Here is a 57671-nt window from a genome sequence, read left to right as displayed (position 1 = left end):
ATATGAAAGATTTATCGAATGAAGAAAAACCAGCCTATGGTCAACAAGTGAATGAAGTGAGACAAGCCATTGAAGGTGAAATTGAATCACGTCATGAACTTTTAGCGCATGAACAATTAGAACAACAATTAAAAGAAGAACAAATTGATGTTACATTACCTGGCCGTAAAATTTCGATAGGCTCTAAACACCCTTTAACAAGAACGATTGAAGAGATTGAAGATTTATTCTTAGGTTTAGGTTACGAAATTGTTGATGGTTTTGAAGTAGAGAAAGATTACTATAACTTTGAAGCGCTAAACTTACCTAAATCACATCCTGCAAGAGACATGCAAGATAGCTTTTATATTACAGATGAAATATTAATGCGTACACACACGTCTCCTGTTCAAGCAAGAACGATGGAGGAACGCAATGGCCAAGGTCCTGTGAAAATTTTATGCCCTGGTAAAGTTTATCGACGCGATTCTGATGATGCAACGCACAGTCATCAATTTACTCAAATTGAAGGTTTAGTTGTAGATGAAAATATTAAAATGAGCGATTTGAAAGGTACATTAGAATTATTAGCTAAACAATTATTTGGTGAAGAGAGAGAAATTAGACTACGTCCAAGTTACTTCCCATTCACTGAACCTTCTGTAGAAGTAGATGTTTCATGTTTCAAATGTAAAGGTGAAGGCTGTAATGTTTGTAAGGAAACTGGTTGGATAGAAATTCTAGGAGCTGGTATGGTGCATCCTAATGTGTTAGAGATGGCAGGTTTTGATTCAAATAAATATACTGGCTTTGCATTTGGTATGGGTCCTGATCGAATTGCAATGTTGAAATATGGTATTGAGGATATACGTCATTTCTATACAAATGATGTACGTTTCTTAGATCAATTTAAAGCTGTAGAAGATAGAGGTGAAAAGTAATGTTTATTTCAAAAGAATGGTTAGAAAGTTATATAGATATTAATGAACCAGTTAATGTACTTGCAGAAAGAATTACACGTACTGGTATTGAAGTAGATGATATTGTAGATTATACAAAAGAAATCAAGAACTTAGTTGTCGGATACGTACAATCTAAAGCGCCTCATCCAGATGCTGACAAGCTAAATATATGTTTAGTAGACATTGGTGAAGCAGAACCGGTTCAAATCGTGTGTGGTGCTCCTAATGTTGATGCTGGTCAGACTGTCATTGTAGCAACAGTAGGTGGCAGATTACCTGGTGGCATAAAAATTAAACGTGCTAAATTACGTGGAGAACGTTCAGAGGGTATGATTTGTTCCCTTCAAGAAATTGGTGTGCCAAGCAATCTTGTCCCTAAAAACTTTGAAGATGGTATTTATGTCTTTTCGTCTGAAGTGACTCCAGGTACAGACGCTATGACTGCGCTATATTTAAATGACCAAGTGATGGAATTTGATTTAACACCAAATAGAGCTGACGCATTAAGTATGATTGGTACAGCTTATGAAACTGCAGCGTTATACAATGTGTCAATGAAGAAACCAGAAACAAATAGTAATGAGATTTCTGAACAAACGTCAGATGAAATCAGCGTGAACATTCAAAATAAAGATAAAGTAGCATATTACAGTGCAAGAGTAGTAAATGGTCTAACAATCGAGCCTTCTCCAGAGTGGATGCAAATGCGTTTAATCAAAGCAGGCATTCGCCCAATCAATAACGTCGTAGATATATCAAACTATGTACTTTTAGAATACGGACAACCACTACACATGTTTGATAAAGATCAAATAGGTTCAAGTCAAATAGAAGTACGTCAAGCTCATACTGATGAAAAAATGACTACTTTAGATGATCAAGAAAGAATATTGAAAGACAGTGATATTGTTATTACAAACGGCACAAATCCAATAGCAATAGCTGGTGTAATGGGCGGCGATTTCTCAGAAGTGACTGAATCAACAACGAATGTTGTGATTGAAGGTGCGATTTTTGACCCTGTTTCTATTAGACATACGTCAAGAAGATTAAACTTAAGAAGTGAAGCCTCTAGTCGTTTTGAAAAAGGTATTGCGACAGAATTTGTAGATGAAGCGGTAGATAGAGCGTGTTATTTACTACAAACTTATGCAGGCGGTTCAGTAACACAAGGTCGTGTGGCAGAAGGCGATTTAGGTCAATTTGTTACTCCAATTGAAATTTCTATTGATAAAGTAAATACTACAGTAGGTTTTGAACTATCAGCGGAAGAAATTGAAGCGATTTTTGTACAATTAGGATTTGAAACAACTAGAAATGAAGATATCTTAACTGTTATGGTGCCGTCTCGTCGTAAAGACATTACAATAAAAGAAGACTTAATTGAAGAAATTGCACGTATGTATGGTTATGATGAAATCCCATCAACATTACCTGTGTTTGAGGAAGTAACACATGGTGCTTTAACGGATAGACAAGGTAAGTCTCGTGTCGTGAAAGCAACACTAGAAGGTGCTGGTTTAAGTCAAGCAATAAATTATTCATTGGTAGACAAACAAAGAGCAAAAGATTTCGCACTACAAGAACGCGCTACAATTGATTTATTAATGCCGATGAGTGAGGCGCATGCTACTTTGCGACAAAGTTTGATACCTCATTTAATCGATGCAGTTTCTTATAACGTCGCACGTAAAAATAATAATGTGCGCTTGTATGAACTAGGGCGTGTATTCTTTGGTAATGGCGAAAGTGAATTACCAGATGAAGTTGAATATCTAAGTGGCATCTTAACAGGTGATTACACAGTTAATGCTTGGCAAGGTAAGAAAGAAGAAGTTGATTTCTTTGTTGCCAAAGGTATCGTAGATCGCATTGCCGAAAAACTGGATATCCAATTTGACTATGAATCTGGAGAAATTGATGGCTTACATCCTGGTAGAACAGCTATGGTTAAATTAAACGATGAAATCATTGGTTTTGTTGGTGAATTACATCCTCAAGTTGAAAAAGAAAATGACTTAAAACGCACATACGTTTTTGAATTAAATTATGAGAAATTGATGGCTGTCTCAGTTGGATATATTAATTATCAACCAATCCCTAGATTCCCAGGTGTATCAAGAGATATTGCTTTAGTTATCAACCGTACAATACCTTCAGCAAAATTAGTGAAAGTCATTGAAAATCATGGTGGAGAAATTTTACAAAAAGCCGAAGTATTTGATGTTTATGAAGGCGAACACATTGCTGAAGATGAGAAATCAATTGCAATTCGTTTAGCTTATTTAGATACACAACAAACACTTACAGATGACAAAGTAAATGCAGTACATGAAGACATCTTAGCTGCTTTACAAGCAGAAGGTGCAACAATTAGATAAAATAGTGTAATTTAAAAACCTTGGTAGACCATTATTATGGGATGCCAAGGTTTTTATGCTAAAGTTATAATATTAATAGTGAATTTAGTTGCTAACGATGTTTATTTTGTACTAATTTTTCTGCTTTTGAACGGTTAGCAAAATGCTTTTTAGTAATAGAGTCTAGATAGTCAATGCCTTTACGATCAATGATTTTAGCTGCTGCAAGGTCGACTTTATTGCTAGCTCCTTTCGGAATCTCTGTTTTAGCAGAACGCGAGAGACTATCCATATTTTTAACAAAGGCATAACGTGAAATAATACTGGCTGCCGCAATTGCTATAGATTTAGATTCACCTTTTGTTTCGAATTTTGTTTTAGTACTGAAGGGTAAATCGGTTAGAGCATAGCGTTTATATACACCAGCCTCAGCAAATTGATCAATGACAATATAGTCTAATGCATCAGTATCTATCTTTTGTGTTACATTTTTGATTGCTTCGTTATGTAATACTGCTTTCATTTTAACTTGTGACCAGCCAGATTTTTGTTTTTCGTTATATTTTTCATTGTGCATAGTTAACAAAGAATGAGGGATAAAAGTTACAAGTTGTTCAGCTAATTCAACGATTTTTGCATCAGTCAATTTCTTAGAATCATCAACGCCAAGCGTTTTTAATACTTGTACATTCTTTTTGGAAACATAAGCAGCACATACAGTAAGTGGACCGAAATAATCGCCACTGCCTGCTTCATCACTACCAATACATTGATAATTGTTATATCGAATAGTTTTATTAGTGCTAGAAGTTTTTTTAACTGAATTCGTTTTAGATTGTGCAGGTTTAGCTGTATTAGGTAAGAGTTGAGATGCTATATTATCTGCATCTTTACCTTGAAACATGACTTTATTTGAATTGTAAATTGAAATTGAAGTGCTTTTATATTTGGTTTTGCCTTTCATTCCTTGAGAAACATTCGATGTATCAAATTGAATTTTAGACATTAATTGCTGGATTTCTTGATTTGTTAATTTAAGTACAACATTTGTCATGTTTTTTGGCCTCACTTTATATGGATTACTAATATTTATATTTCAACAATGAATATCATATCACAAGTATAAATAACCGAGCTACTAGTGAAAGCACCATCTATTAAAAGTTTATGTAGAGGCGTTTTCATTTACATTGTCAAAAATGTTATAAATAACAAATATTTCAAATATTACAAATCACACCTCTTACAAAATAATATTTTGTCGTGTATAATGGTTCGTAATAAATAGTATAAATTACTAAATTAAACACTTAAAAGAATCAATTAGAGAATGAATTCGGAAATATAAACAAAAGTCAGGAGTTATTATATGGGAGAGTTTAAAAATCGGATTAACGTCACTATAAATGATCAGCGTTATACAATTGTCGGAGAGGACAACCCTGAACATATCCGTTATGTAGCACATCTCGTCGATGAAAGGATTAAAGAACTAGGTAGTAAGAGTGCAGGCTTAGACACGACAAGAAAAGCAATATTAACAGCAGTAAATATTATGCATGAAAAAGTACAATTAGAAGAGGAAAATCATCGTCTGCAACAAGAAATAAAACAACTGAAAAACAGTGATGAATAATGATTTTTGATATATTAATTGTAATTGTTTTTATTTACATAGGAATGATTGGATTTAGAAGAGGTGTATGGTTTAGTGCATTACATCTAGGTGCTACGTTGTTTTCATTATGGGTAGCGCAACGATTTTATTTGCAAATATCTCAACGATTGGAATTATTTATACCTTTTCCTAAAACACAAGCTTACGATTTGAATTATGCTTTTCAATTTGATAACCTACAACAGCGATTCGACCACATTATTGCATTTTTAATCGTAGCGACAATTACCAAGATAATTTGTTATGGGGTTATTGTTGTCTTTGATAAGGTTATTCAATACCGAGGGCTCAATTTAATAAGTCGATTTATTGGTATGTTAATGGGAATAATATCTTCAATTATTATCTGCACAACATTATTGTATAGTGCAGCACTTTATCCATTAGAATTCATACAACAGCAACTTTCAAGCTCGATTATTGCAGAATATATGTTATTACATACACCTTATGTATCGACGTTTGTATTAAACATATAGCTAGCATAATTTTCGTAAAATATATAGATTTTTAAAATACAGGAGGTCAGGGCATAACCAATTTACTGATGAACGCATAACAGTAATCTGTCTTGACCTTTTTTTATGGAGTGAAAGTAATGACAAAAAAAGATATTATTCAATTATTAGAAAAAATAGCTACTTATATGGAATTAAAAGGTGAAAACACATTTAAAGTTTCAGCTTATAGAAAAGCAGCTCAAAGTCTTGAAATAGATGAACGTCCACTTGATCAAATAGAGGATGTCACAGAGTTAAAAGGTATTGGTAAAGGTGTAGGAGACGTAATTAAAGAATATCAACAAGAAGGAATTTCTTCGACATTAGAGTCACTACAAGAAGAAGTACCAGAAGGGCTAATCCCTTTACTGAAAATACAGGGATTAGGTAGCAAGAAAATAGCGAAACTTTATAAAGAATTAAATATAGATGGTAAAGAAGCATTACAAAAAGCCTGTGAAGCTGGTGAAGTGAGTGAATTAAGCGGCTTTGCTAAAAAAACGGAACAAAATATCTTAGAGGCAGTTAAAGCGCTTGGTGCGAAAAAAGATAAATACCCTATTGATCAAATGCGAGGCTTAAACATTGAAATTAATGAACATTTATCCTCAATTGAAGGTATCGAACAATACGAAGTTGCTGGTAGTTATAGAAGATTTAAAGAAATGAGTAAAGATTTAGACTATATTATAAGTACAAATGAACCAACTAAAGTACAACAGGCATTACTTGATATACCTAATAAAGTTAAAGAAGTAGCTGTTGGACAAACAAAAGTATCATTAGAAGTAACTTATGATGATGAAACAATAGGTGTAGATTTCAGGTTAATCGAACCTTCAGCTTTCTATCACACACTACAGCATTTCACTGGTTCTAAAGATCATAATATTCGTATTCGTCAGTTAGCTAAAGAAAAAGATGAAAAAGTGAGTGAATATGGCATTGAACAAGCAAATGGCGAATTGCTGCAATATCAAAGTGAAAAAGAAATTTATGATCATTTCGGTGTGAAATGGATTGACCCAGCAATGCGGGAAGATGGAAGCGAGTTTGATAAAGACCTGTCAGAAATTATAAAATTAGATGACATTAATGGTGATATTCATATGCATACGACGTATAGTGATGGTGCATTCAGTATTGAAGAGATGATAGAAGCTAACATTGCTAAAGGCCATCAATTCATGGTGATTACAGATCACTCTCAAAGCTTAAAAGTTGCCAATGGTTTGTCAGTTGAGCGCCTATTACGCCAAAATGAAGAGATCAAAGCCTTGAATAATAAATATGAAGAAATTGATATTTACTCAGGTATTGAAATGGACATACTTCCTGATGGCCGTTTAGACTATGACGATGAAGTATTGGCGCAATTAGATTATGTTATTGCAGCAATACATCAAAGTTTTAACCAATCGCAGGAAGACATTATGAAACGCTTAGAAAACGCATGTCGCAATCCATATGTTAGACATATTGCACATCCAACTGGTCGTATTATTGGTAAACGCCCAGGTTATGAACCAGATATTGATAGATTATGTGAGATTGCCGAAGAGACAAACACGATTTTAGAAATTAATGCAAACCCTAAACGGTTAGATCTAAATGCCGAAACAGTTAAAAAACATCCGAATGTTAAATTAACTATTAATACGGATGCCCATCACGTAGATCATCTTGAATTCATGAAGTACGGTGTGGCGACTGCACAAAAAGGGTTTGTTAAAAAAGACAGAGTAATCAATACGATGTCACGAGAGGCGTTTAAATCGCTTATAGAAAATAACATTAAATTGAAGAAATAGAGGGATTATATGAGACAGAAATCATTAAATGTCCTGGAATTCGACAAAATAAAAGCACTTGTAGAGAATGAAACAATAAGTGATTTAGGTAAAGAAAAAGTTGTAGCGATGACTCCAGCAACTGATTTCAATACTGTCGAATTTCAAATGAATGAAACAGATGAAATAGCTCAAATCTATAATAAGCATCGCATGCCAAGTTTAAGTGGTTTAGCAAAAATATCTTCATTTATTCATAGAGCGACAATTGGTGGCGTACTCAATGTTAGCGAATTAAATGTAATTAAACGCTTAATACAAATACAAAATCAATATAAAACATTTTATAATAGTTTGTTGAACGAAGAAGAAGAAATTAATTACCCAATTCTAAACGATAGAATGGAACAACTCCCTGTTTTATCAGACTTGTATCAAAATATACATCAAAAATGTGATGCTTATGATTTATTTGATGATGCTAGTTACGAATTACAAGGTATTAGAAGTAAGATTTCTAAAACAACGCAACGCATAAAACAAAATTTAGATAAAATTGTAAAGCATCAAGGCAACCAGAAAAAACTTTCTGATGCAATTGTGACAGTACGTAACGATCGTAATGTTATACCAGTAAAAGCTGAGTATCGTCAAGATTTTAACGGGATTGTGCATGATCAATCAGCTTCTGGTCAAACATTGTATATAGAACCTTCCTCAATTGTAGAAATGAGTAATCAAATTAGTAGTTTCCGTAACGATGAAGCGGTAGAGCGTGAACGTATATTGACTGAACTAACTGTACAGGTTGCTGAAGAAGCAGACGCTTGTTTGATTTCAGAATCTATTATGGGTCAAATTGATTTTTTAACAGCTAAAGCACGTTATGCAAGATCAATTAAAGGTACGAAACCAGAATTTACTACGGATAGAACTGTTTATCTACCAAAAGCATTTCATCCTTTGCTAGATAGAACCTCTGTTGTGGCGAATACGATTGAATTTGCTCAAAATATAGAAACTGTGATTATAACGGGACCAAATACGGGTGGTAAAACGGTAACGCTCAAGACACTGGGATTAATTATTGCTATGGCTCAATCAGGCATGCTAATTCCTACACTTGATGGCAGTAAATTAAGTATTTTTGAAAATGTGTATTGTGACATTGGTGACGAACAATCTATTGAGCAGTCTTTATCAACGTTTTCTTCTCATATGAAAAATATTGTTGAAATACTTCAAGACGCGACAAAAAATAGTTTGATTTTATTTGATGAATTAGGTGCAGGGACAGACCCAAGTGAAGGGGCTGCATTAGCAATGAGTATATTAGATCATGTACATGAAATTGGTTCACTTGTAATGGCTACGACACACTATCCTGAATTAAAAGCATATAGCTATAATAGGGAAGGCGTAATGAATGCCAGTGTAGAATTTGATGTTAATACATTAAGTCCGACTTATAAATTATTAATGGGTGTTCCTGGACGATCAAACGCGTTTGATATTTCTAAAAAATTAGGACTTAATATGCAAGTGATTCAAAAAGCCAAATCAATGATTGGGCAAGATGAACAAGAAATTAATGAAATGATTGCCTCATTAGAACATAATTCTAAACGTGTTGACGAACAACGTATTGAATTAGATCAGCTAGTAAGAGAAGCACAAGAAGCGCGTGATGCACTTGCTAAACAGTATGCGCAATATCAAAATTATGAAAAACAACTTTTAAGTGAAGCGAAAGAAAAAGCGAATCAACGTGTGAAATCGGCTACGAAAGAAGCAGATGACATTCTTAAAGAGTTACGTGATCTTAGAGATAAAAAAGGTGCTGATGTTAAAGAGCATGAGTTAATTGATAAGAAGAAACAGCTTGAAGACCAGTACGAAGCTAAATCACTGAAACAAAATGTTCAAAAGCAAAAATGGGACGAGATTAAAGCTGGAGATGAAGTAAAAGTACTGACGTATGGTCAAAAAGGTGAAGTGTTAGAGTTAATAGGTGATAAAGAAGCGGTAGTACAGATGGGTATCATAAAAATGAAATTACCATTAGAAGATTTAGAGAAAACGAAGAAAACCCAAGAAACACCTACCAAGATGATTAAACGAGAAAACCGACAAAGTATTAAAATGGAACTTGATTTACGTGGTTATCGATATGATGAAGCAATGGTAGCTGTTGATCAATATTTAGACCAAGCAGTGTTGAGTAATTATGAACAAGTCTATATTATTCATGGTAAAGGTACAGGTGCTTTACAAAAAGGTGTGCAAAAACATTTAAAACGACATAAAAGTGTGTCATCATATAGAAACGGAATGCCAAGCGAAGGTGGATTTGGCGTTACCGTGGCAGAATTAAAATAAGCGTGAGCAAGAAATATGCAGAATGATATAAAGTCTGTTATAATTTCTTCATCATTTGAAATTTAAGGAGGATTGGCAGTTATGGCAATCGTAAAAGCAACAGATTCAAACTTTGATGAAAATATCAAATCAGGTGTAAATTTAGTAGATTTTTGGGCAACATGGTGTGGCCCTTGTAAGATGATTGCTCCAGTATTAGAAGAATTAGCTGGTGACTATGATGGCAAAGCTAATATTTTAAAACTTGATGTAGATGAAAATCCATCAACAGCTGCTAAATTTGAAGTTATGAGTATCCCAACTTTAATCGTATTTAAAGATGGCGAACCAGTAGATAAAGTAGTAGGTTTCCAACCTAAAGAAAACTTAGCAGAAGTAATCGAGAAACATTTATAGTAAATCACTAGCAAAGCTGGGACATTAATTTATTTAATGTCCCAGTTTTCAATTTATTAGCGTTTCAATAGATTGTTTAATGCGTCGGTACTATTTATAATAGATTGTAGGTAATATTTAACAACTCAAATAATGAGATGTATATATGATTAAAAATTATTAACTAAAACATGATGTATATTTACTTTCATGTCGTTGTATTATATAGATTTAAAGGAAATATGAAGTGAAAGGAGGAGACATTAACGTGGAGACGTATCAAGAACAAATCAAACAGAAACTCACAGTTGTACCAACTGAACCAGGTTGTTATTTGATGAAAGATCGTAATGACCAAATTATTTATGTCGGTAAGGCGAAGAAATTAAGAAACAGATTAAGGTCTTATTTTACTGGAGCTCACGATGCAAAGACAACACGTTTAGTTGGAGAGATTCGAAATTTTGAGTTTATTGTCACGTCTAGTGAGACTGAATCACTGTTATTGGAGCTTAACCTTATCAAACAATATCAACCAAGATATAATATTTTATTAAAAGACGATAAAAGTTATCCTTTTATTAAAATTACTAAAGAAAAATATCCGCGGTTAATTGTTACAAGAACAGTTAAAAAGGGTACCGGCAAGTATTTTGGCCCTTATCCTAATGCTTATTCTGCGCAAGAGACAAAAAAATTACTTGATCGTATTTATCCATTTAGAAAATGTGATAAAATGCCTGACAAATTGTGTTTATACTATCACATTGGTCAATGCCTCGGCCCATGTGTCTATCCAGTTGAATTAGAAAAATATGCAGAAATGACCAAAGAGGTTTCAGATTTCTTAAATGGTGAAGATAAAACGATTTTGCATAATTTAGAACAAAATATGAAAGATGCGAGTGAAACGTTAGATTTTGAAAGAGCAAAAGAGTATAGAGATTTAATTCAGCATATTCATAATTTAACTAAAAAACAAAAAATCACAACATCAGACTATACAATAAGAGATGTTTTTGGTTATAGCGTATCTAAAGGTTGGATGTGTATTCAAGTGTTTTTCGTTCGCCAAGGTAATATGATTAAACGTGATGCAACGATGATACCGATACAACAAACAGAAGAAGAAGAATTCTATACTTTTATCGGTCAATTTTATGATTTGAATCAACACTTGTTACCTAAAGAAGTGCACATTCCGCAACATTTAGATAAAGCAATGGTTGGTTCAGTCGTAGATACAAAAATTGTCCAACCTATGAAAGGAAAAAAGAAAGAATTGGTAGATTTAGCGAATCATAATGCTGAAGTAACGCTTGAAAATAAATTCGAGTTAATCGCAAAAGACGAGTCCCGAACAGTTAAAGCAATTGAAGAGCTTGGTGACCGTATGGGCATTCAAACACCAATTAGAATTGAAGCGTTTGATAATTCTAATATACAAGGTGTCAATCCAGTTTCCGCTATGGTCTCGTTTATTGATGGTAAACCAAATAAAAAAGGATATCGAAAATATAAAATTAAAACAGTAGATGGGCCAGATGATTATAAATCAATGCGTGAAGTGGTACGTAGGCGCTATACGCGCGTCCTAAATGAAGGCGCACCATTGCCAGATTTAATTATTGTAGATGGTGGTAAAGGGCATATGAGTGGTGTAATAGATGTGCTTGAGAATGAATTAGGATTAGATATCCCTGTTTCTGGCCTTCGTAAAAATGATAAGCATCAAACGTCAGAGATATTATATGGAGAAAGTGCTGAAATCGTTCCGCTCAAAAAAAACAGTCAAGCATTTTATCTGTTACAAAGGATACAAGATGAAGTGCATAGATTTGCTATTACTTTTCATAGACAAACACGCCAAAAAACAGGTTTGCAATCAGTATTAGATACAGTAGATGGTATTGGTGCCAAGCGTAAAACGAAATTGTTGCGAACGTTTGGTTCAATTAAAAAAATGAAAGAAGCAAGTATTGATGATTTGAAAGCATCAGGCTTACCACAAAATGTAGCCCAAAATTTACATCAAGCCTTATACAATAAAAAATAAAATGTTTATGGCATGAGAATCATTCTCATGCCCAAATTGTTTTTAATTAGTGTTACAATAGCAAATAAGAGGAATTCTTTTTTTAAAAGTATGTGGAAGCGTTTTCTAATTGAGAAAAATTATCATTTGAAATCAAACCTTTTAAACATTGAGTAATATTCAATTAAGGATTCGCTTAAATGTTTAGAATCATACGGCATAATATTATATTGCAACAAACATATAATATTATAATTTAGTGTTGTACGTTTGTTTTCGAAAGAAATTATGTAATCGCTTTATATATTTCTAAGAAAGAATTTCAAAAAAATCAACTGTTTCACAGGGGGGAACTTCCTTTTGGCATACTCGAAAAATCAATTCTATTTAAGACGTTTACATTCTTTACTTGGTGTCATACCTATAGGTGGATTTTTAATTTTCCATTTACTCGTAAACCACCAAGCAACGAAAGGTGCAGAAGCATTTAACCAAGCGGCTGGATTCATTGAATCTTTACCTTTCTTAATTGTATTGGAATTTGTATTGATTTACATTCCGATTCTGTATCACGCAGTTTATGGTGTACATATTGCCTTTACGGCAAAAGAGAACGTAGGGCATTACTCAGCTTTTAGAAACTGGATGTTCCTACTACAACGTATAACAGGTGTTATCACTTTTGTGTTTGTTGCTATTCATGTATGGCAAACACGTATTCAACGTGCGTTAGGTCATGAAGTAAATTTCGACATGGTACATGACATTGTAACTAACCCATTTTGGTTGGTTTTCTATATTGTCTGTTTATTAGCTGTTACATTCCACTTTGCGAATGGTTTATGGTCATTCTTAGTAACATGGGGTGTATTACAATCACAAAAATCACAACAAATTTTCACATGGGTTTCATTAGTGGTATTTATCGTAGTTTCATACATTGGTATAAGTGCTATTCTTGCGTTTTTATAAGATAAAAAATAAGTTTCAGATTTATATTTAGGGGAGTGACAATTTATGGCAGAGAAGAAAGTTATTGTTGTCGGTGGAGGACTTGCCGGTCTAATGTCAACAATTAAAGCAGCAGAACAAGGAGCGCATGTCGACTTGTTCTCACTTGTTCCTGTTAAACGTTCACACTCTGTGTGCGCACAAGGTGGAATCAACGGAGCAGTAAATACAAAAGGTGAAGGCGACTCGCCCGCAGTTCACTTAGACGATACAATATATGGTGGAGATTTCTTAGCAAACCAACCACCAGTTCAAGCAATGACAGATGCAGCACCTAAGATCATTCATTTACTAGACCGTATGGGTGTAATGTTCAATAGAACAAATGAAGGTTTATTAGACTTTAGACGTTTTGGTGGAACAATGCATCACAGAACAGCATACGCTGGTGCAACAACTGGTCAACAGCTACTATACGCTTTAGATGAACAAGTTCGTAGTTTTGAAGTAGATGGTTTAGTTACTAAATACGAAGGCTGGGAATTCTTAGGTATAGTTAAAGATGATGACAACATGGCAAGAGGTATCGTTGCTCAAAACGTGACGACATCTGGTATTGAATCATTTGGTTCTGATGCAGTTATCATGGCTACAGGCGGTCCAGGTATTATCTTTGGTAAGACAACGAACTCAATGATTAACACAGGTTCAGCAGCATCAATTGTTTATCAACAAGGTGCAATGTATGCAAATGGTGAATTTATTCAAATCCATCCAACAGCAATTCCTGGTGATGATAAACTTAGATTAATGAGTGAATCTGCGCGTGGTGAAGGTGGACGTATTTGGACTTATAAAGATGGTAAACCTTGGTACTTCTTAGAAGAGAAATACCCAGACTACGGTAACCTTGTACCACGTGACGTTGCTACCCGTGAAATCTTTGACGTCTGCGTAAACCAAAAATTAGGTATCAACGGTGAAAACATGGTTTACCTTGATTTATCACATAAAGATCCACATGAATTAGATGTAAAATTAGGTGGTATCATTGAGATTTATGAGAAATTCACAGGTGATGATCCTCGTAAAGTACCAATGAAAATCTTCCCTGCAGTGCATTACTCAATGGGCGGGCTATATGTAGATTACGATCAAATGACAAATATCAAAGGCTTGTTCGCAGCTGGAGAATGTGATTATTCACAACATGGTGGTAACCGTTTAGGTGCCAACTCACTATTGTCAGCAATTTATGGTGGTACAGTTGCAGGTCCAAATGCTATTGAATATATTTCTAACATTGAAACTTCTTACGCTGACTTAGATGATAGTATCTTTGAAAAACGTGTAAAAGAAGAACAAGAGAAATTTGATAAATTACTCAATATGCAAGGTTCAGAAAATGCGTACAAATTGCATAGAGAGCTCGGAGAAGTTATGACAGCTAACGTAACCGTTGTTCGTGAAAATAAAACTTTATTAGAAACTGATAAAAAGATTTTAGAATTAATGGAGCGTTATAACAATATTGATATTGAAGATACTCAAACTTGGAGTAACCAAGCAGTATTCTTCACTCGTCAATTATGGAACATGCTTGTACTTGCCCGTGTAATTACAATCGGTGCATACAACCGAAATGAATCTCGTGGTGCACATTACAAACCAGAATTCCCTGATAGAAATGATGAAGAATGGTTAAAAACTACTTTAGCAACATATCAAGGAAAAACAGAAGCGCCTAAATTCACTTACGAAGATGTTGATATAAGCTTAATTCCACCTCGTAAACGAGACTACTCTACGACGTCTAAAGGAGGTAAATAATTATGGCAGATACAAAAGATGTAAATGAAACGGCAGCGCAAGAAGAACAAAACCAACAACCAAGCCAAAAATCAATCAAATTAATTATTAAACGTCAAGATACAGAAGAATCAAAACCTTATGAGGAAGAGTTTGAAATTCCTTATAGAGAAAACTTAAACGTTATAGCATGTTTAATGGAAATCAGACGTAACCCAATTAACAGTAAAGGTGAAAAAACAACACCTGTAATCTGGGATATGAACTGTTTAGAAGAAGTATGTGGTGCTTGTTCAATGGTGATTAACGGACAAGCAAGACAATCATGTTCTGCAATTGTTGATCAATTAGAACAACCAATTAAATTAGAACCAATGAGTACTTTCCCAGTTATTCGTGACTTACAAGTTGACCGTACTAGAATGTTCGATAACTTGAAACGTATGAAAGCTTGGGTTCCAATTGATGGTACTTACGATTTAGGTCCTGGACCTCGTATGCCTGAGAAAAAACGTCAAACAGCTTATGAATTATCAAAATGTATGACATGTGGTGTGTGTTTAGAAGTTTGTCCTAACGTTACAAGTAGTAATGATTTCGTTGGTGCACAAGCAATCTCACAAGTTAGATTATTTAATTTACACCCAACAGGCTCAATGACAAAAGATGAGCGTCTTGAAGCCTTAATGGGTGGCGGTGGACTACAAGCATGTGGTAACTCTCAAAACTGTGTCAATGCATGTCCTAAAGGTATTCCTTTAACAACATCGATTGCAGCATTAAATAGAGAAACATCATTCCATATGTTTAAATCATTCTTTGGTTCAGATCACCAAGTCAATTAATAGCGTATAATATAAACAAAAGACTTAACATCTGTTTTAAATAGATGTTAAGTCTTTTTATTTTGAAAATCTTCAGATTTTAAAGAAACATGAGATATGGGTAGAGTCTTTTATCGCTCATTTATATTGTTTTACTAGGTATCATAATTTGCTAATTGGTATAATTATATATGTATAGCAAAAAATAATATTGTATTTCAGTCTTGATAAATGATTTTGAAAACAAGGCTGTGCTACAATAAAGGACAAGCAAATGAATAAGGATGTAATTGAATATGGAGAAACCAATTGGTGTAATAGACTCGGGTGTCGGTGGGTTAACAGTAGCAAAAGAAATCATGCGCCAACTACCTCACGAAACAATTTATTATTTGGGTGATATTAAACGTTGCCCTTATGGCCCGAGAGAAGGCGCAGAAGTTAGGAAATTCACAACAGAATTAGCTGAAAAGCTGATGGAATTTGATATAAAAATGCTTGTTATTGCTTGTAATACTGCGACGGCAGTTGCTTTAAAATATTTACAAAAATTATTAGCTATACCAGTCATTGGTGTCATTGAGCCTGGTGCGAGAACAGCAATAATGACAACGAAAAATAATGATGTTTTAATCTTAGGTACAGAAGGTACAATTAAATCTGAGGCTTATAGATATCACATTAAAAACATTAATCCTAATGTAGAAGTTTCTGGTATCGCATGTCCTGGCTTTGTTCCTTTAGTTGAAGAAATGCGTTATAAAGATCCTACAATAACTAGTATTATCGTGCATCAAACATTGAAACATTGGAGAAATAGTAATGCAGATACTGTTATATTAGGTTGTACGCATTATCCTTTACTTTATCAGCCAATAAACGATTATTTTGGTGGCGAAAAAGTGGTGATTTCTTCTGGTTTAGAGACAGCACGTGAAGTAAGCGCATTATTAACATTTAGTAATGAACATGCTGCTTATACAGCTCACCCAGAACATAGGTTTTTTGCTACGGGTGAAACAGAGCATATCGAACGTATAATAGAAGAATGGTTAAATATGGAAACAAAAGTAGAAAAAATAGAAGTATAGAAAGAGGGAACATAATAGTGGAGGATATTGTAATTGCATCAAATAATAAAGGTAAGATAAATGATTTTAAAGTTATTTTTCCAGATTTCAATGTCATTAGCATTTCTGAAATTATTGAAGATTTTGATGTGGAAGAAACTGGTGATACTTTTGAAGCCAATGCAAAATTAAAATCAGAAGCAGCGGCAAAAGCATTAAACAAACGTGTGATTGCAGACGATAGTGGACTCGAAGTATTTGCTTTAAATGGAGAGCCGGGTGTTTATTCAGCTCGATATGCTGGCACGGCTAAAGATGATGATGCTAATATTGAAAAAGTCCTTTCCAAATTAGGTGGGTCAACAAATCGTAGTGCGCAGTTCGTATGTGTAATTAGCATGAGTGCGCCTAATGAAGAAACAGTTCAATTTAAAGGCACAGTCCAAGGAGAAATTACATTAAATAAAATCGGTGAAAATGGGTTTGGTTACGATCCGATATTTTATATAGATGACAAAAATATAACAATGGCTCAACTCACTGTTGAAGAAAAAAGCGAAATAAGTCATAGGGGTAGAGCAATAGAGAAGTTACAACATTATTTAGAAGGTGATGCTTAATGACAAAATGGATTATAGTCAGTGATAATCACACTGAACAGGGCGTGCTTTTTGATGTTATCAATCATCATGAAGATGCAGATGTTGCATTGCATTTAGGTGATTCTGAATTTGCTTATGATGATAGTGAACTCAGTCATTTTCATAGAGTAAAAGGAAATACAGATTTTTCTCCAGAATTTCCAAACGAAGAAAAAATAGAAAAAAATGGCATTCATGCTTTCTCCACGCATGGTCATTTATATAGCGTTAATCGTACAAGAATGAAATTAGCTGAAAAAGCTACAGCGTTAGGTTGTGAATTTGCTTTTTATGGCCATACACACGTGGCAAAATATGAAAATATTGGTGGCGTTCATGTTATTAATCCTGGTAGTATTTCACAATCACGAAGCCGAGTTGAAGAAACTTATGCAGAATTATTGATCAATGAAGAAGACCAAAGCGCAAAATTAAATTTTCGTAATCGAAATCACGATATAATTGATAGTGAAACATTTAGTATATAATATGATTAGTGCATATTCGAGTCATTATGGGTATGCGCTTCTATATATTATTAAAATGGATAAATAATTAATATGGCAGTTTCAGCGGTTGTTTTAAATTAAATTTCAAAAATAGTATGAAAATAAGATAAAAGGTTTATTATAGTGAAAAATCATATTTATTTTTAATGCTCGGAGTATTGCTTTATTAGGCTAAGTTAGATATAATTATTCTTGTATTCAAAAAGATTATGTCCTGGTAGCTCAGTTGGATAGAGCAATGGCCTTCTAAGCCATCGGTCGGGGGTTCGAATCCCTCCCAGGACACTAAAGCAGTAAAACTACATACCTTTTAAAACTAAGAACCCCGTTGCGACGGGGTTCTTTTTATTTTGTCTACTATACGATACAATAGAAAACAATTTTTTATGGCACCGGCATGGCACCGAAAATACATTTTACATTGCTGATAAAATTTCAATCGCTTTTTTATTTTCTTCAAGATATTTTTCTTCTAATAAATGGGAATATATTTCAGTAGTAACAGTGATATTTTTATGACCAAGTCTTTTGGAAATATAATAAATAGAAACATCGTTTGCGAGGAGATAAGAGCAATGCGTATGTCTTAATGCATGTGATGTTATCTGTTTAATACCATGTAAGTTACAGGCCTGTTTTAATTGCTTGTTAACAGCGTTAATAGTAAGTGTAGTCCCAAAAGGACACTAAGAGAATAAATTACATAAGATTCAAAAAAGAACCCCGTTGCGACGGGGTTCTTTTTTGAATCTTATACTTATCAGCTTGAAATATTTTGATTATAACGTAGTGAAAAAAGATCATTAAAAGTAATGGTCAGGAGATTAAAAATTATAGTAAAATAAGAGCGAGCAAGTTGGATAGATGGTGGCTAATCTCATTATAAATGGGGGGATGCCTATGAAATATGGTTTGACTCCTAGAAAGGAGTAACATTGACTGATTATGAAATGTTAATGATTGTCATGACAATCATTGGCCTAGTATTAGTTAGTAAAAATGACCATAAAAAATAACCATCTCTAGCTTTGGCGAGTTGTAGATGGTTACTAAATAACTATCAAAGCCACCGTCTTTTTAACGGGCTCATTGGGGCGATACACTTATGGTGTGTTGCCCTTTTTCTATATATAAATTAACACAACATATAAATATTATCAAATGTTTAAGTCGGCATATTGTGTCGGCTTTTTATTATGAGGAGGAAAAGAATATGGATGTAAAAGTAACAGTAATCGTAAGAGTATTAAGTTTAATTTTGGTGTTAGTGAACCAGTGGTTGTCAAATAAAGGAGTGAGTCCTATTCCAGTGGATGAGTCAACACTAATGACTATCGCAGTCGCATTAATCACGATGTTGAAAGATAACCCATTTACAGATGCAGCTAAGGGTTCTTTTTTTTAAATCTTATACTTATCAGCTTGAAATATTTTGATTATAACGTAGTGAAAAAAGGTCATTAAAAGTAATGGTCATGAGATTAAAAATTATAGTAAAATAAGAGCGAGCAAGTTGGATAGATGGTGGCTAATCTCAGTATAAAGTGAGGTGGTGCTTATGAAAGTGCCGTTAAAATCTTTAGAAAGGAGATGCCTTGTGTGGTTTCAATTGTAGAAGTGCTTCACTTAATGTTAGGTTTCGGTACGTTCATCGTTACCTTGTTAGGTTTAGTTATTACAATTGTCAAATTAAACCATAAAAAATAACCTTCTATTCGCTTTGGCTGGCAGTAGAAGGTTATACTATAACTAGATACAGAGGCCACCGTCTTTTTAAGGGGCTCAGTTGGTCGATACACGTATGGTGTGTTGCCCTTTTTCTATCTATAAATTACCACAATATAAAAATATTATCAAATTCTATAGGTCGACAAAAGTAATAGTATGTAGAAAAATATAGTGAAATAAGAGCGAGTAAGTTGGATAGATGGTGGCTAACCTCAGTATAAAGTAAAGTGATGCTTATGAAAGTACCGTTAAGAACTTTAGAAAGGAGACGCCTTTTGTGGTTTCAATTGTAGAAGCGCTACACTCAATGTTAGGTTTCGGTACGTTCATCGTTACCTTGTTAGGTTTAGTTATTACAATTGTTAAATTAAACCATAAAAAATAACCATCTCTAACTTTGACCGAGTTTGATGGTTATTTAATCATTTATTAAACGAGGCCACCTTCTTTTTAAGGGGCTCAGTTGGGCGATACACGTATGGTGTGTTGCCCTTTTTCTATCTATAAATAACCACAATATAAATATATTATCTAATTTTTATAAGTCGTCTCATTGTATTGGCTATTTATTATATATAACTAAATAAATCTAAAACATTTGTGTATATGGTATATTAAATATACGGATGATACAATATAATTAAAAAAGTTAAGAAAAAAACATTTTTCATAGTTTTTAAAATAAAATGGGGCGATGTAAATAAAGAGAGAATCATTTTACACATATGTTTTACCTGGAATTATTCTGATTATTATAGTGTCTATAATAATATTCATACCAAAAGTTAAATGGTATGAAGGAACTGAAAAAAAACCGTTAATAATTGCCCATAGAGGTGCTAGTGGTTATGAACCTGAACATAGTTTCCCAGCGTATGATAAAGCAATTCATGAAATGAATATTGACTATTTGGAATTGGACTTACAAATAACTAAGGACGATAATTTAGTGGTTATGCATGATGAATCAATAGATAGGACTACAAATGGAAAAGGTAAGGTGGAAGACTATACAATTGAAGAACTAAAAAAAATGAAGTTAAAAGATAAGAAAGAGCGAAGTTTGGAGATTCCAACTTTTGATGAGGTTTTAGATCAATATGATAACAATGTTAAATACTATATTGAGTTAAAAAACGCTAAAGATAATCCTAATATGGCACATATTACGGTAGAAAAATTAAAGAATAAAGGCTTATTTAATTCTAAATACATAGTTATACAATCCTTCGATGATAGAGCTTTAAAAACAATTAAAAATGAGGATGAAAACATACCATTGGTTAAATTAATTTATGATAATGAATTAAACAAATTAGACGATAATATGTTATAAAGTATAAGCAGTTATAGTTATGCAGTTGGAATTTCGCATAAAAAAATAGATCGTGAACTTATAGGAAGTATTGAAAATAATGCTATGCAAGTACACGCATTTACTGTGAACAATGAGAATGACTATAGATTTTTGAAACAAATAGGAGTGAAAGGATTTTTTACAAATTATGGAGATGATATTGTAAAGTAATAAATAATAATAGACGCTTTAATATGAGAGAAAGATATATTCCAATTATAATTTTCACTAAATTTAATACTTGAATGATTAGTATTTTAAAATAATTCCATTTAAAGTGTTGTGTATTACCATTTTATGTTATTTTGAGGTAGTAGTTTTTAAAATATTAATGAATACATAACAAACGATTTTTATACATATTTAAAAATTTAATGAATTATAAAAATAAGTACGGATTATTTTTTATAAAAAATACTTTAGTAATCATTTATATTATATAATGATTACTAAATAATCTAAAAGGGGAATTAGGAATTGGAAAAATTGCTGTCTATCATTGTACCAGTGTACAACAAGGAATTATTTCTTAATGAATGTATAGAATCAATTGGGGCATTAAATATTGATGAAGATAAAATTGAAGCGATATTTATAGACGATTGTTCTAGCGATAACTCATTAAAAATAATTGAAGGATATAAAAATAAATACAGTTTTTTAAAACTCATTAAATTAGAAGAAAACACGGGTAGTCCTGCTGAACCTAGAAACGTGGGTATTAAAAATGCGAATGGGAAATACATAACTTTTCTTGATGCCGATGATTGGTTAGATTCAATTGGTTTGCCGATGTTGTTAAACCAAGCTGAAGAGAACAATGCCGATGTTGCGTTTGGACATAGTATTAAACATACGGATAAAGCGATTAGCAAATTAGGAAGATTCACTTCGTATAAAGTTGCAAATGATTTAGTGCCATATGAAATTAATAAGATATTTAGAGCAGTTGGGCCACCAGGGAAAATTATTAAAAGAGATATCATTGTTGAGAATAAAATAGAGTTCAAGCATATGAAATTTGGTGAAGATAAATTGTTCTTTATCAATGCTATTTCTAAATGTAAAACAGCTTCTATGAATTCAACGCCTGTTTATCATGTGAATAGATATTCGTATAATCAATCACTTGTAGGTGAAACAAATATTATAGAAAAAACACATTTTAATTTATTGGTACTACAAGAAGTGTTGAAATTGGATATACCTAAGTCTGCAGAATTTCAATCATTGAGTCGACTTGTAGAGGTAGATTTCATTTCTAGATTATTTAATAATAGCAGATTTCTAAAAAGTGAAAATAAAGCCGTATTCTATAATCTATTTCAACAAATGATAGACACTTTAAATGAGCATGATAAAAATGTTGAAGATTATATCATTGGAGATAAATATAAAAACATTTATCAAATGCTTATAAATAAAGAATATGAAAAACTTTTTGACTTTATCGGCATGCTATTAAAAGGTGGAAAGGCAGATAGATATGTGAAAGATAATCAAATTCACTTTTTAATGCCGGAAACTATAAAAGATTATTTACCAATGAAAGAAGAGTTATTTGCTGTTTATGAAGGCACGCATCTTATTGGTAATGAATTAAGAGAAGTTATAAGAGTTTATAAAGCCCCAGAGACTACAATTGATCAAGTGTTACTTACTGAAATTAATTATGAGCTCAATGCAATCGAAGTTGAATTCTCTGAAGATGAGCATCGATTATACGTAAAAACTGAGGATTTAAGTAAGTGCGACTTTGACTTTAACATTAATTTGATTCACGATAAATATAAGAAATATACGATTAACATGAATTTACCTAATGCAACGCAGACGCTCAAACTTAATAGACAAAATTTCAAGTCTGAATTTATTGTGAATGAAAAAAAATCTAGAAAGACAGAAGCGCCTAATAAATATTTCACTTATAATCCAATAACGATTGGCATAGCGAAAAAGGTCAATTTATATAAAGATGTGGAGTTTGAAGAGCGCGCAGATGCTAATGTTGAAATAGGTGAGATAATAGAAATTAAAAACATTGGCTATACTAAAAAGAGTACGCCAAGACTCATCACAGTTGATGGATTAGTACTAACAGCTAATCAAAAGTTTATTTATCGTGTTGCTACTAGTAACGCTAATCGATATATTTATGAGAAACCTGAAACAGTGATTATTACAAAAGAATGTAAGGAATATCAAAATAGGGACTTTAGCGGTGAAGCTTTGAAAGAGCTTAAGGTAAATGAAAAAGTAGCTATTCAGAAAGTAGTAGCTTCTTCAAAAGGTACGCCACGACTCAAAACAATGCATGGTACATTTATTACCGCAAATAGAAATTTTGTTAAAGAGGTTTAATTAAAAAAGAACTGTGACTTTATAGATATTGCAAGGAGATTCCAATTTTGGAGTCTCCTTTTTAATTTTTAACTTTATCGATGAAATTACTTTGGAATTCGTTGCGTAAGATGCTCATATATAAGTCTGTTTCATAATTTCCATTTATAAAAGAACCTTCACGATCACTACCCTCAATTATAAAACCAGCATTTTTATAAGACTTTATAGCTCTATAATTATATGATAGGACTCTTAAGTAAACTTTATGCACTTCTAAGTGATTAAAGGCATATTCTAAAATTTGATGTGTTACTTGAGTGCCAATTCCTTTATTCCAAAAATTCGGGTTAAATATGCCTATTGCAAATTTTGCTTTATTATTTGTTTTATCTAAAGATAAACGAGCTTGTCCTATAAATAAATCGTCATAGTCAATAACCCATTCATATGGGTTATTAATAATTCTAGAAATTAGTAATTTAGCACCAGATTTTTGCTTTTCTGTTTCTACATTCATATCAGAGCCATACATTCTCAAAAGTTCTTCATTAAAAGGGACTGAGAGATAATCTTCAATGTCACTTGTTTGAGCATCCCTAAGACGTATATGGTTATTAATTTTAAGCACTGCTTTCATAATATTCCTCCCAATCTATTAAGATAGTCTGTTGAATTTATTTATATAAGCATACTACAAAGTAATTCTACTTATACATTAATCTTTAAAGTTTCTGATAAAATTAATGATTTTCTAACACGAAATTAATAATACATTAATATTATAAAGTGTTATTTAATTGTACAAAATACAATTGGGAATTCATAACTGTTTTAAACTAGCAATTAAATAACAGATAAAGCAATTTTATGATTAAGTAAGGAATATTAAACAATATAACTAAGGATTATCTTATATTATATATAACAAGCGATACACAAACTAAATTTTTTTATTAAGTATCGTTTTCAACATAGTTTTCAGTCAGAGAAATCTTATTTTATAAGGAGTGTTTATAATGGAAGGTTTATTTGAAGCAATTAAAAATACAGTACAAGCTGGTATTGCAGGAGATGGCATCAAAATTGGAAGTGGCGTTTTAGACATCATTTCTAATGGAGCAGCATTAATTTCTCAAGCATTAGGATTTTAATCTAAGTAGGTTTCAAAAAAATAATACTTTAAAGGAGATAATCGATATGTCAGATTTATTTAACGCAATAAAAGAAACGGTACAAGCTGGTATTGCAGGAGACGGAGCTAAATTAGGGACAAGCATTGTAGATATCGTATCAAGCAGTGTAGGTCTATTAGGACAATTATTTGGATTCTAGTAAAAATAAATTATAAAACTTATAAACAGAGGAGAGATTTTTTATGACTAAATTAGCTGAAGCTATTGCAAATACTATACAAGCAGCACAATCAGGTAATGGTGTGGAATTAGGGACAAGCATTGTAGATATCGTATCAAGCGGCGCTGGATTATTAGGACAATTGTTTGGATTCTAATTATTAAAATAGAAAGCAGTGGTCAGGGTAACAACCTTGGCCATTTTTTTGTGTGTTCAAAATGTGTATACTGTTATTGTGTGAATATAAACAATAAGTGCATCCAATTATAATAATAAATATGTATAAAAAGAGGAGAAATAAAAATGAATTCTAAAAGCCTGCTCATAGATTTTGATGATACAATTGTAGATTTTCATGATGCAGAATCACATGCATTTTTCAAAATGACAGAAAGATATAAATTAATCGCTAATCATGACGATTTAAAAACATTTATGAAAGTGAATCAAGCGCATTGGGAAGCTTTTCAAATTAATAAATTAACGAAAGAAGAAGTTTTAAGCAAACGATTTGAAGTATATTTTGATTTACATGAAATGACTGTGGATGGTAAAGAAGCGGATCACATATTTAGAGATGAATTAGCGAAAGCACCAATAAAATTCTTTCCTGACACAGTTGAAACATTAAAGTATTTAAAACAAAATCATGATTTATATATTGTGACTAATGGTGTGTTAGAAACGCAAAAGCGCCGTATTGAGAAGGCTCAGTTTGGTCAATTATTTAAAGGTGTTTTTGTTTCAGAACAAACAGGTTACCAAAAACCGATGCCTGAATTTTTTGATTATGTATTTAAGGAAATCGGTGAAGACAAACGAGATAATGCCATAATTGTCGGAGATTCTATGACGTCAGATATATTAGGCGGCAAAAATGCCCAAATTGACACGTGTTGGTTTAATCCTAGAAATAAAATAAATGAAACTGATATCAAACCAGATTTTACAATAACATCACTCAATGAATTACTAATTTATATGGAATAGAAGAGGGGAAGAATACGAAATCAAATTGTATTTCAGATTTCTGCCCATACTCGGCCGACTAAAGAGGATTCCAAGAGTTGGAATGATCGTATAAAAACTACGCGTATACATTAATGTATACGCGTAGTTTTTTTAAAGTTGAAAACAAATACATTGAGTGTCGGACTGCTGATGAAAATAAATAACTAAGACATATGTTTATCTTTCGTACTCTTGTTTATGGTGTCCAAACTAGAACATCATGTCCATCCTTGTTTACTGCATTTACGTCTTTGAATCCTTGTTTAATAAAGAATGCTTTAGATTGATTACGAGCGATTACTTTAATAGGAAGTCCTTGTTTTTTCGCGAAATCTAATAATTCTTTACCGTAACCGCGATTTTGAAAGTCGTTTAATACTTCTAATTTCCACAAAACGTTGTAATCGTCGAAATCAGGGAAGTAGACTTCTTCAACATCCCCTTTACGATACAATGCCATTCTTGCACCTAATCTATCACCAATTTGAATACCATAAAAAGGTGAATCTGAACTCGCATCTATCATTTCTCCACGTAATTCATCAACCATATACAAGTCTTTGTTGCCGAAGTTTCTAAAATCTTCGAATAATTCGTCTGTTTTATAATTTATATCGAGACGTTTCACGTTACTCATAGCGTCTTCCCCCTTTGTACTATTATATTTTATTATACCTTATTTCTAATGATATTTCACAAAAATGACGACGCGAAACATACTATTAAAATGGTCTGTATACGATACTTATTTCAAATACATAAACACACTTTTTTTAAATTTTTCAAAAATCGTTTATTATAGTATATACATTGAATTAAAGAAGTAAAAAATACAGGTTATTTTAAGCCGTTAAATTGTCAATATAGTACATAAACTTTATACTGATTAGGAATAGAGTAACATAAGGAGAATTACGAATGGATTGTATGACTACGAAACTTAACGAAAAAGATCAATTTATTTCAAAAATTAAACAAAGTGATTCAACACTAGCTCAGTTCTATCATTTAGATGCAATGGATGAGAAGAACTATAAACACAGACTTCTTAGTGAAAATAATGGAAGAGAAGTTGCATTAGCAAAAGTGATTGAAAACTATATGAGTGATTTATCTTTGACTGAAGAACAAGAAAGTAATATTAAATTATTAAGTAATGGCGCAAAAGTAATTGTTGGTGGACAACAAGCAGGTTTATTTGGTGGACCTTTGTATACATTCCATAAAATATTTTCTATTATTACGCTAAGCCAAAAACTATCTAAAGATTATAATAAACATATTGTACCTGTGTTTTGGATTGCAGGGGAAGACCATGATTTTGACGAAGTAAATCATACTTATGCATACAATAATCAAGATGCTAAGTTACATAAAATCAAATATCATACAATGGAGCCACCTGAAGCAAGCGTCTCACATTATAATCCTGATAAAGCCCAACTTAAAGAAACTTTGAATCAATTTTTCCAACAACTGAATGAAACTGAACATTCACGACCTTTAATTGAAATGTGCCGTAATATTATTGATGCACATGATAGTTGGTCCGATATGTTTAAAGCATTGCTACATGAAGTGTTTAAAACATATGGTTTATTAATGATAGATGCTAATGATCCTGAACTACGTCGGTTAGAGCAACCGTTGATTAGAAAGATTGTGGAAAATCATCTTAATGTTGATGCAGCCTTTAGGAAAACACAAACACAAACAACAAATAGTGGTTTAGAGCAAATGATTCAAACAGATACAAATGTGCATTTGTTTTTACACGAAGACAATATGAGACAATTACTAACATTCAAAGAGGGACAATTCTATTTGAATAAATCAGATAAGACAATGACGCCCCAAGAGGTTTTAAGTATAGTAGATTCTGAACCAGAAAGATTTTCAAATAATGTGGTAACAAGACCTGTAATGGAAGAATGGTTATTTAATACTGTTGCTTTTATTGGCGGACCAAGTGAAATAAAGTATTGGACTGAATTGAGTGATGTGTTTAGAACGTTGGATGTTGCAATGCCAATCGTCCTACCACGCTTGCGAATTACTTATATTAATCACAGAATTGAAAAATTATTAACACAATATCAACTGGATAAAAACCAAATTATCGAAAATGGAATTGAAGATGCAAAACAAAAATTTGTTAGAGCACAAGCATCTCAAGCATTTATTGATCAAATCGAATCAATGAAAGCACAACAAGAAACACTATATCAATTGTTAAAATCAGAAGTAAAAGGCAACAATGATAATACATTGTTATTAGAAAAAAACAATTCAATTCATCAAAAGCAATACGATTATTTGATAAATAGATATTTATTAAATATAGAACGAGAAAATGAAATTAGTATGAAACATTTCAAAGAATTAAGTGGCGCACTTCATCCAATGGAAGGATTGCAAGAAAGAATATGGAACCCTTTACAAATTATGAATGATTTTGGGATGAATGTGTTCAGTCCCTCCACTTATCCACCACTTTCTTACACTTTTGATCATATTATAATAAAACCTTAGAGGCAGTAAGGGTGCACCCGATTCATCTTTATGATGAATCGGGTGTTTTTTTACGTTGAATAAGAAATTGTGGTGAAAATTGTATAATTAGTGGAGGATAGTGGTGAGATGTGGTAAATTATATATATGAGAAGGTGAGGTGATTATAAATGTTCATGGGAGAATACGAGCATCAGTTGGATACAAAGGGACGTATGATAGTGCCTTCCAAGTTTCGCTATGACTTAAATGAGCGTTTTATAATCACCCGAGGCCTTGACAAATGTTTGTTTGGCTATACTTTGGAAGAATGGCAAATTATCGAAGAGAAGATGAAGACATTACCAATGACTAAAAAGGACGCCCGTAAATTTATGCGTATGTTCTTCTCTGGAGCCGTAGAAGTAGAATTAGATAAACAAGGGCGTATTAACATTCCGCAAAATTTGCGACAATACGCTAACTTAAGTAAGGAATGTACAGTAATAGGTGTCTCAAATCGTATTGAAATTTGGGATAGAGGAACTTGGAACAGTTTCTATGAAGAATCTGAAGATAGTTTCGAAGATATTGCTGAAGACCTGATTGATTTTGATTTTTAATAGGAGGAGTTAAATTTGTTTCATCATGTCAGCGTTATGCTTAAAGAAACCATTGATTATTTAAATATTAAAGAAGATGGTGTCTATGTCGACTGTACATTAGGTGGCGCAGGGCATGCTCTCTATTTATTAAATCAATTGGGTGGCGAAGGTAGGCTTATAGCAATCGACCAAGATAGAACAGCGATTGAAAATGCTAAAGAAGTTTTGAAAGAACACTTACATAAAGTGACCTTTGTCCATAGCAACTTTAGAAAATTAACTGAAATTTTAAATGATTTGAATATTGAAAAAGTAGATGGCATCTACTACGACTTAGGTGTGTCCAGTCCACAATTGGATGTACCTGAACGTGGGTTTAGTTATCATAACGATGCCAAATTAGACATGCGGATGGATCAAACACAATCGTTATCAGCTTATGAAGTTGTAAATGATTGGCAATTTGAAAAATTAGTCAGAATCTTTCATAGATATGGTGAAGAAAAATTTTCAAAACAAATTGCCCGACGTATAGAACAGAACAGAGAACAAAAGCCAATCGAAACAACGTTAGAACTCGTTGATGTAATAAAAGAAGGTATACCTGCAAAAGCTAGACGAAAAGGTGGTCATCCTGCAAAAAGGATTTTCCAAGCAATTAGAATCGCAGTGAATGATGAATTATCTTCATTCGAAGATTCGCTAGAACAAGCGATAGGTGCAGTGAAAATTGATGGTAGAATTTCAGTCATAACTTTCCATTCATTGGAAGATCGATTATGCAAACAAATGTTTCAAGAATATGAAAAAGGTCCAGATGTTCCACGGGGATTGCCAGTCATACCTGAAGCTTACACGCCTAAATTGAAACGCGTTAACCGTAAACCCATTACCGCTGCTGAAGAAGATCTAGATAATAATAACCGTGCGCGTAGTGCGAAGTTACGTGTTGCAGAAATATTGAAATAAGGAGTGAATGATGAGTGGCAGTAGAGAAGATTTATCAACCTTATAATGGATCAGAACAACAGATTCCCGAATCACAGCCGAGGAAACAACCTGAAACGCAACCTAAAACCAAAACCGTAAAACGCAAAGTAGTAGTTCAACTTACAAAGTTTGAGAAAATGTTATACATAGGACTTATAACAGTAATTGCTTTAATAAGTATTTATATGCTATCTTTAAAAATGGATGCGTATGATACTCGAGGAAAAATTGCAGATTTAGATACTAAAATCGAACAACAATCAAGTGAAAACAGCGCAATAGAATCTGAAATTAAAAAGAACTCTTCATATGAACGCATTTACGATAAGGCAAAAGACGAAGGAATGAGCCTTAAGAACGACAATGTAAAGGTAGTGCGTAATAATGGCGAAGCGAAAAATTAGATTTAAAAAACCGAACTTTTTAATTAAACAAAGTAAAATAGGGGCAGTCCTACTCGTTCTCGGATTTGGACTGCTCTTTTTTACGTTGGTTTTAAGATACTCATATATTATGTTGACAGGTCACTCTTCCGGTGAAGATTTAATAATGAAGGCAAACGAAAAATATTTAGTCCAAAGCCAAGAGCAGCCTGAACGTGGAAAAATATATGACCGTAATGGAAAAGTACTAGCAGAAGACGTAGAAAGATATAAAGTCGTTGCCATTGTTGATAAAAAAGCGAGTGAAGGTAGCGAGAAACCGAAACATGTTAAAGACAAAAAAGAAACTGCAAAAAAATTAGCGACAGTGATAGACATGTCTGAAGAAGATATTGAGAAAAGATTGGATAACAAGAAAGCATTTCAAGTTGAATTTGGACAAAAAGGTTCTGATTTAACCTATCAAGAAAAAGAAAAGATAGAGAAAATGAATTTACCTGGAGTTACGCTTTATCCAGAAACTGAACGTTTCTATCCTAATGGTAACTTTGCATCACATCTTATTGGAATAGCACAAAAAGATGCTGATACGGGTGAATTAAATGGTGCTATGGGTGTTGAAAAGATATTCGATAGTTATTTATCAGGACAAAAAGGTGCATTATCTTATATTCATGATATTTGGGGCTATATTGCGCCGAATACTAAAAAAGAGAAAACGCCACAACGCGGTGATGATGTCCATCTAACGATAGATTCCAATATTCAAGTCTTTGTTGAAGAAGCACTAGATGGAATGGTTGAGCATTATAAACCGAAAGATTTATTTGCTGTAGTCATGGATGCAGATACAGGCGAAATTCTCGCTTACAGTCAACGACCTACGTTCAATCCAGAAACTGGTGAAGATTTTGGTAAAAAGTGGGCGAATGATTTGTATCAAAATACGTATGAACCAGGTTCCACATTTAAAAACTTTGGTTTAGCAGCAGCAATTGAAGAAGGAGAATTTAAGCCAGATAAAAAATATACAGCAGAACCTAAAGAAGTCATGGGCTCAAAAATTTCCGACTGGAACAAAGTAGGTTGGGGAGAAATACCAATGTCACTTGGGTTCACATATTCTTCAAACACCTTAATGATGCATTTACAAGATTTAGTTGGTTCAGATAAGATGAAAGAATGGTATGAAAAATTTGGATTCGGTGAATCAACGAACGGCATGTTTGATGGTGAAGCTACTGGTGATATCGCATGGGATAATGAAGCACAGCAAAAAACATCTGCATTTGGTCAATCAACGACTGTAACACCAGTACAAATGTTACAAGCGCAATCAGCGTTTTATAATGAAGGTAATATGTTGAAACCATGGTTTATAGATAGTGTATCTAATCCTGTAAGTAATGATACTTTCTACAAAGGTGAAAAAGAAATCGCTGGTAAACCAATCAAAAAAGATACCGCTAAAAAAGTACGTACTGAAATGGATAAGGTTGTCAACAGCGAAAAGAGTAATGCTAAAAACTATAGAATCGATGGGTATGAAATAGAAGGTAAAACCGGTACAGCACAAGTAGCGGATCCAGATAATGGTGGATACGTAGAGGGTGAAAATCCATATTTCGTAAGCTTTATCGGTGATGCACCAAAAGATGACCCAGAAGTTGTCGTTTATGCTGGTATGAGTTTAGCTCAGAAAAATGACCAAGAAGCTTATGAAAGTGGTGTAAGTAAGGCTTTTAAACCAATTATGGAGAACACGTTGAAATATCTGAACGTCGGCGATAAAAATTCGAAAGACAAATCAGATGTGAAATACGGCAAAGTGCCTGACGTTGAAGGCCAAGAAACACAAAAAGCACAAGACAAAGTGAATAGTAAGTCTCTAGAACCTATCGTTATAGGTGACGGTGAGAAAATCACAAAACAATCTGTTACTGCAGATAAAGAAGTATTGCCTAATAGTAGGGTGTTATTATTGACTGATGGCGATGTTACGATGCCAAACATGTCCGGCTGGACTAAAGAAGAAGTCGTTGCATTTGAAAAGCTTACGAATACAAAAGTAACTACTAAAGGTAGTGGATTTGTTTCAGAGCAATCGATAACAGAAGGTCAAAAGATAAGTAAAAAAGATAAGATAGAAGTAACGTTGTCTTCTGAAGAAATTAATGGAGAAACAGCTGATGACGAATCAAAATCTAAAGACAATGAAGAAAATAAAGAATAAATTTAATTAGCACAACTTCTGAATTCAATTTTAAATCATGTTAGAATATTTGTTTCATGATTATGAGGTGTTCACAAATAGTAGCTTGTCAGTATTTAGTAGCGTATGACGTTAATTAAATAACTGATAAAGCTACTTACCTCTATACATACTGTAGCCACTTAGCACTTAGAAATAATCCAATTAAATATATAAAGGAGCATAATATGGTTTATTTACTCGCAATTATTGCACTTTTAGTCACTTTTATATTAGTCCCAGTATTGATACCAACATTAAAAAGAATGAAATTTGGGCAAAGTATTAGGGAAGAGGGCCCGCAAAGTCATATGAAAAAAACAGGCACACCTACAATGGGTGGACTTACTTTCTTGATTAGTATCATTGTAACTTCGATACTCGCAATTATTTTTATGGAAAATCCTAATCCAATTATTTTACTATTATTTGTAACAATAGGGTTTGGTTTAATCGGATTCATAGATGATTACATCATTGTTGTGAAAAAGAACAATGAAGGGTTAACAAGTAAACAAAAATTCTTAGCACAGATTGCGATAGCAGTCATCTTCTTCATTTTGAGCCAAGCGTTTAATTTAACTGATTTTTCTACAGGAATACATATTCCATTTACGAATACAGAAATACCACTATCTATTGCATATGTAATATTCATTGTGTTTTGGCAAGTAGGTTTCTCAAACGCAGTGAATTTAACAGATGGTTTAGATGGACTAGCAACTGGTTTGTCTATAATTGGATTTGTTATGTATGCAATTATGGCTTATTTCCAAGGTGCTACCTCTATCGGTCTGTTCTGTATTATTATGATTTTTGCTTTAGTTGGGTTCTTACCATTCAATTTAAACCCAGCTAAAGTATTTATGGGAGATACAGGTAGCTTGGCGTTAGGTGGTATATTTGCCACAATTTCAATTATGTTAAATCAAGAATTATCACTCATTTTTATTGGTTTCGTGTTTGTTGCAGAAACTTTATCAGTAATTATTCAAGTTACATCTTTCAAATTAACAGGAAAACGAATTTTCAAAATGTCACCATTACATCATCATTTCGAATTAGTTGGTTGGAATGAGAAGAAAGTTGTGACGGTATTTTGGACAGTAGGTTTGATTTCAGGACTAATTGGCCTATGGATTGGAGTGAATTAAATTGCTGAAATATACAGGATTAGAAAATAAAAATGTATTAGTAATTGGATTAGCGAAAAGTGGTTATGAAGCAGCGAAGTTGTTAAGTAAGTTGGGCGCGAATGTCATAGTTAATGATGGCAAAGATTTAAGCCAAGATTCACATGCCAAAGATTTAGAAAATAGAGGGGTTAAAGTCATTGGTGGAGAACATCCATTGTCTTTACTTGATAGTAATCCTATTATAGTTAAAAATCCTGGAATACCCTACACTGTACCTTTACTTGAAGCAGCAGTAGAAAAAGGCTTGAAAATCTTAACAGAAGTTGAATTGAGTTATTTGATATCAGAAGCACCTATTATTGGTGTCACAGGTACCAATGGTAAAACTACAGTAACGTCATTAATTGGAGATATGTTTCAAAAAAGCAGAGTAACAGGTAAAGTATCAGGGAATATTGGATATGTTGCATCTAAAGTAGCTCAAGAGGTTACAGCAAATGATTATTTAGTTACGGAACTATCTTCATTCCAACTACTTGGTATAGATCGATACAAGCCGCATATTGCTATTATTACAAATATATATTCGGCACATCTTGATTACCATGAATCGTTAGAGAACTATCAAAATGCTAAAAAAGAAATTTATAAAAATCAAACAGAGGACGATTATTTAATTTGTAATTATCACCAACGTCATTTAATTGAATCGGAATCATTAAGTGCCAAAACCTATTATTTTTCTACACAACAAGAAGTTGATGGTATTTATGTAAAAGATGGTTTTATTGTGTTTCAAGGATTTAGAATTATTCATAAAGACGATTTAGTATTACCAGGTGAACATAATTTAGAAAATATACTTGCAGCGACGTTAGCTGCACTTTTAGCTGGTATATCAGTAAGAGCAATCATCGATAGTCTTACTACATTTTCTGGTATTGAACATAGATTACAATATGTGGGTTCAAATAAAACGAATAAATATTACAATGATTCAAAAGCAACCAATACACTTGCAACACAATTTGCACTAAATTCATTTGATCAATCAATTATTTGGTTGTGTGGTGGTTTAGATCGTGGTAACGATTTTGATGAACTTATTCCTTATATGAAAAACGTCAAGGTGATGGTCGCATTTGGAGAAACACAAAGTAAATTTGTGAAACTAGGTGAAAGTCAGGGCAAATACGTAATAACAGCGACTGATGTACAAGACGCAGTCGATAAAATACAAGACGCTATAGAGCCAAATGACGTTGTACTTTTATCTCCAGCCTGTGCAAGTTGGGATCAATACAATACTTTTGAAGAGCGTGGAAATAAATTTATAAAAAGTTTCCAAGCGCACTTACCTTCTTTTTAAAGGGTGTGAAAATGAATGACTAATAAAGTAAGTGAATTTGACTCTGAATACTTAAAAGAAAAACGAGCAAAACGTCGAAAACGACAAAAGCAAATTCAATATTCAGTATTTGGTGTATTGTTATTTATTATCATTTTGATTCTTATATATATGTTCACGCCTTTAAGTAAGATAAGTAGTGTGGAAATAAAAGGCAATGATAATGTTTCCAAAAGTGCAATCAATAAAGCAATTGATGTTAAAGACAACTCTAGAATGTACACATATAGCACTTCAAAAGCGACGGATAAATTAAAAGAAAACAAATTGATAAAAAGCGCGAAAATCACGAAACAAATGCCTAACAAATTAACGATTGAGATCTCTGAAAATCAAATTGTTGGAATGACGAAAAAGAAAGATAATTACGTGCCTATTCTAGAAAATGGTACAGAATTGAAAAACTATGATGGTAATGCAACGGATGATGGACCCATTTTAGTAGGATTTGAAAAAGAGGAGAAAGAAAAAATTATTAATGAACTTGCAAAAATGCCAGCAAATGTAAGAGGTATGATTGCAGAAATTAAATATGATCCTCAAGAAAATTTACAAAATCAAATCAAATTATTCACATCTGATGATATTCAAATTCTTGGTAATCTCAATACGATTGCTAATAAAATGAAATATTATCCGCAAATGTCTCAATCGCTAGAACGTGATGAATCAGGCGAATTGAAAAAGTCAGGATATATTGATTTATCAGTAGGTGCATCATTTATTCCTTATAGTGGTGGTAATGAAACAAAATCAGCAAGTGACAAAAATGTAGACGAACAAACAACAGAAACAGATGCAGCAAAAGATGAGTTACAAAGTGCATTAAACAAAATAAATAAAGAATCAGATAAAAATAATTAAAAAATTTCGACAAATACATGTGTTTATAGTTCACAAGCATCAAAACGTATTGTAAACTGTTAATAGTGTGAACTTGAATAAGTTATTGTCAGGAGGTGCCTATCTATGGAAGAGCATTATTATGTAAGTATAGATATTGGTTCATCAAGCGTTAAAACGATAGTGGGCGAAAAATTTCACAATGGTATAAATGTGATAGGTACAGGACAGACCTACACAAGTGGGATTAAAAATGGTCTTATTGATGATTTCGATATCGCTAAACAAGCGGTAAAAGATACAATCAAAAAAGCCTCTATTGCTTCAGGTGTAGATATTAAAGAAGTGTTTTTAAAACTTCCAATAGTCGGAACTGAAGTATTTGATGAAGTAAATGAAATAGAATTTTATGAAGATACAGAATTGAATGGTACACATATTGAAAGTGTGCTTGAAGGTATTCGTGAAAAAAATGATGTGCCAGAAACTGAAATTATAAATGCATTCCCGATTAAATTTATTGTTGATGGGGAAAATGAAGTTTCAGATCCAAAAGAATTAATTGCTAGACATGGTTTGAAAGTAGAAGCTGGTGTTATTGCAATTCAAAAATCAATTTTAATCAATATGATTAAATGTGTTGAATCTTGTGGCGTAGATGTATTAGATGTGTATTCAGATGCGTATAACTATGGTTCAGTGCTATCAGCTACTGAAAAAGAGCTAGGTACATGTATCATCGATATCGGTGAAGATATTACACAACTTGCATTTTATGAACGTGGCGAGCTTGTTGATGCTGAGGCAATTGAGATGGCTGGTCGAGATATCACAGAAGATATTTCGCAAGGCTTAAACACATCTTATGAAACAGCAGAAAAGATTAAACATCAATATGGTCACGCTTTCTTTGAATCTGCTTCTGATCATGACGTATTTAGTGTAGACCAAGTGGATAGTGAAGAAGAAGCTCAATTTACTCAAAAAGATTTAGCAGATATTATTGAAGCACGTGTTGAAGATATCTTCTTTAATGTTTTTGATATATTACAAGAGCTAGGACTTACTAAAGTTAACGGTGGTTTCGTTGTTACTGGTGGTTCGGCAAACCTATTAGGTGTTAAAGAATTACTACAAGATATGGTAAGTGAAAAAGTAAGAATTCATACACCGTCACAAATGGGCATTAGAAAACCTGAATTTTCTTCAGCAATTTCAACAATTTCTAGTAGCATTACTTTCGACGAATTGCTAGATTATGTTACAATTAGTAATCATGACAGTGAAGAATTCGAAGAAGAAGTCATCGAATCTGATGAAAGAGAACATAGCACAAAATCAAGCGGATTTGACTGGTTCAAGAAAAAATCAAACAAACAAGAAGAGCCACAAACGTCAGCTTCTGAAATGGAAGAACCAGAAGCACCTGAGGAATACGACGAAAAAGTAGACGTCAACCAAGATGAAGAACGTAAACCTCAGGACAAAGAAGAAGGTAAATTCAAAAAACTTATGAAATCTCTATTCGATTGATTGGCCATTAAAACTAGGAGGAAATATAAATGTTAGAATTTGAACAAGGATTTAATCATTTAGCGACGTTGAAAGTCATCGGTGTAGGGGGCGGCGGTAACAACGCTGTAAACCGTATGATTGACCATGGTATGAATAATGTTGAATTTATTTCAATCAATACGGATGGACAAGCTTTAAACCTGTCTAAAGCTGAAGCTAAAATCCAAATTGGTGAAAAATTAACACGTGGTTTAGGCGCTGGAGCTAACCCGGACATTGGTAAAAAAGCTGCAGAAGAGTCTCGTGAACAGATTGAAGATGCTATCCAAGGCGCAGATATGGTATTCGTAACTGCTGGTATGGGTGGCGGTACTGGTACTGGTGCTGCTCCAGTCGTAGCAAAAATTGCTAAAGAAATGGGAGCATTAACAGTAGGTGTCGTTACACGTCCATTTGGTTTTGAAGGTCGTAAGCGTCAAACACAAGCAGCAGCTGGTGTAGAATCAATGAAAGCAGCTGTAGATACATTAATCGTTATTCCTAATGACAGATTATTAGATATCGTTGATAAATCAACACCTATGATGGAAGCATTTAAAGAAGCCGACAACGTATTACGTCAAGGTGTTCAAGGTATTTCTGATTTAATCGCAGTATCAGGTGAAGTAAACCTTGACTTTGCAGATGTGAAAACAATCATGTCTAACCAAGGTTCAGCATTAATGGGAATTGGTGTTTCTTCCGGCGAAAACCGCGCAGTAGAAGCAGCTAAAAAGGCGATTTCGTCACCATTATTAGAAACTTCAATCGTTGGTGCACAGGGTGTACTTATGAATATCACTGGTGGAGAGTCACTATCACTTTTCGAAGCACAAGAATCAGCTGACATCGTACAAGATGCAGCAGACGAAGATGTAAATATGATCTTCGGTACTGTAATTAATCCAGAATTACAAGACGAAATTGTAGTTACAGTTATCGCTACTGGATTTGAAGATAAACCTTCATCACAAGCACGTAAAGCTTCAAATACTGGGTTCGGTACAAGCGCAACAAGTAGTAACAGTTCAAAAGAAGATTCATTTGCATCAAATACAGCAAATACTTCTCAACCATCAGAAAGTGCTAGTGAAGGCAGAAGTCATACTACAAATGAAGATGACATTCCAAGCTTTATCAGAAATAGAGAAGAAAGACGTTCAAGAAGAACTAGACGTTAATTTTCGAACTAGCTCGCCTTGTATACATAAGGCTTAAAGCTTAAAGTAGTCAATAATAAATACAATGATGTCATCAGGTCCAAAGATCTGATGACTTTTTTGAATTTTATTGCTATTTGTGAATATAACTTAATCATATATCTGTCTGAAATTTCAGAAAAAAATTATTGTCGCGGGTCTCCTATATGAAGTCATAGCGAGGAATTACAGTTTTAATTAATGGAGGGTCATAGTATGCATGATAAATTTATTAAAGATAATCATATATTGAAATATGAGGATAGCCATTTAAACAATGTAAAATTGGGTATAACAACAAGAGAAGAAGGTTTGAGTCCCTATCCTAAATCAGCTTTTAACATGGCTAGATATATTAATGATAATCCACAACACGTTACACAACATCAAGAAGAGCTTGCAGCTGTAATTCAATACCCGAGAGAACAATGGGTATTCCCTATACAAACGCATGAAAATAAAGTTGTAGAGGTGACAGCTAAAGATAAAGGCACGAATATTGATATTTTAACGGATGCTCTACATGGTGTAGATGCATTATATACGTATGAATCTGATATTCTGCTTACAATGTGTTACGCGGACTGTGTACCTATATATTTTTATAGTGAAAAACATCATTACATCGGTTTGGCACATGCTGGTTGGAGAGGAACTGTCGGTCAAATTGTGAATGAAGTCATTCGCCATATCAATTTTAATTTAAATGATTTGAATATCGTAATTGGACCTGCAACATCTACAACTTATGAAATTAATGATGATATTAAATCAAAATTTGAATCATTACCGATAGACATGAATGAATATATTGAGACAAGAGACAATGACAGACATGGCATTGATTTAAAACGCGCGAATGCTTTATTAATTGAAAATACAGGTGTTCCTAAAGACAATATTTATATTACTAACTATGCGACATCTGACGATTTATCCTTATTTTTCTCATATAGAGTAGAGAAAGGGAATACTGGCCGCATGTTAGCATTTATCGGTCAATAATGAAGAGGTGTAGAGATTTGAACGTACAATATAATTTAGAACAAATTGAAAAACAATTAAAAACACACTGCGAAAAAGGTAATATTTCAACGTTGCCAAACGTGATTGCAGTGACAAAGTATGCTACAATAGACCGAGCTAATGATGCTTATAATGCGGGGATTAGACATTTTGGTGAGAATCGTTTAGAAGGATTTCAACTAAAAAAAGAAGCTTTACCTGACGATATAGTAATGCACTTTATTGGTTCATTGCAGACTAGAAAGGTAAAAGAAGTGATTAATGAAATTGATTACTTTCATGCATTAGATCGTCTTAAATTAGCAAAAGAAATTAACAAAAGGGCAGAACACAAAATAAAGTGTTTTGTTCAAGTAAATGTTTCAGGTGAAGATTCTAAACAAGGTGTTGCGTTGAAAGATGTGAATACTTTTATTGAAACATTGGAACAATATGAAAATATAGAAGTAGTTGGTCTTATGACTATGGCTCCATTAACTGATGACGAGTCATATATAAAAAGCTTATTTCAATCATTAAAGAATAAAAGAGATGAGATTAAAGCGCTCAATTTAAATTATGCACCATGCACTGAGTTATCGATGGGAATGAGTAATGATTTCCATTTAGCTGCTGAAGAAGGTGCGTCATTTGTGAGAATTGGGACTAAACTTGTAGGAAAAGAGGAGTGAGCCCCGTGGCTTTAAAAGATTTATTTAGTGGATTTTTCGTGGTTGAAGAAGAAGATGACGAATTAGAAGCACCAGAAGAAGAACAAGGTAGACAACAAAACAAGCAACAAGCGCAGTCTCAAACGAATTTCAATGAATATAAAAATAATGAAAATACAGAGCGACAAAGATCCATACAATCCGTTCCCAAAAAGCAGTCATCAAGATTACAGCAATCCTCAGGTGAAAGGAAGTATCAAATGAATAACACTTCATCAAAAAATAATGCAAGGAACGTTGTGAATATGAATAATCAAGAACAAGATCAATTCGGTTTTACAGAAGAAAGTTCTAAAATGTGTTTATTTGAACCACGTGTTTTTTCAGATACTCAAGATATCGCAGACGAACTCAAAAATCGTCGTGCAACTTTAGTTAATTTACAGCGTATTGATAAAGTTTCTGCTAAACGTATTATCGACTTTTTAAGCGGTACAGTTTATGCAATCGGTGGAGACATTCAACGCGTAGGGTCAGATATATTCTTATGTACTCCAGATAATATTGAAGTCGCTGGTAGTATTACAGATCACATAGAAAATATGGAATACCAAGGTGAATAGAGGTAATAATAAATGGATATAGGTTTATTAGGAAGTATATTTAGTTTTATTTTATTCTTGGTTCAAATTTATTATTACGGAATGATTGTTTATTTCTTTATGTCATGGATACCTAATGCACGAGAAAATAAATTCGGTCAATTTTTAGCTAAAATTTATGAACCATTTTTAGAACAATTCCGTAAAATTATTCCTCCAATTGGTATGATCGATATATCATCAATTGTAGCAATAATTGTACTTGTCTTATTCCGACAAGGTTTAGCAAGTATTTTTAATTTAATTTTGAGTAATTTAGCTTAAATCAATTTACGTTAAATAGAATTTAAGTTTACTTATAACTAATGTATAAAATAAATGAGAAGCACCTAACGTTGTATGACGCGAGGTGCTTTCTCTTGTATGTGGAGTGATTAACATCGATATTTACCAGCATTTTAGAAAAGAAGAACATGAATTAATAGATCAACTTATGGATAAGTGTAACCGTGCGAATGAGCAGTATGCGCCTATATTAACACCTTTTCTAGACCCACGTGGACAATATATTATAAGTGTTATAGTGGGTAGTTACGATGATTTAGAAGTCACATTCTTTGGTGGGCCATATGCAGAACGCAAAAGGGCTATTGTTGCACCTGATTATCTTGTGCCAGAAGAAGAACTGTTTGAAATTGTATTGGTTGAAATAGACTATCCTAAAAAGTTTGTAACGCTACAACATCAACATATATTAGGAACAATTATGTCTTTAGGGATAGAAAGAGAGCAATTAGGAGATATTATTGTGGATGATTCAATTCAATTTACTTTGACAAAACAATTGGAATCTTATATTATGTTAGAACTAAATAGGATTAAGGGTGCTACAGTTAAACTTAATTCTATTCCTATAAAAGATATGATACAATCAAAAGAGCATTGGCAAACATATGAAACTACTGTGAGTGGTTTGCGTTTAGATGTCATCTTAAAAGAAATGATTCGCAAATCCCGTACAATTGCTAAACAATTAATTGATAAAAAGCGTGTCAAGGTCAATCATACAATGATCGACGCTACAGATTTTCAACTTGATAGTGGTGACTTATTGTCAATCCAAGGTTATGGTAGAGCAATGATTACTGATATTGGTGGTAAAACAAAAAAAGATAAAGTAAGAATTTCGTACAAAACTTTATTCAAATAATGTTATACTTATATAACGTATAAACAAGTTAAATTAGATTTCTATCAATAAGAATGCATACAAATGATTATAAAAAAATAGAAAATATAGACATAAATCACTATTTCAGATATTTAAAGCAGTGCTAAAATAGTGTATTATAGAAGGAGGATAACGCATGCCTTTTACACCAAATGAAATAAAAAACAAAGACTTTACACGCGTAAAAACTGGTTTTGAACCAACTGAGGTTGAAAGCTATTTAGAACAACTAAGTAACGAAATTGAACGTTTAAAAGAAGATAAAAAGCAATTAGAGAAAGTCATTGAAGATAAAGATACAAATATACAGTCATATAAAGATGTTCATCAATCTGTAAGTGATGCTTTAATTCATGCGAAACAAGCTGGGGAAGAAACGAAATTAGCTGCAACTAAAGATGCTGAAGCAACAGTTTCTAAAGCACAAAGTGAGGCTAATAAAATTGTTAATGATGCGGTTGAAAAAGCACGTCGTCTCTCATTCCAAACTGAAGACATGAAACGACAATCAAAAATATTTAGATCACGTTTTCGCATGTTAGTTGAGGCTCAACTTGATTTACTAAAAAGTGAAGATTGGGATTATTTATTAAATTATGATCTTGATTCTGAACAAGTAACTCAAGAAAATATTAATCATTTACATGAAAATGATTTGACTGAAGAAGAAAAAGCGATGAAAGCGAAAGCAGAGGCAGATAGTACTGCAGAAGCAGATGCTCAGGCTACAAATACTGAAACAGATAAAAAATAGTAATTAATATAAATAACAGACGCGTAAACATCTTTTTGCATATCAAAGCGAGTTAGGGACAGTGAGAGCCTTTCATATGTAAGATGTTTATATCACTGTAATTTTAAAAAAATATATGAACAATGAGAGAACTCTAAGTTGAGTTAATCAGGGTGGTAACGCGGTATTAATCGTCCCTGTTAATTGAACTTAGGGTTCTTTTTATTGTACGGATGAATTGAATTTATTATGAAAATCGGAACAAGGAGTGTATAAAATGGATTATAAAGAAACGTTATTAATGCCAAAGACAGATTTCCCAATGCGCGGAGGGTTACCAAATAAAGAACCTAAGATCCAAGAAGAATGGGAAGCACAAAACATTTATCAAAAAGTGTTAGATAAAAATGAAGGGAATCCATCATACATTTTGCATGATGGCCCACCATACGCTAATGGTAATTTGCATATGGGACATGCACTGAATAAAATCTTAAAAGACATGATGATTAGATATAAATCAATGCGTGGGTTTTATGCACCTTACGTCCCAGGTTGGGATACGCATGGTTTACCTATTGAACAAGCACTAACTAAAAAAGGTGTTAAACGTAAAGAATTATCTATTGCTGAATTCAGAAAAAAATGTGAAGCATTTGCTTTAGAACAAATTGAAAATCAGAAAAAAGATTTTAAACGTTTAGGTGTTAAAGGTGATTTTGATAATCCATATATCACGTTAAAACCAGAATATGAAGCAGCACAAATTCGTTTATTTGGCGAAATGGCAGATAAAGGGTTAATTTACAAAGGCAAAAAACCTGTATATTGGTCACCATCAAGTGAATCTTCACTTGCAGAAGCAGAAATTGAATATCAAGATAAACGTTCAGCTTCTATCTATGTAGCGTTTGATGTTAAAGATGGTAAAGGCGTTGTAGATTCAGATGCGAAATTCATCATTTGGACAACAACACCATGGACATTACCTTCTAACGTGGCGATTACAGTACATCCTGATTTAACTTATGGTCAATATAATGTGAACGGTAAAAAATACATTATCGGTAAAGACTTAGCGAGTGATGTTGTTGAAGCATTAGGCTGGGATGAAAATACGCTTGAATTAGAAAAAGAATTTAAAGGTAGCGAATTAGAGTATGTGGAGACACAACATCCATTTGTTGACCGAGTTTCATTGGTTATCAATGGCTTACATGTTACTACTGATGCTGGTACAGGTTGTGTGCATACAGCACCTGGTCATGGTGAAGATGACTATGTCGTTGGTCAGAAGTACAAATTACCAGTAATTAGCCCAGTTGATGATAAAGGTGTCTTTACAGAAGAAGCTGGTCAATTTGAAGGTATGTTCTATGACAAAGCCAATAAAGCAATTACGGATGTGTTAAAAGAAAAAGATGCTTTATTAAAGTTAGAGTTTATCACACATAGTTATCCTCATGATTGGCGTACGAAAAAACCTGTTATCTTTAGAGCAACGCCACAATGGTTTGCATCTATTGATAAAGTTCGTCAAGACATCTTAGATGCAATTGAAGTAACTGATTTTAAAGTAGATTGGGGTAAAACACGTATTTTCAATATGATCCGTGACCGTGGTGAATGGGTTATTTCACGTCAACGTGTCTGGGGTGTTCCTCTACCAGTATTTTATGCTGAAAATGGTGACATCATCATGACAAACGAAACTGTTAATCATGTTGCAGATTTATTTGAAGAATTTGGTTCTAATGTTTGGTTTGAACGTGATGCAAAAGACCTACTACCGGAAGGATTTACACATCCAAGTAGTCCAAACGGTGAATTTACTAAAGAAACAGATATTATGGATGTTTGGTTTGATTCTGGTTCATCTCACAGAGGCGTTTTAGAAGGACGTCCTGAATTATCTTATCCAGCAGATTTATACATTGAAGGTAGTGACCAATACCGTGGTTGGTTTAACTCATCAATTACAACTTCTGTTGCGACAAGAGGTAAATCACCATACAAAATGCTCTTATCTCATGGCTTTGTTATGGACGGCTCAGGTAAAAAAATGAGTAAATCATTAGGTAACGTTATTGTGCCAGATCAAATTGTTAAACAAAAAGGTGCAGATATTGCACGACTGTGGGTAAGTAGTGTTGATTACTTAGCTGACGTTCGTATCTCAGATGAAATTTTAAAACAAACTTCTGATGTGTATCGTAAAATCAGAAATACATTAAGATTTATGTTAGGTAACGTGAATGATTATAATCCTGCTACTGATGCATTAGCTGAAGCAGATTTATTAGAAGTAGATAAATATTTATTAAATAGACTACGTGAATTTACAGCAAATACTTTAGATCATTATGATAACTATGATTACTTAGATATCTATCAAGAAGTTCAAAACTTTATTAACGTAGAATTAAGTAATTTCTATTTAGATTATGGTAAAGATATTTTATATATTGAAGAACGTGATTCTCATAAACGTCGTAGTATGCAAACAGTGTTATACCAAATTGTAGTGGATATGACGAAATTATTAGCACCAATCTTAGTGCATACTGCTGAAGAAGTTTGGTCTCATATTCCGCATGTTGAAGAAGAAAGTATTCACTTAACTCGTATGCCAGAACGCGCTGAAGTAGACCGTGAATTTTTAGATAGATGGAATACATTTATGGATTTACGTGATGATGTTAACCGTGCATTAGAAGTAGCACGTGGTGAAAAAGTAATTGGTAAATCATTAGAAGCAAAAGTTGTAATCGGTAGCAATGACAACTTTGATGCAACATCATTTTTACAACAATTCTCTGATTTACAGCAGTTATTTATTACTTCTCAAGCAGAAGTAGTGGAATCAGTTGAAAATGGTGTGGCTTATCAATATGGTGATATCCGTATTGAACACGCGCATGGTGAAAAATGTCAACGTTGTTGGAATTATAGTGAAGAACTAGGCTCAGTTGGCGAACTTGAAGACTTATGTCCACGTTGCCAAGAAGTCGTTAAAACACTCGTATAAAACGTAGTGTGATTAATTAGAAATAAAAATGAAATAATTAAATTAGGTTATATGTTTTGCCTCGCGCAAAGCATATAGCCTTTTTCATGTTTGAACTATTAAGATAATTATGAAGAAATGGATAAAAATAATACTATTGAATGAGCTTTTTTAATGTATAAAAATGGATTTCAAGTATACTGAATTTATTAGAGTTTTAGAAAGGTGTTATACATGTTCCATAGTCAAAGCGCGCATTTTGTAAATGGCATTACATTAAATGTTAGAGATAAAGATGAAATGAAACAATTTTATGAAAACATCATAGGTATGAATGTGGTAAATGAATCTTATTCAACAATCCAATATGAGATTGGTAATTTAAATCATTTTATGACTTTTAACCAGGTTATACAGGGCAGAGAGCCGTTACGTTCAGAAGCAGGATTATTTCACTTGGCAATCAAGTTACCTGCTAAGACAGACCTTGCAGATTTGCTTGTACAAATAGATGAGTCTGGTATTCCAGTACACGGTGGGGAGCATGATGTGACAACCTCATTATATTTAGAAGACCCTGAAGGTAATGGTTTAGAATTTTATGTTGATAATCCAATTGAAGACTGGTTATTTGAAGATGAAAAAGTAGTGCTTGAAACGCAACCGATTAACGTGCCTAATCTATTAGCGTATACTTCAAATGAAAAATGGCAAGGTATACCTGATGAAAGTGTTATTGGTTATTTGAATTTAAAATCAATTGATTTAAGCAAAGTTAAGCAGTACTATAATAATTATTTCGGACTTGAAACATCATCATTAGAAACAGATGGCGCATTTTACTTATCCTCTAATGGTTATCATCAACATTTAGTGGTTAATAATTGGTTATCTAGTATTAAACGAATTGAAAATAATAGAACGTATGGTTTAGCAATTATTGATTTTCATTACCCTGAGACTACGCACAAATTATTAACAGGACCAGATGGTATACAATTTCGATTTAATTATAATAAGGTCGTGTGATTAAATGAAAAAAAGACTTGGTACGATGTTTGCGATAAGTGCTATTATTACTGTTGCTGCTGCATATGAAGGATTAGATAACCAAGATATGACTGAGCCAACAAATCATTTCTGGTCATTAGATCCAATGAAATATAATACGTATACTAAAGGACAATGCACGCACTACGTCTTTGAAAAAGTAAGAGAAGATGGAATGAAAATAGGGAAGAAATGGAACGACGCAAAGTATTGGGCATCGTATGCACAAAAAAGTGACTATAAAGTCAATCAATCACCCAAGGTAGGGAGCATTTTACAGACTACTGAAGGTGAGTATGGTCATGTAGCTTATATTGAACAACGAAATGACAATGGTTCATTAGAAGTTAGTGAAATGAATTATAACAAGCCTTTTGAAATATCAAACCGAATTATAACGAAAGACGAAGTTAAAGATTATAAATATATCCATCCTAAGAAAAACGCTAGTGTTTAAACATAATAGTATTTAGAGACAATACTTGTGCATGCTTTCCGCGGGCACAGCCTCAGCCTGTAGTCTGCGGCTCGTGCATTTCCCGCAGGAGTCAGCACAAGTCGTTACCTTGATTTAATATTAAAATAATATGAAATATGTTTTCAATAACTCATGTCTATGTTTTAATAGGAAGATTTACTTAATATATATTCATATAGTTTTTTATTTTGTGGCAGTTCTATTGCATGCTTTCCGCGGCCACAGCCTTTAGTATTCACTCATGTTGAACTATTCGACTAGGTGCCGACGTTTCCATACAATATTGTCACTACTTGAACATCAAATATTTCATCTACATTAACTATTAAAAATAGGCAACATGGTGCGCCATTTTATTGTTAACTGTAGATGATTTTTTAAATTACCTTATTGTATATGTGAATATTATTAGTGATTTAGTATTAATAATGTAACTTTTTTATCAGATATTCAAACTGTAACTTTTTTTATAAGTTTGATTAGGATATAATGAAAGATGTTGTAAAAGCGACTGAGATTAGAATAGGAGGTACAGACATGAAACGTCCGTACTATATTGGTATTTCTTTATTCATAACAATCGTTATATTAATATTAGATCAAATCACAAAATTTATTGTTGCTAGTTCAATGAAGGTTGGAGAAACATTTGAAGTTATTCCCAACTTTTTAAATATAACTTCTCACAGAAATGATGGTGCCGCTTGGGGTATTATGAGCGGGAAAATGGGCTTTTTCTATATTATTACAGTTATTATACTCGTAGTGCTCATTGTATTTTATATTAAAGAAGCAAAACACAGTTTGTTAATGCAAATCGCTATTAGTTTATTATTTGCAGGTGCTTTAGGTAACTTTATTGATCGCGTATTACACGGTGAAGTTGTTGACTTTATTGACACATATATATTTGGTTATAACTTTCCAATATTTAATGTAGCTGACTCTAGTTTGACGATAGGCGTTTTGTTAATTATTATCGCTTTGTTAACAGATATGAAGAACGAAGAATAGGAGAGATTTTGCATGACAATACATGAGTATAAGATAGAAAATAAAGATGACGCAGGCCAGCGTATCGACAAAGTATTACCTGAATTCAATTCAGATTGGTCACGTACACAGATTCAAGATTGGATAAAATTATCACTTGTAAAAGTAAATGATAAGCTAATTAAACCAAATTATAAGACGAAGTTAAACGACCATATTGTAGTAACTGAAAAAGAAATTGTAGAAGCAGACATCAATCCAGAAAATTTAAACTTAGATATATATTATGAAGACGATGATGTAGCAATCGTTTATAAACCTAAAGGTATTGTGGTGCATCCTTCAGCTGGGCATTCAACAGGGACACTTGTAAATGGTTTAATGTATCAAATGAAAAATTTATCTGGCATTAATGGTGAAGTACGTCCAGGTATTGTACATCGTATTGATAAAGATACATCTGGTCTATTAATGGTAGCCAAAAATGATATTGCACATCGTAGTTTAGTGAATCAATTAGTTAAGAAAACTGTGACACGTAAATACGTAGCGCTTGTTCATGGCAATATACCGCATGATTACGGTACGATAGAGGCACCAATTGGTAGAAATAAAAATGATCGTCAATCAATGGCCGTTGTTGATGATGGTAAAGAAGCAGTTACACATTTTAATGTATTAGAGCATTTTAATAATTATACTTTAGTAGAATGTGAATTAGAAACAGGGCGTACACACCAAATACGTGTACATATGAAGTATATTGGATTCCCGCTTGTAGGCGATCCGAAATATGGACCGAAGAAAACCTTGAATATTGGCGGGCAAGCGCTACATGCCGGTATCATTGGTTTTGAACACCCAGTGACGCAAGAATATATTGAAAAGTCTACACCACTTCCTGAGGATTTTGAACAATTATTAGCAGATATTCGTAAAAGTGACAGCTAACTAATAAAAGTAAATTTGAAATATAAAGTTTTGAAGGCTTAAATTTAATATATAAGAACGAGCTACTAGAATTCTATATTAGAACCTAGTAGCTTTTTATGAGGTTGGGACAAAATACATGTCCCGCTCCCAATCTATCATATGAGTGACGTGAAATAGCGTCAAATGATTATTTTGAATTTTATTTGACCGCTTGCAAGTGAATTATATTCATGGTAATATAGTGACAGTTTAATAGAGCGCCATATCGTCTTTAAATGAAAGTCCAGAGAGGCTTCGAAGACATGGATTTAATATAAGGTACATAAACATATTGTATGTTTGTGAAGGCAAATGAACACTGTTGTAGCTGAAGTTTATCGCGCAATGGGAAACATAGTGGTTAACTCCCTGTGAAGAGAAAGCATCTAAGTTAAGTGAAGATAAATCTCTTGTTTGTTTATGATACTTTATAACTAAACCTCATGTCTAAAAAGACATGAGGTTTTCTTTATATTAAATAAGATAAATATTTATCAAATTAAGGAAGGTGCCTAAAATGTCAGAACGAGTTATTATGGATGAAGCAGCGATTCAAAGAACGGTGACACGTATTGCACATGAAATTTTAGAATATAACAAAGGTACTGATAATTTAATATTGTTAGGTATTAAAACGCGCGGTGCATTTTTAGCACGACGTATTCAACAAAAAATTGAGCGCATAGAAGAGAAGCTTGTGCCAACTGGAACAATTGATATCACTCAATTTAGAGATGATTTAGAACAGACAATAAACGAAGCTGAAGAAAGCGCATATGAAATTGATGTTAATATTACAAATCAAGTCGTAATTATCATTGATGATGTTTTATATACAGGACGAACAGTCAGGGCCTCCTTAGACGCAGTGTTACAGTACGCTAGACCTAAGAAAATAGGTTTAGCTACACTAGTAGATCGAGGACATCGAGAATTACCGATACGTGCAGACTTTGTTGGTAAAAACATACCAACAGCAAGGGAAGAAGCTGTGGCAGTTTTTCTTGAAGAAATTGATGATAGAAATGCAGTAGTAATTGAATAGCACCTTTTAATTCAGTACGAGAGACTGAAAAGGGGAAGAGGGTTTAAATTTTCAGCTACGATCTAACCATTAGATACGTAAGCAATTCATTTATAGTTGTCAAATGCACGATGTTGATAACATTCCTCTTCACATATACTTTGTTTTATTGCGAGTTATCTATAGTCATTAAATGTAAATGGCTATAATTCAACATAGCAATAATCAAGATATATACTTTTTAGTCTCTTTACATGAATTTAATGTAAAGAGATTTTTTTATGAGAGGAAGCATAAAACATGGAAAATGAAACAATGTTTGAACGGACAGTTAAGCCAGTATTAGATGTGCAAGATAGACCTAAATTAGGACAATGGGCATTTCTAAGTACACAACATTTATTTGCGATGTTTGGCTCAACTGTACTCGTACCATTTTTAACAGGATTACCTATATCTTCAGCGTTATTAGCTTCTGGTGTCGGGACATTGTTATACATACTAATTACCAAAGCAAAAATACCAGCATACTTAGGGTCGAGCTTTGCATTTATTACACCCATTATTACAGGACTTAATTCACATAGCTTAGGTGACATGTTGATGGCGTTATTCATGAGCGGTGTAATGTATGTACTCATCGGTTTAGCAATTAGATTAACTGGAACAGCATGGTTGATGCATTTATTGCCACCGGTTGTTGTAGGACCAGTCATTATGGTTATAGGATTAAGTTTGGCACCTACAGCAGTTAATATGGCAATGTTTGAGAATTCCTCAGAGATGCAAGGCTATAATCTGAGTTATTTAGCAGTAGCAATGACCACGTTGATAGTAACAATCGTAGTGCAAGGGTACTTCAAAGGATTCTTATCCTTGATACCTGTATTAATTGGTATCGTCACAGGTTACATCCTTTCAGCATTTATGGGACTTGTCAATTTTGCTCCAATAGCGAAAGCAAAATGGTTACAATTTCCAGACGTGTACTTGCCATTTAAAGACTACACGCCATCCATTCACATGGGACTAATCATTGTCCTGATACCTATTGTCTTTGTGACTGTAAGTGAACACATCGGTCACCAAATGGTCATTAACAAAATTGTAGGACGTAACTTTTTTAAGGATCCAGGTTTAGATCGTTCGATTATTGGTGACGGTGTTTCTACCATGTTTGCAAGTTTGATTGGCGGGCCACCGAGCACAACTTATGGTGAAAATATTGGTGTTTTAGCCATCACAAAAATTTATAGTGTATACGTCATCGGTGGCGCAGCAGTTATCGCTATTATTTTAGGATTTGTTGGTAAATTTACAGCACTCGTCTCATCTATACCTACCCCAGTAATGGGTGGTGTATCTATACTACTTTTCGGTATTATCGCAGCAAGTGGTCTAAGAATGCTAGTCGAAAGTGAAGTTGATTTTGCAAGTAACCGTAACCTTGTTATTGCATCAGTTATCCTTGTAATTGGTATTGGTAATCTCGTCTTTAACTTAAATGGCGTCGGTATCAATATGCAAATAGAAGGCATGGCATTAGCAGCTTTAGCAGGCATTATACTCAATCTTATCTTACCTAAGGAAACACCAGCGAATAAATAAGCATTGATCATTATGAGGAGGCTAAAAAATTGGATAACTTATTGTCGATGGAACATCTAACTACAAATGAAATATATGAATTAGTCAAACGTGCGAGTGCAATAAAAAAAGGTGAACTAGAACCTCGACGTTATGAAGATAAATTTGTAGCAAATTTATTTTTTGAAAACTCAACACGTACGAAAAGTAGTTTCTTAGTAGCAGAACAAAAATTAGGACTGAAATTAATTGATTTTGAAACAAATACATCTTCTGTTCAAAAAGGGGAAACATTATATGACACGTGTAAAACTTTAGAACAAGTAGGTGCAGATGTTCTGGTAATAAGACATTCACAAACCACTTATTATGATCAATTAAAATCGCTTAACGTACCAATTATTAATGCAGGAGATGGCAGTGGGCAACACCCGACACAAAGCTTACTAGACATCATGACAATCTATGAAGAATATCAAACTTTTGAGGGCTTAAATATTTTGATTTGTGGTGATATTAAAAACTCTCGTGTCGCTCGAAGTAATTTTCAAAGTTTAACAGCACTGGGTGCTAACGTAATGTTTTCTAGCCCAGATGCTTGGAAAGATGATTCCTTAGATGCGCCGTATAAAGATATTGATACTGTAATAGATGAGGTAGATATAGTAATGTTATTAAGAGTACAACACGAAAGACATACAGACGAGAACACAACACAATTTGAAGTAAGTAACTATCATAATCAATACGGGTTAACGCAAGCGAGATATAATAGGCTAAAATCACAAGCAATCGTGATGCATCCAGCACCAGTAAATAGAGGTGTGGAAATAGAAGATTCACTTGTAGAAGCATCAAAATCACGTATTTTCAAACAAATGGAAAATGGCATGTACTTACGCATGGCAGTTATAGATTATATTTTACAATCGAAAGGGGCAGAAACAAATGAAATTATTAACGAATGCTAAAATCTTAAAAAACGGTGAATTTGAAACGGTGTCTATCTTAGTTGAAGGACAACATATTAAACAAATAGCTACGCAAATTGAGGTAGATACAAATACTGAGATACTTGATGTTAAAGGACAGTTTGTTTCTCCAGGTTTAGTAGATGTGCATGTGCACTTACGTGAACCAGGTGGGGAGCATAAAGAAACAATAGCAACGGGTACGAAAGCAGCTGCTAGAGGTGGATTTACAACCGTCTGTCCAATGCCAAATACGCGTCCAGTGCCTGATTCAAAAGAAAATCTAAATCATTTAAATCAATTAATAGAAGATAATGCTGAAGTAAGAGTATTACCTTACGCAGCTATTACAGTGAGACAAGCTGGTAAAGAACATGTCGATTTTGAAACACTTGCTAACAACGGTGCATTTGCATTTACAGATGATGGTGTAGGTGTTCAACAAGCTAATATGATGTATGAGGCGATGCAAGCAGCAGCAAAAGTGAATAAAGCAGTCGTAGCACACTGTGAAGATAACAGTTTAATTTATGGTGGCGCTATGCATGAAGGACAACGCAGTAAAGCTTTAGGCATTCCTGGTATTCCAAATATTTGTGAAGCAGTACAAATTGCACGTGATGTGCTATTAGCAGAAGCGGCTGGCGCACATTATCATGTATGTCATGTATCTACGAAAGAGAGTGTCAGAGCAATTCGTGATGCTAAAAAAGCAGGGATACATGTGACAGCAGAAGTTACACCACATCATTTATTATTAACTGAAGATGATGTTCCAGGTGATGATGCGATTTATAAAATGAATCCTCCATTAAGAAGCAAAGAAGATAGAGAAGCACTGATTGAAGGCCTATTAGATGGTACGATAGACTGTATTGCAACAGACCATGCGCCACACGCTACAGAAGAAAAAGCACAGCCTATGACAAAAGCGCCATTTGGTATTGTTGGAAGCGAAACAGCTTTCCCATTATTGTATACGCATTTTGTAAAAAATGGTGATTGGTCGTTACAACAGTTAGTAGATTATTTAACGATTAAACCAGCTCAGACTTTCGAGTTACCTTATGGTACATTAGAAGAAGGCGGATTAGCAGATTTAACAATTATTAACCTAGATGAGGAAAGTGAAATAAAAGCAGAGGATTTTGCATCTAAAGGAAGTAATACGCCATTTATAGGTTATAAAGTATATGGTACGCCAGTATTAACAATGGTTGAAGGTGAAGTTAAATTTAAGGAGGAACAATAATGTTGAAGAAACGCTATCTAGTTTTAGAAGACGGTTCATATTACGAAGGCTATCCCATTGGTTCTGACCAATTAACAGTAGGAGAAATTGTTTTTAATACTGCAATGACGGGTTATCAAGAAACAATATCGGACCCGTCATACACGGGTCAAATTATTACATTTACATATCCACTTATCGGAAATTATGGTATAAATCGAGATGACTTTGAATCACTTGTACCTACCCTTAATGGTGTAGTTGTTAAAGAAGCAAGTGATCATCCAAGCAATTTCAGAAAACAAAAGACATTACATGACGTATTAGTAGAATATGATATTCCAGGTATTTCAGGTGTTGATACGCGTAGTATTACCAGAAAAATCAGAAATTTCGGCGTGTTAAAAGCAGCTTATACTGATAATAAAGCTGAAATTGAATCATTAGTAGAACAGTTAAAAACGACTGAATTACCTAAAAATGAGGTGACAGAAGTATCAACGAAAACACCTTACGTTTCAACTGGTTATGATTTGAGTGTCGTATTAGTCGATTTTGGTAAAAAACAGAATATCGTTAGAGAATTGAATTTGCGTGGTTGTAATGTAACCGTCGTACCATATGATACTTCAGCTGAGGCAATTATGAGAATGACTCCAGATGGGGTAATGCTTTCTAACGGACCAGGAGACCCTGAAGAAGTAAAAATCGCAGTTGAAATGATTAAAGGTATACTAGGACACGTTCCGTTCTTTGGTATATGTTTAGGACATCAACTTTTCGCCTTATCTCAAGGTGCCACATCATTCAAAATGAAATTTGGTCATAGAGGTGCCAATCATCCTGTAAAAGATCTCAAAACAGGAAAAATTGCAATAACGAGTCAAAACCACGGTTACGCAATCGATAAAGACTCATTAATTGATAGTGACTTAGAAATTACACATATTGCAATCAATGATGGAACGGTAGAAGGTTTAAAACATAAGTCATTACCAGCATTTTCAGTTCAATATCACCCTGAAGCATGTCCAGGACCATCTGATTCAAATTACTTATTTGATGAGTTTATCGATATGATGAATGATTTTAAAGCGAAGGAGCGAATGTCAAATGCCTAAACGTACAGATATAGAAACGATTTTAGTTATTGGATCCGGACCAATTATCATTGGTCAAGCTGCAGAATTTGATTATGCAGGAACACAAGCTTGTCTAGCATTAAAGGAAGAGGGCTACCGTGTAATATTAGTAAACTCTAATCCAGCAACAATTATGACTGACAAAGAAATTGCAGATAAAGTATATATTGAACCATTAACACATGATTTCATAGCTCGCATTATTCGTAAAGAACAGCCGGACGCATTATTACCTACATTAGGTGGACAAACAGGATTGAACATGGCCATTCAATTACATGATAGCGGTGAACTTGAAGCAAACAATGTACAACTTTTAGGCACTAAATTAGAATCTATTCAACAGGCAGAAGACAGAGAATTATTTAGATCATTAATGAATGAACTTGAGGTGCCTGTGCCTGAAAGTGATATTGTAAACACTGTAGAACAAGCGTTTATGTTTAAAGAAAAAGTTGGCTATCCACTCATCGTAAGACCAGCATTTACAATGGGAGGTACTGGCGGCGGTATTTGTCATAATGATGATGAATTCAAAGAAATTGTAGCGAATGGATTACATTATAGTCCAGCAACACAATGTTTAATTGAAAAATCAATTGCTGGTTTCAAGGAAATTGAATATGAAGTAATGCGTGACAAAAACGATAACGCTATCGTTGTGTGTAACATGGAAAATATTGATCCAGTTGGTATACATACAGGCGATTCGATTGTTGTGGCGCCGAGTCAAACATTGTCAGACATTGAATATCAGATGCTACGTGATGTGTCATTAAAAGTAATCCGTGCTTTAGGTATAGAAGGCGGCTGTAACGTGCAGTTAGCTTTAGATCCACACTCTATGGATTATTATATTATTGAAGTAAATCCACGTGTATCTCGTTCGTCGGCATTAGCCTCTAAAGCAACAGGTTATCCAATTGCTAAATTAGCAGCTAAAATCGCAGTTGGCTTATCGTTAGACGAAATGTTAAATCCAATTACAGGTACATCTTATGCTGCATTTGAGCCAACTTTAGATTATGTTATTTCGAAAATTCCACGTTTCCCATTTGATAAATTTGAAAAAGGTGAACGTGTTTTAGGAACTCAAATGAAAGCAACTGGCGAGGTTATGGCAATTGGTAGAACTTACGAAGAGTCACTACTGAAAGCAATTCGTTCCTTAGAGTATGGTGTACATCACCTTGGTTTACCAAACGGAGATTCTTATGATTTAGATTACATTAAAGCTCGTATCAATGATCAAGATGATGAACGTTTATTCTTTATAGGTGAAGCGATACGCCGTGGAACAACATTAGAAGAAATTCATGATATGACACAAATTGATTACTTCTTCTTAAATAAATTCCAACATATCATCAACATTGAGCATGATTTGAAGGCCAATAAAGGTGATATCGAATATCTGAAATTTGCCAAAGATTATGGCTTTAGTGATCGTGTCATTGCACACCGTTTTGATATGACCGAAGAAGAAGTTCATGATTTAAGAATAAAAAATGGTATAACGCCAGTTTATAAAATGGTAGACACTTGTGCGGCAGAATTCGAATCAGCAACGCCATATTATTATGGTACGTATGAATATGAAAATGAATCTATTGTTACAGACAAAGAAAAAATTCTTGTGCTCGGTTCAGGGCCAATTCGTATAGGACAGGGCGTAGAATTTGATTATGCAACAGTGCATGCGGTGTGGGCAATACAACGTGCAGGTTATGAAGCAATTATCATTAATAACAATCCAGAAACCGTATCAACAGACTTTTCAATTTCTGATAAATTATACTTTGAGCCATTAACAGAAGAAGACGTTATGAATATTATTGATTTAGAGCAGCCTAAAGGTGTAGTTGTACAATTTGGTGGCCAAACAGCAATCAACTTAGCAGATAAACTTGCTAAGCATGACGTTCAAATTTTAGGAACATCTTTAGAAAATCTAAATCGTGCTGAAGACCGTAAAGAATTTGAAGCATTATTACACACGATTGATGTACCTCAGCCTCAAGGTAAAACAGCGACGTCTCCAAAAGAAGCATTAGAAAATGCGAGAAATATAGGTTATCCAGTTGTTGTAAGGCCTTCATATGTATTAGGTGGACGCGCGATGGAAATTGTGAATAGTGATGCCGAACTAGAAGATTACATGAACCAAGCGGTTAAAGCGAGTCCTGATCATCCAGTACTAGTAGATAGTTATTTGACAGGTAAAGAAATTGAAGTGGATGCGATATCTGATGGGGAAACTGTTATAATCCCTGGTATTATGGAGCATATCGAAAGAGCTGGTGTTCACTCAGGAGACTCTATAGCAGTCTATCCACCACAGACATTAACGCAAGAAGAAATGGTTACGTTAGAGGACTATACGATTAGGTTAGCTAAAGGATTAAATATTAAAGGATTAATTAATATCCAATTTGTTATTGCGCGTGATGGTGTCTTCGTC

At 33.5% G+C, this 57671-nt stretch carries 52 protein-coding genes, 1 tRNA gene and 2 pseudogenes (2 of these 55 running past the window's edge); 51 read left to right on the top strand and 4 right to left on the bottom strand.

Annotation, left to right across the window (positions count from 1 at the left end):
• Together pheS and pheT are read left to right on the top strand one after the other, a co-directional pair.
• On the top strand, window positions 1-920 hold the 3' portion of the coding sequence (pheS, locus tag NSR03_RS07195; protein WP_002512277.1) for a phenylalanine--tRNA ligase subunit alpha. Its footprint begins 139 nt before the window's first position; 920 of the gene's 1059 nt are visible here — the last part of the coding sequence; the start codon falls outside the window, past its left edge; its stop codon occupies window positions 918-920.
• Window positions 920-3322 (top strand): phenylalanine--tRNA ligase subunit beta, encoded by a 2403-nt coding sequence (pheT, locus tag NSR03_RS07190; RefSeq protein ID WP_069801755.1) that lies wholly within the window; start codon window positions 920-922, stop codon window positions 3320-3322. The genes pheS and pheT overlap by 1 nt, the downstream gene beginning before the upstream one ends.
• Before the next feature lie 91 nt (window positions 3323-3413).
• Here pheT and rnhC read toward each other — a convergent pair whose 3' ends face one another.
• Window positions 3414-4355, bottom strand: a complete 942-nt coding sequence (rnhC, locus tag NSR03_RS07185) for a ribonuclease HIII (RefSeq protein WP_069801757.1) — start codon at window positions 4353-4355, stop codon at window positions 3414-3416.
• 315 nt (window positions 4356-4670) lie between these two features.
• On the opposite strand from rnhC, the gene zapA reads away from it, so the two are divergent.
• The 13 genes from zapA to NSR03_RS07120 all read left to right on the top strand — a co-directional run bounded on the left by zapA (window position 4671) and on the right by NSR03_RS07120 (window position 18147).
• The gene (gene zapA / locus NSR03_RS07180; protein ID WP_002507965.1) at window positions 4671-4937 is read left to right on the top strand and encodes a cell division protein ZapA; all 267 of its coding nucleotides are present in this window, start codon (window positions 4671-4673) and stop codon (window positions 4935-4937) included.
• Window positions 4937-5458: a CvpA family protein gene (locus NSR03_RS07175; protein WP_002512279.1), complete on the top strand. Its 522-nt coding sequence runs from the start codon at window positions 4937-4939 to the stop codon at window positions 5456-5458. Before zapA ends, NSR03_RS07175 begins: the two co-directional genes overlap by 1 nt.
• 119 nt (window positions 5459-5577) lie before the next feature.
• Window positions 5578-7290 (top strand): DNA polymerase/3'-5' exonuclease PolX, encoded by a 1713-nt coding sequence (polX, locus tag NSR03_RS07170; protein WP_021338673.1) that lies wholly within the window; start codon window positions 5578-5580, stop codon window positions 7288-7290.
• A gap of 9 nt (window positions 7291-7299) precedes the next feature.
• Window positions 7300-9648, top strand: a complete 2349-nt coding sequence (locus NSR03_RS07165; protein ID WP_046465187.1) for an endonuclease MutS2 — start codon at window positions 7300-7302, stop codon at window positions 9646-9648.
• A gap of 81 nt (window positions 9649-9729) precedes the next feature.
• Window positions 9730-10044: a thioredoxin gene (trxA, locus tag NSR03_RS07160; protein WP_002507961.1), complete on the top strand. Its 315-nt coding sequence runs from the start codon at window positions 9730-9732 to the stop codon at window positions 10042-10044.
• A 247-nt stretch (window positions 10045-10291) separates the two neighbouring features.
• Window positions 10292-12079 (top strand): excinuclease ABC subunit UvrC, encoded by a 1788-nt coding sequence (gene uvrC, locus NSR03_RS07155; protein WP_046465188.1) that lies wholly within the window; start codon window positions 10292-10294, stop codon window positions 12077-12079.
• 339 nt (window positions 12080-12418) lie between these two features.
• Window positions 12419-13030: a succinate dehydrogenase cytochrome b558 subunit gene (locus NSR03_RS07150; RefSeq protein WP_002507959.1), complete on the top strand. Its 612-nt coding sequence runs from the start codon at window positions 12419-12421 to the stop codon at window positions 13028-13030.
• Window positions 13031-13075: 45 nt separating this feature from the next.
• A complete protein-coding gene (gene sdhA, locus NSR03_RS07145) occupies window positions 13076-14839 on the top strand; it encodes a succinate dehydrogenase flavoprotein subunit (protein ID WP_002507958.1) in 1764 nt (587 codons plus the stop codon).
• Between the two features lie 2 nt (window positions 14840-14841).
• Entirely contained in the window at window positions 14842-15663 is an 822-nt protein-coding gene (gene sdhB, locus NSR03_RS07140) for a succinate dehydrogenase iron-sulfur subunit (protein WP_069801763.1), read from the top strand.
• Between the two features lie 275 nt (window positions 15664-15938).
• Window positions 15939-16733 carry a glutamate racemase gene (racE, locus tag NSR03_RS07135; protein ID WP_002507956.1) on the top strand — a complete coding sequence of 265 codons (795 nt, stop codon included), beginning with the start codon at window positions 15939-15941 and terminating at the stop codon, window positions 16731-16733.
• A 17-nt stretch (window positions 16734-16750) separates the two neighbouring features.
• A complete protein-coding gene (locus tag NSR03_RS07130; protein ID WP_069801765.1) occupies window positions 16751-17332 on the top strand; it encodes an XTP/dITP diphosphatase in 582 nt (193 codons plus the stop codon).
• Entirely contained in the window at window positions 17332-17841 is a 510-nt protein-coding gene (locus NSR03_RS07125; RefSeq protein ID WP_002507954.1) for a YfcE family phosphodiesterase, read from the top strand. Before NSR03_RS07130 ends, NSR03_RS07125 begins: the two co-directional genes overlap by 1 nt.
• Before the next feature lie 232 nt (window positions 17842-18073).
• A tRNA-Arg gene (locus tag NSR03_RS07120) sits at window positions 18074-18147 on the top strand.
• Window positions 18148-18278: 131 nt separating this feature from the next.
• Here the strand turns inward: NSR03_RS07120 and NSR03_RS07115 are convergent.
• A pseudogene (locus tag NSR03_RS07115) lies at window positions 18279-18539 on the bottom strand (tyrosine-type recombinase/integrase); the annotation flags it as partial.
• A 536-nt stretch (window positions 18540-19075) separates the two neighbouring features.
• Between NSR03_RS07115 and NSR03_RS07110 the strand changes: the two are divergent.
• From NSR03_RS07110 to NSR03_RS07095, 5 genes and pseudogenes are all read left to right on the top strand, one after another.
• Window positions 19076-19267, top strand: coding sequence for a phage holin (locus tag NSR03_RS07110; RefSeq protein WP_069820783.1), 192 nt, complete (start codon window positions 19076-19078; stop codon window positions 19265-19267).
• Window positions 19268-19461: 194 nt separating this feature from the next.
• A complete protein-coding gene (locus NSR03_RS07105; protein ID WP_021338680.1) occupies window positions 19462-19569 on the top strand; it encodes a putative holin-like toxin in 108 nt (35 codons plus the stop codon).
• 298 nt (window positions 19570-19867) lie between these two features.
• The gene (locus NSR03_RS14460) at window positions 19868-19975 is read left to right on the top strand and encodes a putative holin-like toxin (RefSeq protein ID WP_021338681.1); all 108 of its coding nucleotides are present in this window, start codon (window positions 19868-19870) and stop codon (window positions 19973-19975) included.
• A gap of 372 nt (window positions 19976-20347) precedes the next feature.
• A pseudogene (locus tag NSR03_RS07100) lies at window positions 20348-21118 on the top strand (glycerophosphodiester phosphodiesterase).
• 306 nt (window positions 21119-21424) lie between these two features.
• Window positions 21425-23308, top strand: coding sequence for a glycosyltransferase family 2 protein (locus tag NSR03_RS07095; protein ID WP_046465189.1), 1884 nt, complete (start codon window positions 21425-21427; stop codon window positions 23306-23308).
• A 61-nt stretch (window positions 23309-23369) separates the two neighbouring features.
• Here NSR03_RS07095 and NSR03_RS07090 read toward each other — a convergent pair whose 3' ends face one another.
• Window positions 23370-23927 carry a GNAT family N-acetyltransferase gene (locus tag NSR03_RS07090; protein ID WP_069801771.1) on the bottom strand — a complete coding sequence of 186 codons (558 nt, stop codon included), beginning with the start codon at window positions 23925-23927 and terminating at the stop codon, window positions 23370-23372.
• A 379-nt stretch (window positions 23928-24306) separates the two neighbouring features.
• On the opposite strand from NSR03_RS07090, the gene NSR03_RS07085 reads away from it, so the two are divergent.
• The 4 genes from NSR03_RS07085 (at window position 24307) to NSR03_RS07070 (ending at window position 25633) form a co-directional block, all read left to right on the top strand.
• Window positions 24307-24441 carry a beta-class phenol-soluble modulin gene (locus NSR03_RS07085; protein ID WP_002507947.1) on the top strand — a complete coding sequence of 45 codons (135 nt, stop codon included), beginning with the start codon at window positions 24307-24309 and terminating at the stop codon, window positions 24439-24441.
• 46 nt (window positions 24442-24487) lie between these two features.
• Complete coding sequence (locus NSR03_RS07080; RefSeq protein WP_002507946.1) at window positions 24488-24622, top strand: beta-class phenol-soluble modulin; 135 nt, start codon at window positions 24488-24490, stop codon at window positions 24620-24622.
• A gap of 43 nt (window positions 24623-24665) precedes the next feature.
• Window positions 24666-24800 carry a beta-class phenol-soluble modulin gene (locus tag NSR03_RS07075; protein ID WP_002507945.1) on the top strand — a complete coding sequence of 45 codons (135 nt, stop codon included), beginning with the start codon at window positions 24666-24668 and terminating at the stop codon, window positions 24798-24800.
• Between the two features lie 146 nt (window positions 24801-24946).
• On the top strand, window positions 24947-25633 hold the full coding sequence (locus NSR03_RS07070; RefSeq protein WP_069801773.1) for a YjjG family noncanonical pyrimidine nucleotidase: 687 nt from the start codon (window positions 24947-24949) through the stop codon (window positions 25631-25633).
• A gap of 217 nt (window positions 25634-25850) precedes the next feature.
• Here the strand turns inward: NSR03_RS07070 and NSR03_RS07065 are convergent, their stop codons facing one another.
• Window positions 25851-26291, bottom strand: a complete 441-nt coding sequence (locus NSR03_RS07065) for an N-acetyltransferase (protein WP_021338686.1) — start codon at window positions 26289-26291, stop codon at window positions 25851-25853.
• A gap of 281 nt (window positions 26292-26572) precedes the next feature.
• Between NSR03_RS07065 and bshC the strand changes: the two genes are divergently transcribed.
• From bshC to carB, 27 genes are all read left to right on the top strand, one after another.
• Complete coding sequence (bshC, locus tag NSR03_RS07060) at window positions 26573-28186, top strand: bacillithiol biosynthesis cysteine-adding enzyme BshC (protein WP_069820785.1); 1614 nt, start codon at window positions 26573-26575, stop codon at window positions 28184-28186.
• Between the two features lie 149 nt (window positions 28187-28335).
• Complete coding sequence (gene mraZ, locus NSR03_RS07055; RefSeq protein WP_002507941.1) at window positions 28336-28767, top strand: division/cell wall cluster transcriptional repressor MraZ; 432 nt, start codon at window positions 28336-28338, stop codon at window positions 28765-28767.
• A gap of 15 nt (window positions 28768-28782) precedes the next feature.
• The gene (gene rsmH, locus NSR03_RS07050) at window positions 28783-29718 is read left to right on the top strand and encodes a 16S rRNA (cytosine(1402)-N(4))-methyltransferase RsmH (protein WP_046465194.1); all 936 of its coding nucleotides are present in this window, start codon (window positions 28783-28785) and stop codon (window positions 29716-29718) included.
• 14 nt (window positions 29719-29732) lie between these two features.
• Window positions 29733-30143: a cell division protein FtsL gene (gene ftsL, locus NSR03_RS07045; protein ID WP_069801777.1), complete on the top strand. Its 411-nt coding sequence runs from the start codon at window positions 29733-29735 to the stop codon at window positions 30141-30143.
• The gene (locus NSR03_RS07040; protein WP_069801779.1) at window positions 30124-32355 is read left to right on the top strand and encodes a penicillin-binding protein; all 2232 of its coding nucleotides are present in this window, start codon (window positions 30124-30126) and stop codon (window positions 32353-32355) included. Before ftsL ends, NSR03_RS07040 begins: the two co-directional genes overlap by 20 nt.
• A gap of 206 nt (window positions 32356-32561) precedes the next feature.
• On the top strand, window positions 32562-33527 hold the full coding sequence (gene mraY, locus NSR03_RS07035) for a phospho-N-acetylmuramoyl-pentapeptide-transferase (RefSeq protein WP_021338691.1): 966 nt from the start codon (window positions 32562-32564) through the stop codon (window positions 33525-33527).
• A gap of 1 nt (window position 33528) precedes the next feature.
• Window positions 33529-34878: a UDP-N-acetylmuramoyl-L-alanine--D-glutamate ligase gene (murD, locus tag NSR03_RS07030; RefSeq protein WP_002507936.1), complete on the top strand. Its 1350-nt coding sequence runs from the start codon at window positions 33529-33531 to the stop codon at window positions 34876-34878.
• A gap of 15 nt (window positions 34879-34893) precedes the next feature.
• Complete coding sequence (locus tag NSR03_RS07025; protein WP_052730996.1) at window positions 34894-35781, top strand: cell division protein FtsQ/DivIB; 888 nt, start codon at window positions 34894-34896, stop codon at window positions 35779-35781.
• A 105-nt stretch (window positions 35782-35886) separates the two neighbouring features.
• Window positions 35887-37293 (top strand): cell division protein FtsA, encoded by a 1407-nt coding sequence (gene ftsA / locus NSR03_RS07020; protein ID WP_021338693.1) that lies wholly within the window; start codon window positions 35887-35889, stop codon window positions 37291-37293.
• A 29-nt stretch (window positions 37294-37322) separates the two neighbouring features.
• Entirely contained in the window at window positions 37323-38495 is a 1173-nt protein-coding gene (gene ftsZ / locus NSR03_RS07015; protein ID WP_002507933.1) for a cell division protein FtsZ, read from the top strand.
• 234 nt (window positions 38496-38729) lie between these two features.
• Window positions 38730-39518, top strand: a complete 789-nt coding sequence (pgeF, locus tag NSR03_RS07010) for a peptidoglycan editing factor PgeF (RefSeq protein WP_046465196.1) — start codon at window positions 38730-38732, stop codon at window positions 39516-39518.
• A gap of 17 nt (window positions 39519-39535) precedes the next feature.
• Window positions 39536-40210 carry a YggS family pyridoxal phosphate-dependent enzyme gene (locus NSR03_RS07005; protein WP_340719196.1) on the top strand — a complete coding sequence of 225 codons (675 nt, stop codon included), beginning with the start codon at window positions 39536-39538 and terminating at the stop codon, window positions 40208-40210.
• Window positions 40211-40215: 5 nt separating this feature from the next.
• Complete coding sequence (locus NSR03_RS07000; protein WP_002507930.1) at window positions 40216-40812, top strand: cell division protein SepF; 597 nt, start codon at window positions 40216-40218, stop codon at window positions 40810-40812.
• A gap of 12 nt (window positions 40813-40824) precedes the next feature.
• Window positions 40825-41115: a YggT family protein gene (locus NSR03_RS06995; RefSeq protein ID WP_002507929.1), complete on the top strand. Its 291-nt coding sequence runs from the start codon at window positions 40825-40827 to the stop codon at window positions 41113-41115.
• 106 nt (window positions 41116-41221) lie between these two features.
• Window positions 41222-42001: a YlmH family RNA-binding protein gene (locus NSR03_RS06990; protein ID WP_021338696.1), complete on the top strand. Its 780-nt coding sequence runs from the start codon at window positions 41222-41224 to the stop codon at window positions 41999-42001.
• Between the two features lie 157 nt (window positions 42002-42158).
• Window positions 42159-42776, top strand: a complete 618-nt coding sequence (locus NSR03_RS06985; protein ID WP_021338697.1) for a DivIVA domain-containing protein — start codon at window positions 42159-42161, stop codon at window positions 42774-42776.
• Between the two features lie 256 nt (window positions 42777-43032).
• Window positions 43033-45783 carry an isoleucine--tRNA ligase gene (ileS, locus tag NSR03_RS06980; RefSeq protein ID WP_069801781.1) on the top strand — a complete coding sequence of 917 codons (2751 nt, stop codon included), beginning with the start codon at window positions 43033-43035 and terminating at the stop codon, window positions 45781-45783.
• A gap of 213 nt (window positions 45784-45996) precedes the next feature.
• The gene (locus NSR03_RS06975) at window positions 45997-46791 is read left to right on the top strand and encodes a VOC family protein (protein ID WP_021338699.1); all 795 of its coding nucleotides are present in this window, start codon (window positions 45997-45999) and stop codon (window positions 46789-46791) included.
• Between the two features lie 4 nt (window positions 46792-46795).
• Window positions 46796-47269: a CHAP domain-containing protein gene (locus NSR03_RS06970; RefSeq protein WP_021338700.1), complete on the top strand. Its 474-nt coding sequence runs from the start codon at window positions 46796-46798 to the stop codon at window positions 47267-47269.
• 558 nt (window positions 47270-47827) lie between these two features.
• Window positions 47828-48304 (top strand): signal peptidase II, encoded by a 477-nt coding sequence (gene lspA, locus NSR03_RS06965; RefSeq protein ID WP_002507923.1) that lies wholly within the window; start codon window positions 47828-47830, stop codon window positions 48302-48304.
• A 12-nt stretch (window positions 48305-48316) separates the two neighbouring features.
• Window positions 48317-49234 carry an RluA family pseudouridine synthase gene (locus tag NSR03_RS06960; RefSeq protein ID WP_002507922.1) on the top strand — a complete coding sequence of 306 codons (918 nt, stop codon included), beginning with the start codon at window positions 48317-48319 and terminating at the stop codon, window positions 49232-49234.
• A 538-nt stretch (window positions 49235-49772) separates the two neighbouring features.
• Complete coding sequence (gene pyrR / locus NSR03_RS06955) at window positions 49773-50300, top strand: bifunctional pyr operon transcriptional regulator/uracil phosphoribosyltransferase PyrR (RefSeq protein ID WP_002507921.1); 528 nt, start codon at window positions 49773-49775, stop codon at window positions 50298-50300.
• A 279-nt stretch (window positions 50301-50579) separates the two neighbouring features.
• Complete coding sequence (locus NSR03_RS06950) at window positions 50580-51887, top strand: uracil-xanthine permease family protein (protein ID WP_021338701.1); 1308 nt, start codon at window positions 50580-50582, stop codon at window positions 51885-51887.
• Window positions 51888-51916: 29 nt separating this feature from the next.
• A complete protein-coding gene (locus NSR03_RS06945; RefSeq protein ID WP_046465201.1) occupies window positions 51917-52837 on the top strand; it encodes an aspartate carbamoyltransferase catalytic subunit in 921 nt (306 codons plus the stop codon).
• A complete protein-coding gene (locus NSR03_RS06940) occupies window positions 52815-54089 on the top strand; it encodes a dihydroorotase (protein ID WP_069820786.1) in 1275 nt (424 codons plus the stop codon). The genes NSR03_RS06945 and NSR03_RS06940 overlap by 23 nt, the downstream gene beginning before the upstream one ends.
• Window positions 54089-55189, top strand: a complete 1101-nt coding sequence (locus tag NSR03_RS06935) for a carbamoyl phosphate synthase small subunit (protein WP_046465203.1) — start codon at window positions 54089-54091, stop codon at window positions 55187-55189. The genes NSR03_RS06940 and NSR03_RS06935 overlap by 1 nt, the downstream gene beginning before the upstream one ends.
• Window positions 55182-57671 carry the 5' portion of a carbamoyl-phosphate synthase large subunit gene (carB, locus tag NSR03_RS06930; protein WP_046465204.1) on the top strand. Its footprint extends 684 nt past the window's final position, so only the first 2490 of its 3174 coding nucleotides appear in the window; the start codon lies at window positions 55182-55184; its stop codon lies off the right edge, out of view. The genes NSR03_RS06935 and carB overlap by 8 nt, the downstream gene beginning before the upstream one ends.

This window comes from Staphylococcus sp. FSL W8-1207, assembly GCF_038003745.1.
GTDB lineage: Bacteria > Bacillota > Bacilli > Staphylococcales > Staphylococcaceae > Staphylococcus > Staphylococcus equorum.
Note: the sequence above shows the minus strand (reverse complement) of the source record. Positions and strands in the feature narration are given on the sequence as shown.

What these genes read in the sequence shown, in the direction of transcription:
- pheT (WP_069801755.1), top strand. Translation starts at nt 920, where the DNA reads ATGTTTATTTCAAAAGAATGGTTAGAAAGTTATATAGATATTAATGAA.
- rnhC (WP_069801757.1), bottom strand. Translation starts at nt 4,355, where the DNA reads ATGACAAATGTTGTACTTAAATTAACAAATCAAGAAATCCAGCAATTA.
- zapA (WP_002507965.1), top strand. Translation starts at nt 4,671, where the DNA reads ATGGGAGAGTTTAAAAATCGGATTAACGTCACTATAAATGATCAGCGT.
- NSR03_RS07175 (WP_002512279.1), top strand. Translation starts at nt 4,937, where the DNA reads ATGATTTTTGATATATTAATTGTAATTGTTTTTATTTACATAGGAATG.
- polX (WP_021338673.1), top strand. Translation starts at nt 5,578, where the DNA reads ATGACAAAAAAAGATATTATTCAATTATTAGAAAAAATAGCTACTTAT.
- NSR03_RS07165 (WP_046465187.1), top strand. Translation starts at nt 7,300, where the DNA reads ATGAGACAGAAATCATTAAATGTCCTGGAATTCGACAAAATAAAAGCA.
- trxA (WP_002507961.1), top strand. Translation starts at nt 9,730, where the DNA reads ATGGCAATCGTAAAAGCAACAGATTCAAACTTTGATGAAAATATCAAA.
- sdhA (WP_002507958.1), top strand. Translation starts at nt 13,076, where the DNA reads ATGGCAGAGAAGAAAGTTATTGTTGTCGGTGGAGGACTTGCCGGTCTA.
- sdhB (WP_069801763.1), top strand. Translation starts at nt 14,842, where the DNA reads ATGGCAGATACAAAAGATGTAAATGAAACGGCAGCGCAAGAAGAACAA.
- racE (WP_002507956.1), top strand. Translation starts at nt 15,939, where the DNA reads ATGGAGAAACCAATTGGTGTAATAGACTCGGGTGTCGGTGGGTTAACA.
- NSR03_RS07125 (WP_002507954.1), top strand. Translation starts at nt 17,332, where the DNA reads ATGACAAAATGGATTATAGTCAGTGATAATCACACTGAACAGGGCGTG.
- NSR03_RS07110 (WP_069820783.1), top strand. Translation starts at nt 19,076, where the DNA reads ATGGATGTAAAAGTAACAGTAATCGTAAGAGTATTAAGTTTAATTTTG.
- NSR03_RS07090 (WP_069801771.1), bottom strand. Translation starts at nt 23,927, where the DNA reads ATGAAAGCAGTGCTTAAAATTAATAACCATATACGTCTTAGGGATGCT.
- NSR03_RS07085 (WP_002507947.1), top strand. Translation starts at nt 24,307, where the DNA reads ATGGAAGGTTTATTTGAAGCAATTAAAAATACAGTACAAGCTGGTATT.
- NSR03_RS07080 (WP_002507946.1), top strand. Translation starts at nt 24,488, where the DNA reads ATGTCAGATTTATTTAACGCAATAAAAGAAACGGTACAAGCTGGTATT.
- NSR03_RS07075 (WP_002507945.1), top strand. Translation starts at nt 24,666, where the DNA reads ATGACTAAATTAGCTGAAGCTATTGCAAATACTATACAAGCAGCACAA.
- NSR03_RS07070 (WP_069801773.1), top strand. Translation starts at nt 24,947, where the DNA reads ATGAATTCTAAAAGCCTGCTCATAGATTTTGATGATACAATTGTAGAT.
- NSR03_RS07065 (WP_021338686.1), bottom strand. Translation starts at nt 26,291, where the DNA reads ATGAGTAACGTGAAACGTCTCGATATAAATTATAAAACAGACGAATTA.
- bshC (WP_069820785.1), top strand. Translation starts at nt 26,573, where the DNA reads ATGGATTGTATGACTACGAAACTTAACGAAAAAGATCAATTTATTTCA.
- mraZ (WP_002507941.1), top strand. Translation starts at nt 28,336, where the DNA reads ATGTTCATGGGAGAATACGAGCATCAGTTGGATACAAAGGGACGTATG.
- NSR03_RS07040 (WP_069801779.1), top strand. Translation starts at nt 30,124, where the DNA reads ATGGCGAAGCGAAAAATTAGATTTAAAAAACCGAACTTTTTAATTAAA.
- mraY (WP_021338691.1), top strand. Translation starts at nt 32,562, where the DNA reads ATGGTTTATTTACTCGCAATTATTGCACTTTTAGTCACTTTTATATTA.
- NSR03_RS07025 (WP_052730996.1), top strand. Translation starts at nt 34,894, where the DNA reads ATGACTAATAAAGTAAGTGAATTTGACTCTGAATACTTAAAAGAAAAA.
- ftsA (WP_021338693.1), top strand. Translation starts at nt 35,887, where the DNA reads ATGGAAGAGCATTATTATGTAAGTATAGATATTGGTTCATCAAGCGTT.
- ftsZ (WP_002507933.1), top strand. Translation starts at nt 37,323, where the DNA reads ATGTTAGAATTTGAACAAGGATTTAATCATTTAGCGACGTTGAAAGTC.
- pgeF (WP_046465196.1), top strand. Translation starts at nt 38,730, where the DNA reads ATGCATGATAAATTTATTAAAGATAATCATATATTGAAATATGAGGAT.
- NSR03_RS06995 (WP_002507929.1), top strand. Translation starts at nt 40,825, where the DNA reads ATGGATATAGGTTTATTAGGAAGTATATTTAGTTTTATTTTATTCTTG.
- NSR03_RS06985 (WP_021338697.1), top strand. Translation starts at nt 42,159, where the DNA reads ATGCCTTTTACACCAAATGAAATAAAAAACAAAGACTTTACACGCGTA.
- ileS (WP_069801781.1), top strand. Translation starts at nt 43,033, where the DNA reads ATGGATTATAAAGAAACGTTATTAATGCCAAAGACAGATTTCCCAATG.
- NSR03_RS06975 (WP_021338699.1), top strand. Translation starts at nt 45,997, where the DNA reads ATGTTCCATAGTCAAAGCGCGCATTTTGTAAATGGCATTACATTAAAT.
- NSR03_RS06970 (WP_021338700.1), top strand. Translation starts at nt 46,796, where the DNA reads ATGAAAAAAAGACTTGGTACGATGTTTGCGATAAGTGCTATTATTACT.
- lspA (WP_002507923.1), top strand. Translation starts at nt 47,828, where the DNA reads ATGAAACGTCCGTACTATATTGGTATTTCTTTATTCATAACAATCGTT.
- NSR03_RS06960 (WP_002507922.1), top strand. Translation starts at nt 48,317, where the DNA reads ATGACAATACATGAGTATAAGATAGAAAATAAAGATGACGCAGGCCAG.
- pyrR (WP_002507921.1), top strand. Translation starts at nt 49,773, where the DNA reads ATGTCAGAACGAGTTATTATGGATGAAGCAGCGATTCAAAGAACGGTG.
- NSR03_RS06950 (WP_021338701.1), top strand. Translation starts at nt 50,580, where the DNA reads ATGGAAAATGAAACAATGTTTGAACGGACAGTTAAGCCAGTATTAGAT.
- NSR03_RS06940 (WP_069820786.1), top strand. Translation starts at nt 52,815, where the DNA reads ATGAAATTATTAACGAATGCTAAAATCTTAAAAAACGGTGAATTTGAA.
- NSR03_RS06935 (WP_046465203.1), top strand. Translation starts at nt 54,089, where the DNA reads ATGTTGAAGAAACGCTATCTAGTTTTAGAAGACGGTTCATATTACGAA.